The sequence below is a fragment of the Nocardia arizonensis genome, from assembly GCF_001310275.1.
In the GTDB taxonomy this organism is placed as follows: Bacteria; Actinomycetota; Actinomycetes; order Mycobacteriales; family Mycobacteriaceae; genus Nocardia; species Nocardia arizonensis.
Map to the genome: position 1 here is coordinate 113,920 of NZ_LGYZ01000083.1, position 57,671 is coordinate 171,590.

Consider the following 57,671-nt stretch of genomic DNA (forward strand, 5'->3'; position numbering starts at 1 on the left):
CAGCGAGGCCAGTCCGGCGATCAGCTCGGCCGCGACACCGGTCACCGTCGAGGTGCCGTAGTGGATGGCCGCGAACACCGCCGCCACCATCGCCACGGCGGCACCGACACCCGCCGCGACCCACTTCAACGCGTCACGGCGCTGCGACTTCACCAGGAAAGCGACCAGGATCATGACCACGATCCCGGTCTCCAGCCCTTCCCGCACTCCGATGAGCCCGCTGCCGAACAATTGTGCGGCCACCGACGGCGCATCGGAGGCCGACGCACGCTCTATCACACGCACTCCGATCCCACTAAACCAAGCCTTACCAAACCCGGCGGCAAACCAGTGTCGCATACTTCCCCGGCCCGGCACAGCCCAGGTACCCGCCCGTACTTCGGCGGCGGTCCGCGCCGTCACGAGGACCTGCCGAATGGAATCAGTCGCCGATTCCGGCGGTCAGTGGGCGGCGAAGAATCGCCAGATGACTTCCGAGGCGTCGAATTGCCTGCTGACCTTGCCGATCAGGGCCTCCGGCAGATACTGGTCGCCACCCGGCCAGGTGTGTCCGCCATTGGTGACCGTGTAGAGGACGACCTCGGCATTGCCCGGGCAGGCCGCCGTACGGACCGTGACCGAGGTGCCGTCGTCGGCGACCGGCGGCAGCGCGGTGGTCACCGGCGCGGCGCAGTTGTTCGCGGCCCGCCACACCGCTTGGTCGGCTTGCACCGACAGCATGGGCGTGGTGCCGGGGCGGCCGTTGTGCCCCGAACTGGTGCGCACGAAGCCGCCGTCGTAGGGCGTGATCGGGTCGCCGGTGCCATGGATCTGGAGTACCGGCATCGGACGGCCCGGCGCGCACAGCGGTTGCGCCGCGACCGGCAGCAGTCCGGCGACCGGCGCGATCGCGGCGATCCTGGCGCCGAGATGACAGCCGAGATACTGGGTGAACATGGCGCCGTTGGACATTCCGGTCACGTAGATCCGGGCCGGATCGACATTGTCGGTGGCGATCAACCGGTCGATGAGCGCCGAGACGAATCCGATGTCGTCGACGCCCGCCGCGCCCGCGGCTGTGTCGCCGCCGCGCCCGTCGTTCCAGGAGCGGTCGATGCCCTCCGGATACACCGCGACGAAACCGCCCGTGTCGGAGAGTCGGTCGAATCCGCTGCGGTCGGCCAGATTCCGGGCGGTGCCACCGCCGCCGTGGAAGACCAGTACCGCGGGCACCGCGGCGCCCGTGCGGTTCTCGGGATGGTGGATCAAGTAGCGGCGTTGCGTCCCGCCGTGATCGAGGGTGCGTGATTCGTCGTCGGCGGCATCCGCCCCGGAGGGCCCGCAGGCGACCGTAAGCAGGATGGCCGCGGCAGCCGCGATCGCCAACATTCTCGGCACAGCCGAATCGTAGATCCCGTATGGCCGTGCCGAAACCCTAGAGGACGAGAATCGAGTGCATGGTTTCGCAATCACGGCGACGGATCGAGGTGGCGGCGGCGGGTCTGCTGGCCCGACACGGATATCACGGATTCGGTCTCAAGAAGTTGAGCGAGGCGGCGGGTCTGCCATACGGCTCGATCTACCACCACTTCCCCGGCGGGAAGGAGGAGATCGCCATCGCCGCCATCACCGGCACCGGCGTGCTGTCGGGTCGGTTGATCGCGCAGGCTCCCCGGGACGTATTCGCGACGACCTCGACCATGTTCGAGTTCATGGCCGCCAAGCTGACCGGATCGGATTTCACCGAAGGTTGTCCGGTTGGCACTCCCGCACTCGACGGCGGCAGCGATGTCGAGGCGGTTCGCGGGGCCTGCGTGGCGGCATTCGAAATGATGGAACGAGCCTTCGCGGGATTGTTGACCGAACTCGGTGTGCCGTCGTCGCGAGCGCTGGAACTCGCGACGACGGTGGTCGCGGCCTACGAGGGGGCCACGATCCTGGCGCGGGTGCGGCAGTCCGACGCCCCGCTGCGCACCGTGGCCGACGGGATGGAACGACTGCTGCGACTCACCCTGTCCGAGATCGAAGCCCCTTGACTAGAAAGAACGTTCTAGCGAGACTGAGGGCATGAAGCGATTGATGCTGACCGGACCGGGCGCACTCGCCTGGGAGGAAGCCGACGAACCCGTCATCACCACCCCCGGCCAAGCGCTGGTCCGCCCGGTTGCCCTGGCCACCTGCGATATCGATCCCGCGGTGCTGCGCGGAACGTTCCCGCTGCCTGGCCCCTACCCGTTCGGACACGAGGGTGTGGCCGAGGTCGTCGCGATCGGCGAGGACGTACGCACGGTCTCGGTCGGCGACCGGGTCATCGTGCCGTTCCAGATCTCCTGCGGCGTCTGCGCATCCTGTGCGCGCGGGCGCACCGCCAACTGCGCGAGCCATCCGCCGCTGTCGAGCTTCGGACTCGGTTCCATCGGAGGTCTCGACTGGGGCGGGCTATGGGCCGATCTGACCCTGATCCCGCACGCCGACGCCATGCTCGTCCCGGTGCCCGCGGGGATCGACCCGGCCGTCGTCGCCAGCGCCAGCGACAATATTCCGGACGCCTACCGTTCCGTCGCACCGCAACTCGCGGCCGATCCGGGTGCGGAGGTGCTGGTGCTCGGTGGGCAGGCGGCCAAGTCCATCGGCCTCTACGCCGCCGGACTCGCCGCCGCGCTCGGCTCGGAACGCGTTGTCTACCTGGATGATTCACCCGAGCGGCTCGAGATCGCGCAGAAGCTGGGCGTCGAGGCGGTCGAGGGTTCGCCCGATACCAGGGTCGGGCGCTTTCCCATCACGGTGGAGGCCGCGGGCGGGGCGAAGGCACTGCGCGCGGCGGTCGCCGCCACCGCGGGTGACGGCTGGTGCACCAGCGTCAGCGTGCAACTACGCGACGTGGAACTGCCGCTGTTCCAGATGTATTCACGCTGCTGCACCTTCCACACCGGCCGTGCCCACGCGCGCCCGGCCATTCCGCACGTCCTCGACCTCGTCGCCGCGGGCGCCTTCGATCCCTCCGTCGTCACCACGGTCACCGCGACCTGGGACGAGGCCGTCGACGCACTTCTCGACACCCCGCTCAAACTGGTCGCGATGCGCTGACCCGTGCGCGGGCGCGTGATCCCCGGGCGGCACCGACCGCACGGTGGAAGCCGGCGAACCGATTCGCACGGACCCGACATGATCGGAGGGCGGCAACGGTGCGGGCGGACGGAGAATCCGTCAGGGGTGCTCGGCGAGATCGATGCGAATCGAATCGCTGACGCCCACGACGAAGACGCGGTCGCGTTTGGCTTTCCATTGGTGCGGAACAAGGAAATACCGATCGGGTGTGCGGGCGAACAGGAGAAGCCCGCTGTACACGTAGCGATATTTCTCGCCCGGGACAGTGATCTCGTCGACTCGGGAACCGCCGCCTTCGATTCCGAGCCGGTCCACGCTCAGCAGCAGAACCACCGGTCGGGCACTGAACGAGTCGGCCTCCATGGTTTCGGCATCTCGCGCGCCGCGGTGCTCGGCATAGGAGCCGACACCCCACAGGGTGCCGAGAAATCCGAGTACCAGCAGAACCATGATCGGAAACCACATGGCCCTCGTGGCGGAGGCCGATCGCGCGCGAATACCGAGCAGGGAAGGGTACGCGGTGCGAAGCGCGATCGCGTAACCAATGAGCGCGACGCCGATCACCAGCATGACCGGCAGGTACAAGCTCATCACCGAGGGAAGGCCGTCGCGCAGGACGATCCCGGCCGCGACCGCACCCTCGAGCAGCGCCCCGGTGACCAGAACCGTCGCGGCCCAGACACGCAGGACTCGACGTGGTCGGCGCAGGCGTACGGCGACGGCGAGAGGCACTCCGCGCAAACCGAACAGCGCGAGTACCCCGAGCAGAGCCATCACCGCGGGCCAGTAGGCGCCGCCGACGCTACGCAGCACGTAGTCGGGGGTGGTATAGCCGAGCATGCCCGCGTCGACTCCGAAGTGCGCGTACCAGGTTCGGGTGTAGATCAGCCCGAAGTAGTACAGCACCGCGGTGACTACCACCGCCTGCGAGGCGATGGCTCCCACGCCCGACAACGCGAGCCGAAATCCCGCCGAACCCGGTCGGTTCGAAGAAGTCCCCGTCATCTGCTCGAGGATCTGACGGGCGGGGTCGTGGTGGTGGTGGTCGTCGTCGTGGGCGGCGTCGAGTTGATTCCCGCTCCCGTGCGGGTGCGGCCCGACGAGATCGGCGCCGTCGACGGAATCACCCGCACTCCGGTGTCCGCGTCGGCCGTTGTCGTGAAGCGCGCCGGATCGGGCTGCGAGTCACCGCCGCCGCAGCCTGTCAGCGAGCCCGCGAGAATCGCGAACGCCATCGCCGCGAACGACAGCACCACACGACGCGCCATCGGATCCCCCAATCAGGTGACATCGAACCTTCGCCGAATTGTTCCACAAATCACCTCGGCCGGAATGCGTCTCGTGCGCCAACCACGAGATCGCGACACCCGGTCGCGAGGAAAGGCCCACGAAACATGCACCGGGCGTGAGTTTTCGTTCGCGCGGCCGACCGTAAGTGGGACAGATCGGGACACCCGCGACGGTTGCCCGGCCGCGGCCGAGACGAGTTGACTCCTGGAGTGACGGACGAGGGGGCGACGTGTGGGAATGGAGTCGGATGGTTGCCGAACGGGCGGCCGCCGCGGCATGGACGAGTTGGCGCACGCAATGGACGACACCGACGGTCGTGGACCCACGGCGGGGCGGCGAACGAGAGTCGGGGCAAGCGGACGCCGCCGACAGCGATTCGGCCGAGGACGGGTGGGAGTAAGCCAGGTGGGAATCCGCATCGCATCGCCACCCACAACCGGCCCGGGTCAACCGCAGTCAACGTACGATTGACCAGATCCGGCGCCGATGTGGCGCCGTAGTCCTGCCGAGTCGATTGCAAAGCGATTCTCGCCGACATGAGGCGACACTATCTAGAACTGATCGTGCGACCATCGACATAGGGTTAGCCTCGGCGGCACTGGACGCTATTCACCCCATCCCAGCACGGGAGGTCGTCGATCAGTTGCGTCACCCCGCACCGGCCGTGGAACTTCCGAACTGCGCCGCGAAATCGTCAGCATTCCCGCTCGGCCCGCGCGTTCGCAACGCCGACGTCCTGCGCCCACTCCTTCACCGGCGCTTGGCCCGATGCGTGCTCACGTTGTGGCACAACACGATCGGCAAACCTCATTCCACGGATTCAAGTGTGGGCAATCCCTGCGATTGACCAGCACAGCCGAGGGTTCCCTCCATCGGAGGGCACATCGAACGCATGCTGATCGCCCGCCGACCTCCGGCGGTCCGGCTGCCGACAAGGCGCGCAGCCGGTCATGCAGTACGTGCGCCCACTGGTATTGCCGGGGCGAATGGCATCCGGGTTCGGGAATTGCGGCCCTGTCCCGAGATGCCCGGATCGGGTTTTCTGGGGTGTTGAATCCGCTCGTCGGCAGGGGCTGGTTCGGGAAGGAGCGGGTGTGGTCGGCACGAATTCGATGATCGGGCGGTGGTCGAAACGGGTCGCCGGATGGGTGGAGCCCGCGCTCGTCGCGGTGACTGTATTCGCGTTGCTGCTTGGACTGATCATGTGGCCGTTCGGGCTGCACGGGGCGGCAGAGGTCTGCTGGATCGCGGCGACGGCGGCGGCGGTCGTGCCCGCCGTGTGGTGGATGGTCGCCGCGTTGCTGCGGGGTAGGGCCGGGGTGGATTTGATCGCGGTGTTGTCGCTGGTGGGCACGTTACTGGTGCACGAGTACCTCGCCGGTGCGCTGATCGCGGTGATGTTGGCGACCGGTCGCGCACTGGACGCGGCGGCCGAGCGACGCGCGTCGCGCGATCTGCGTGCCTTGCTCGAGCACGCGCCGCGCTCGGCTCGCCGCCGTATCGGCGCCGAGGTGAGCGTGATCGCATTGGACGAGGTCGCCGTCGATGATGTGCTGGTGGTGGCACCCGGTGAGGTGGTGCCGGTCGACGGGCGGGTTCTCGACGCGGTGGCCGTCTTGGACGAGTCGGTCCTCACCGGAGAGCCGTTGCAGGTCGAGCGCGGTATCGGGGAACTTGTGCGCAGCGGTGTCGTCAACGCGGGAACCTCCTTCGAAATTCGCGCGACCGCGACCGCGGCCGAGAGCACCTACGCCGGAATCGTGCGGCTGGCTCAGGAAGCCGGCGCGGAGAACGCGCCCGTGGTGCGGTTGGCCGACAGGTACGCGGCCTGGTTTCTGCCCTTGACGCTGCTGGTGGCGGGAGGGGCGTGGTTGTTGAGCGGTTCGCTGGTGCGCGCGGTCGCGGTGCTGGTGGTGGCCACCCCGTGTCCGCTTTTGCTGGCTGCCCCGGTGGCGATCGTGTCGGGGCTGTCGCGGGCCTCCCGTCTGGGGGTCGTCATCCGCAGCGGCGGCGCGCTGGAGAACCTCGGTCACGCGACGACTCTCGTCATGGACAAGACCGGCACTCTCACCGCGGGCAGACCCGCCGTGGTCGAGGTGATCGCCGCGCCCGGCCAGGACGCCGCCGAGGCGTTGCGGCTGGCCGCGTCGGTGGATCAGTTGTCGCCGCACGTGCTGGCCGAGGCGATCGTCACCGAGGCGCTGGCCCGCGACTCGGCGCTCACACTGCCCACCGCTGTGGTCGAACAGCCTGGTCGCGGGATTTCCGGCTCCGTCGACGGCCGCCACGTCCAGGTGGGCAAACTCCCGGACACGGCGACCGGATCCGAGTGGGCGCGCGCGGTGGACAGCCGAGCGCGGCTGGACTCCGCGGCGATCGCGTGGATCGTCGTCGACGAGGAACTCGTCGGGGCGGTCCTGCTGCGCGATCCGCTGCGGCGCCACGCGCCGCGCACGATACGAAGGCTGCGCGAGGCGGGGTTGAACCGACTGGTGATGCTGACCGGTGATCGACTCGAACCGGCCCGCGAGGTCGCCGCCGTGCTCGGTCTCGACGAGGTGTATGCCGGGCAGAGTCCCGCCGACAAGGTCGCCGCCGTCCGTCGCGAGCGCGAGCGCGCGGTGACGGTCATGGTCGGCGACGGCGTCAACGACGCTCCCGCCTTGGCCGCCGCGACCGTCGGTGTGGCGATGGGCGCACGCGGGTCCACCGCTTCTTCGGAGGCCGCCGACATCGTGCTCACCACCGACCGGCTCGACCGGCTCGCCGACGCCATGGACACCGCCCGCTGGTCACGCCGTATAGCCGTGCAAAGCGCTGTCGTCGGGATGGGATTGTCGTTGCTGGCGATGGTCGTGGCCGCTGCCGGACTGCTCCCGCCCGCCGCCGGGGCGCTGCTGCAAGAGGGCATCGACATGGCGGTGATCCTCAACGCCCTGCGCGCGCTGCGCGGCAATCCGGCCGCTCGCACCGAAGTGGCCGCGGCGACAGAACAATTGCTGCACCGCTTCGCGGACGAGCACGAGACCCTGCGTGAGATGCTCACGCTGTTGCGCACCGCCGCCGACCGGCTCGCCACCGCCAACGATCCCGCGGCATTGGCGGCGGTCGAGGACGCCCACCACTTCTTGGTTACCGATCTGCTACCCCACGAACTTGCCGAGGAAACCCTGCTCTATCCCGCACTGGTCGGCCCACTCGGCAGCACCGAGGCCACCGCCACGATGAGCCGCGCCCACGCCGAGATCCAACGGCTCACCACCCGCATCGGCGCCCACCTCGACCGCGCCCACACCGCGGGCGCTATAGCAGACGAGCAGATCGATGACCTACTCGCCTGCCTCTACGGTTTGCATACCCTGCTGCGATTGCACTTCCTTCAGGAAGAGGAGAACTACTTCACCCTCACCGACGTCGACGACCAACCCGAGAACGGCTCGACCTACCGACGCGCGCACCGACACGAACCTCTGCCACGATGACGCCGGTGCCCGAAGCCCCCACGGTCACACGGCCTCGAGGACGAAGAACAAGAAGCTGGGACCGGTGGTGAGGGCGCGATACTGCTCGGGGAACAGCTCACTCGCGACCGGCACCGGCTGCGGCTCGCTGATGACGGAGATCCGAAAGCCCGCCGCGGTGAATGCGTCGGTCATCGCGTGCAACGGCCGGACCCAGAACCTCATCGGGACAGGCCGGCCGCCCAACGTCCAGTCGAAGGTCCAGTCGTAGGTATCGAAATAGTTCGGACTGCGCCCGGCCAGCTGCTGAAAACCGTAGGCCACGAAGGGATGATCGACCGAGACGAGCAATCGTCCGCCGGAGGTCAGCACCCGCCGCAGCTCGCTGAGCGTCGGTCCCCAGTCTTTCAGATAGTGCAGCACCAAGGATGCGACGACGTCGTCGAACACTCCATCGGCGAAGGGCAAGGGCTCTGCCAGGTCGGCGACCCGCAGATCCACGTCGGCACCGAGTCGCCGTCGAGCCAGCTCCAGCATCCTGGCACTCGAGTCGATGCCGGTAACAATCGCTCCACGATCGCGCAATGCCGCGGAGGTCGGGCCCGAGCCGCATCCGGCGTCGAGAATCCGCCTGCCTGCCACGTCACCGGCGAGTCCGAGCATCGCGGGCTGTTCGTAGTACGCGTTGTAGAGGCTGGTCTCGTTCTCGGCCGCGTACGCCTCGGCGAAGCTGTCGTAGTCGTTTGCCTGGACGGAATCGGCGGAAGCCGCAAGGTTTTCCGGGACCTGAGTCATGCAGCCCATACTGGCACCCCCGCGCTCAACTCGGGTCGGCTCGAACTTCACTCGCGCATCGGGTGTGCGGCGCCGAACGCTGGACGAGTGACACCGCGCGGCAGCGGTAAGCCGGCGGCCACCGAGACCGGAGGCGTGAACACCCGAATAACAGTGTGTCACTTGTATTCCAAGCGTTGTCGCGGCCGCTCGCCCATTGCTACTCTTGGCGCCCGTACGAGGGGAGAGTGGCCTGGTGTTCGTGGGGCGCACCGATGTTCTCGAGCTCATCGACCGTTTGGTCGAGGTGCCGGTCGACGATACCGACGTTCCGGTGAAACCCGTTCTGGTGCTGGAGGGTTGCGGCGGCTCGGGCCGGACGTCGATCCTGGAGCGGGCGCTGGCCACGTGGTGGCCGCCGCCGACCACGGTGTGGGAACGCTTGCGCGGCACCTGGCGGCGCAGCACCCCGACCGTGCTGATCCATCCCCTGGAACGTCCCGTTGACGACGACGATCCGGCGCGACCGCTGCTCGCCTCGATCCTGCTCGGGCTCAGCCAGGGCATTCCCGGCTACACGATCGCCTTTCCCCGGGTCCTGGTCGCGCAGATCGCCATCAGCGCCGACTTCGACGGCGCCGCCGACGGTACGCAACGCGTGCAGTTGCGAACTCTGCTGAACCGCCACAGGAACCGCACCGTGCTGTTCGAGTTCATCCGCACCCTGGCCGCCCTTGGCGGCACGCAGGCGGCCAACTTCCAGGTACCCGACGACATCGCCTCGGCGGTCCTGGACCGCGCCGCCGACATCGTCATCCACCGCCTCTCCCAAGGGCGCCTGGTCAACCGCCTCACTTGGGGACCGGCGGTGCCGTGGTTCGGCCACCAGGACCAGCAGTTGCACGCCGACCCCGAGCGGGTACTGATCGAACTGAGCCTCAAGTCGCGCAGCCCCGACCGCGCCGTGCGGCAGGGCGTCGACGACGTACTGATCGGCGCACTGCTCGCGGACCTGCGCCACAGCGCCGCGAAGGTCGCGGGGCGCACCTCGAATGTCCTTGTTCTGCTCGATGACGGCGACGCGCCCGCGACGGTGTCGTTCACCGGCTCCCTGCTGCGGGTGCGCCGCGCGCTGGCCGCCACCGGCCGGGGGCCGACCGATCCGCTGACCGTGATCACCACCAGTTCCGGCACGCTGATCACCGAACTCGCGGGCCAGATCGGCGCGCCCGAGGAGTGGACCGAGCCGGTCAACCCCGCGCGCGTGACCGAGGTCACCGCGCCGTGGCTGACGGTACGGCTTGCCGACCTGCCCGAATCCGATGTCGGCATCATGGCCAAGGCCGTCGACCCGATCGAATACATCGGCCTCGGCGCCGAGATCCACCGCCTCACCCACGGCCATCCGGCGACGACGTCCTACCTGCTGGGTGAGTTGCGCGACGACAGCACGGTGCGGACGCGGTTCGACGAACTACTGCGCCGCCCCGGCCCCGAGCGCGGGAAGTCCGTCGAAGAACATCTGCTGCGCGTCTTCGTCCGGGCGCTGACCCCGCACCGCGAAGCACCTGACCTACTGACCAGCGCCATTATCACCGCCTCGGCTGCCCGCGACCGAGGCGCGGCGCGCGCCGTCGTCACCCGGCTGCACACCGATATCGCGGCCGAGTCCCCGCTGCTCACCTCGCGCACCCTGTGGACCGGCCGGGAGGACGCCGCGCGGCTCCCGTCATTGGTGCGGCTGCTCGGCCTACGTCTGCTGGCCGTGCGAAACGACCCGCTGCTCGGCTGGGAAAGGGTGTTCGGCGAGCTGCTCGCCGCCGTCTCCGCGGACGACCGCACCGGCAGGCTCTACTACGAGAGGCTGTTGAACGGCCGCGGCGCTGTCGTCACCGCACTCGCCGACGAGTTGCCGAGGCTCGAGGACGTGCGCTGGCTCGCGATGTTCGACGCTATCGTCGCCACCCCCGACCCGCGCGATCGCGACCGCGACCTCATCGATGACGGCCGCGACAGGCCCACACCCGCCGACGACATCGCGATGCTCATCGCCGTCGTGCCGACGGTCGACGCCGATCTGCGCGCGGTGTCCGAGGACGTGGAAGCGACCCTGTGCATGCGGGCCGCGCGCAGTTACGAGCGCCTGGCGAACACGGCCGTCGGCGGCGACCCGTTCCTGCTGCGCGCCGCGCGGTATCGCGCTCGCGCCCAGCGATACCACTGACGTTCCGGCAGAAGGAGTTTCATCGTGGCATCCCGGTTCTGGCTGGGGATCGTCCCCAAACACACTCGTCCGGCGCCGCATTCGTGGACCGACTGGGTACGGATCGCGCTCGTGGTGCTGCTCGTGGCAGGCGCGAGCGCGGGCTATCTCACCCGTGATTGGCGGCACCGGCTGTTCACCTGCAACGAGGGCGGGCCGAGCACCGAGGCATGGCAGGTGGGCGACCGGTGCGTCGGATTGTCCGACGGACCCTACGCTTTCGGCCTCGACGCGTTCACGCATGTGATGGGGGTGATCGATGAGCAGAACAAGTCGGCCGAGAAGCACTGCGCGGGCGGGAAGCCGGTGACCGTCGGTGTGCTGCTCACCATGTCGGACGAGCTGGCAGGCAGTCGCGCCGTGCACGAACTGGAAGGTATGGCCGCGGGCCAGCGCCGCGCCAACGACACCGGCTGCCTGCATCCGATCCGTCTGCTGGTGGGTGAGGTCGGCGACTACGACGACGACGGGGACCCGATCGCGGTGGCGCGGGAACTGGCCGAGCGCGACGAGGTGGTCGCCGTCGCCGGGATCGGACTGAGCCACGAGAGCACCGCCGAGATCGCGAATCTGCTGGCGGCGGCGAAGATTCCGATGGTCTCCGATGTGGTCACGGCGGAGGGTTTCGACCAGAACGGCTCGCGCGCCGACCGCCCGGATTTCGAGCGATGCGACCGCTCCTACGCGGGCGGCATCGGCAAGGACTACTACTACCGCGTCGGATTCCGGGTCGCGGTCCAGATCGAGCGGATCGGCGCAGTGGTGCCCCGCCCGGATTTCATCATGGTGCCGGTCGGCGGCTCCGACCCCTACACCTGCACCGCGCTGCCGCTATTGCAGCGCCGGTATGACGGCGGTCTCATCGAAGTCAAATTCGACACCGAGGAGCCGAGTACCGTACTCCAAACCGCCCGCCGGGTCTGCGCCCTTAACCAGGACGTGCGGATCGCCTACATCGCCCGCGGCCGCGACCTCGGCAGACTGCTGTCCAGCCTGGACGAGGCGTACGCCAGCGGCCAGTGCGCGGCGAAGTCGATCACGGTGGTCAGCACCTCCGACGGCAACCGCCTGCGCACCGCCGAAGTCGACGCGGCACTCGAGGAACTCCGGCTCGACGGCCTCGGTTCGCGCAGCTTCGCCGAGGGCCGGATCCGGGTCCTGTTCACTCTGGTCGCGGGCGCGCGCGGCACGGACGACGGCACCGACAACTGGGCGCGGTTCGAGCAGGCGTTCATCGACGCGGGTTTCGACAAGGACCATGTCGGCGACGGCTGGGCCGTCAACGCCTACGACGCGCTGACCACGATCCACGCCGCCCTCCAGCAACTGCCCGCCAACGCTCCCGTGCAACGCAGCCAGGTCAACACCACCATCAGCGGCTTCTCCGGACCCGACCAGTTCGTGCAGGGTGCGGGTGGCCCGATCATTTTCGACAACGCCGGCAACCTCACCGGACGCGACCCCGATGTAGTCCGCCTCTGCCCCCCGAAACCGTCCGGCACCACCGTCCCCACGGTGCCCGTCACCTCGCAGGAGATTCCCGACTGCCCCCGGTGAGCTGGGTCCTCCCGGCAACCGGTCGAGGAACCGGCGAACCGCATGGTGCGGCGATTCGGCCCGCGAGTAGTCACCGGGGGCACATGCCAGTCTGCCGTTGAAGGCCGGGAACAGCGGACCCCGTTGTACGTCACTTCGCGGTGAGGGCCACACCGCACGTCGACACCGTCGAGGTGTAGGGACTGCGGTGCGAGTGCCTCAGCGGTCCCGGCGACTGCGCCACCGACCCCCGCCGGTGCCGATCCGCGCTCTCACTCACGTCCGGGTGGAGACCGTCACGACAACAGTAGTCCGCGTAGTCGATGGGTCGCCGCGGTTACGCCGAGCACGATCAATACGATGAAGTACACCACCGCGCCTAGCAAGCTCCAGCTTATCGAGCCGGTAGTCAAGGAACGCATCATTTCCGTTGCCTGACAAAGGGGTGTGTATTCGACCAGAAGCCGGACCGGTTGCGGGTAGACGGACAGCGGATAGAAGGTCGCCGAAAACAAGAACATTCCGAGCAACACGACACGGATGATGTCGAAGTCCTGTGGAGAACGTACGAACGTGGTGGCAGCCATACCCGCTGCGGCGAATCCGAGAGCGGTCAGAACTCCCGCAGGGATAACCAGCAGTGCCCACGGCGACGTGGTGGCACCGATCGCGTACATCACCGCAAGGAATCCGACAGCATAGCTACCCCCACGGACTGCCGCCCACGAAACTTCGCTCGCGACGATCTCGCCCGGTTCCAGCGGCGTGGCCAAGAACGCCTGGTAGAGCCTGGAATGCTTGAGCTTGAAGAAGATATTGAACGTCGCGTACTGTACAGCGCCGTTCATCGCGGAGGCGGCCAGCAGTGCAGGGGCTATATACGAAGAATAATCGACCGAATGGCCATCCGAACCTGCCACGCTGGTGGCCTGCCCGCCCAAACCCCACCGGAATGCGATCAGAAAGAACACCGGCTCGAAGAATCCCGACAACAGCGCCGTCCACTGATTCCGGCTAGCGAGAAGTACCCGCTCCAGAAGGACGAGAACTCGCGTGCCGCGTCCCTGAAACAACGCCTTCGTGGCAACCGACACATATGTCATGAAATATCGAACACCCGCTTCTTCGAGAAGGAACCACTAGGACTCGGCAAGGCGACGCGCGAACCGTCGGCGCGCTACGAGCACGCCGGCGACGGCCATCGCGACCAGGTAGGCGGTGTGCCCGAGCGCGGGCCATACCGGCAATACGCCGAGTGCCGCGCCGCGAGCCAGCTCGGTGCCGTGCCACAGCGGCGTGACCCATGCGATCCACCGCACCGACGACGGAAGGAGGGCGAGTGGGAAGAAGGTGCCCGAGAACAGCATCATCGGAGTGACCACGAAGCGGAACACGGCATTGAACTCCTGCCCCTCGCTGGTGAGGCTCGCCGCGTACGCGACAAGTGGTGCAGCGAACGCGATTCCGCAGAGAACGCTGAGCAGCAGCGAAACGAGCACCCATGTGTCACGAATCATCCCGAGCAGACAGGCAACAGTCAGAAACACCGCTCCCGACAGTAGGATTCGCGCGGCGATCCACACCAGCTGACCGGCCAGAACTTGGTCCGGCGTAATGGGAGTCGTCACGATCCTTTGATATGTTCTCTCCCACTTGAACGCCGCGAGCACGGGGAAGGTCGACTCGACTGCGGCAGTCTGGACTGCCGCGGCCGCGAGAAGGGCCGGCGCCAGATACACGGAATATGGCAGCCACCAAGTGGATTCACCCGGCCGAACATGCGATCCGTAGCCCAGTCCGAAGGCCAGCAGGAGTAATACCGGTTGGAGTAGCCCTGCGGCCGCGCTGCTTCGCCAACTACGTCGATATGATGCCCAGTACCCTTCGACCACGAGCCACACTCCGAATACGGGGTGTACAGCCGGTCTTGGCGATGAGGCCGTCGCGGAAGTCTCCGGGTTCAGCGGAACGGGTGCCATCAGTCCGTCAAACTCCGTCCGGTGAGGTGTAGGAAGACATCTTCGAGAGTGCTTCTGCGAACCAGACTTGCTGCTGTTCGCACACCACGATCGCGTACCGCAGCCAACGTCGTCTCGCCGTTGTCCGCGTAGAGCAACAGGCGATCGGGGAGTTGTTCGATTCTTGCGGTCAGGTCCTTCACCGAGCCGAACGCTGCCTCCCTGTCGGCCGGGGACAAGCGCAGCTCCAGTACCTCACGGGTGGAGTAGCGGGCGATCAGGTCGGCGGGCGCGCCCTCGGCCACAATCTTGCCGTTGTCCATGACGGCGAGGTTGTCGCACAGTTGCTCGGCCTCGTCCAGGTAGTGTGTCGTGACGATCAACGTCACACCCGACTGCTTCAGCCGGAACAGCTGGTCCCACAACAAGTGTCGAGCTTGCGGGTCGAGACCGGCTGTCGGTTCGTCCAGTAGCAGAAGTTCTGGATCGTTGACCAGCGCGCGCGCGATAACCAACCGACGCTTCATGCCACCGGACAGAGATTCCACCGCGTCGTCGCCGCGGTGGGCGAGTTGCACGAACTCCAGCAGCTCCGCGACCTTCGCGCGCACATGGGCTCTGCCCAGGCCGAACAACCTTCCGTACACCTCGAGGTTCTGGCGTACGGTGAGCGCGACGTCCAGGTTGTCGACCTGCGGTACCACACCGATCTTGGCCCTGATACGCGCTCCATCGACATCCGGATCCATGCCCAACACCGTGAGATCGCCCGCGGAGCGGGGCGAGACGCAACCCACCATCCGCATAGTCGAGGACTTGCCTGCGCCATTCGGCCCGAGAAGCCCGAACGCTTCGCCCTGCCGAACCGTTATATCGATACCGCGAACAGCTTCGCGCTTGCCGAACGTTTTGCACAGTCCGCGAGCGAATAGCACAACAGGCTCGATACACGAACACGAATCAGGATTGCCCTGCACAGATTCCCCTTCACCGTCGGATCGCCGCAGCTCAATTCCGACCGCACAGCGGCCGCCCCCATCGCTATCCATCTCGACGACGATAGCTCACGACCCGGCTTTGATGTCATAGAAGATTTTTATCGGACGATAGAGCGTCCTGAGCCGCCGATTGCCCCCTTGACAACCGAATGTCCAGATGGTTTTGTGAAGCGACCGATCTCTACACCTCAATTGAAAAGCCCGGACCGATCGGGCCTTTATGGGGGAAATCGAAACCTCGATTCGCCTGCCATCTCTTGAATGCGAATGGCGGCGGTCGAATCTGAATCCGTCGTGCTTTACCCTCGAGAGAGTCTCTGAAATCGCCATGGATATCCGATGAAACGGCTACGCAGCGAGGAGACAGCGCTACGCTGCAAGGGCTGATGCCGCGCGCATATGTCATATTGCGCACACACGGTGAACACACCGAACCTTCGTTGTATTGAAACGCGCCCGGAATTTTCCGACCTACGCACGGTTGTCATATCCGCGGGTTGCGTGTGTCGAATTTACATGGGGAGTTTCCGCCTCGTCTATTTCTCTTCGTAGACAGTTCGCGGATCCGGTTTGATTTGGGGGAAATTTGTTGCGCTTCGAGCAGTCCGACCCGATGGCGAGGGATCGAACGCAGTCAGGCAATGGAAAACTGTTGTCGGTACTGGGCAGCAAGAATGGAATACGGTGCTTGTTCTGTTTTCCTGCCGCCATTCACCCAGGACAACTTCTGTTGACAACCGAACACTTCTATTTGCTTGCACCGCGCGGTCAGATTCGCACGGGTTTTCTGACGATCATGACGCACGTCTGTCAAGATGAGCCGGTCCGTCTGCGCTGCATGAACGATATAGAGCCTGCCTGGCTGGACGAACTTCGACTACTCAAGTCGATAGTCGACGAATTTTATGTCGATGTGTACCGCGCGGATCCTGTGTTCTACGAACACGGGCGCGGCGGTGGCCATGAATCTAGATTCCCGGATGAGGACTACTGGTTCCATCCGCATATCTGCGCACTGCCCGGACCGGTCGACATCCATGCCGTGCTCAGCGAGAACTACCAGTGTGCAGAGGTTCTCGGGCACTCGGACGTGTGCCGGAAGATCGGCCGCAGGCCCTACATCTACGTGCACGCGCCGCGGGACACATCACTGAATTCGGAGTACGTCTATTACGACCCGGACTCCTCGTCTCGGTCGATCGGGAAGTTACGGCTGAAGAAACTCCTTGCGGAGTCATTCGGATCGACGACGGGCTGGGATTGGCGCACACATCCCGGAGAAGAAAGTCTCCGCCACCTGATCGCCGATTTCAACGAGTGGTATGGCTCGAAATACCAACGCGTATAAGACATTACCGACCAACAGCCGCGAGTCACTAGGAGTTTCATGTACACGAATGGTATTGCCGACGTCCTCCCATCAGAGACGCTTGCGAGCGAGATCGAAATACTCGGGCCGGTGATCGGCTCACACGGCTTCGCATCGCTCTCGACCGAGCAGCGCTACATGGTGGGACGTGCGTTGTCGGTATTGCCGCTGGATGTCCTCGATCATCCCGCACTGTTACCCGAGCAGGTGCGCAAGGCGCTCACCGCCCTGGACAAAACGGGACGGCGAACTTTTTCCCGAGTCCTCGCGAATCTACTGGCAGGAACGGTGGCCGACGGCACCATCTACTCGATAGACCGGTCCCCGCTGCCCGGCGGTCCGGCTGCGTTGTTCGTACCCAATGTGGGCGGGCAATATCCTGTGCGGGGCGGCACCGTCGGCAACCGGTCGCGCAAGCTTCTCGGTGTCCAGCCACCGATCGGCTCGTTCTACGTGGCGTCCTGGCTTGCGCTGCTGGGCGTCGAGGTCCGGGCATTCAATCTCGAACTCGGCGCGCCGGAGTTCGAAGCCTGCGACGCGGCGCTCGCCGAATTGAATCGCCGTGTGCAATTCCTGTTCTCGACATCGAACTTTTTCACCCAAACCGAAATCGAGTCGATGTACTTCCTGGCCGACAAATGTAGGGCGTACGCGACAGATGGCGGCCACGGCCCCCGCCTCGTCGGCGCGGGATACAGCGCGTATTTCTGCCGGCGCGAGTACCTGGAGTTCACGCCAGTCGATGTCGTTGTCGGCCCGCATGGGGAGACCAGCGAAGCTGATATGATCTTCTCCTCGCCCTACACCGGGCCGTCCGATCGGCGCAGCAGCTACGAACTGTTCAAGGAAATACCCAATCTCCATGTCGTCGATCCGACGGCGGATTCCTTCACGGTTTTCGACACCCCGGTCGTCAAGTTGGGCGAATACGAGCGACGGACGTTCTCCGGTGGGCTCGATGTCTCCTTGATGGAGATGAACAGCAAATACTGGACGGCAGCCAATATCATCGATGTGTGTGCGCCGGATGACCTGAACATCCCTCTCGAACTTGTCGACGATGCTCGCACCGAACAGTCCGCAGCCCGTCCGAGAACGGCACTGAGTCTGTCCAACTATGTGCACCGTCCCAACTCGATCAAGATGATGACCGTGTTCGGAAGCTGCCCGCGCGCATGCCAATTCTGCCAACTGACGCAGTGGGGTGAACAGCTCTACTTCTATCGAGGTGACGAGGCGGTCCAGGCGATGAACCGCGCCGCCGAGGTATACCCCGACTTGCAGATGTACATCTTCGAGGACGACGACTTCCTCTTGCGGAGGAAGCACGTCGAGAACCTTATAGAAGCGCTGCGGGAGAACCGGCCGACACAGGGCCGCATCTTCTACGTGTCGACCGTACCGATGGAGGTCGACGCCGACATCATGTTCGATCTGCGCGCGACGGGCTTTCGAGCGATGCTGCTCGGGTTGGAGTCGCCGGTCGAGCGAGTGGCTCGGCAGATCGGAAAGTTCGCCAACCGCTACAACTTCGACCATGTGCTCGAGGCCCCGAAGATCGGACACGACACCGGTCTGCATATTCGGGTTACCGCGATTCCGTTCTATCCGCTGCTGCGAGAGAACGAACTGGGTGACATGATGAACGGCCTGCTCGACTTCCTGACCTATGGCACAGGTATCTCGGTCGCTGTACACCCGTTGGTGAAGGCGGCGCCCGGAATCGAACTCACCAAGTCCGGTCAGCACGAGGTCACTACCGTCCGCTATCCGCTGCCTGACGGCAGCGGTCGGGCACTCGACCTGCTTCGCTACGTCATGCCCGACGACTCGACCGTGCGCCAGGTCGCCCTCGAAGCGATCGCGACCACCGACCGGGAATTGGCGTCCCGCATGTCCCGCTTGGCACATCCCGATCGAGATCATCCATCACAGCTGGGGGTGATCGCACTGTTCAAAGCGACTCTCGACGCCTGGCGTTCGGCGGGGGGCCGCACGGTCGACGACGCGGTTCTCGATGAGCTCGATGACCGTATCGAACGAGCCTTTGCACAGGTCGCTCGCAAACACAGCGTGCTGTGCGACGTCCAGGATGTGTTGTTGGCGGGCAGCGGGGACATCACCCCGATGCGCGAGCATCTCACCGACACGTCGCTGCCGTACGTTCAGCTGGGGCTACGCATGGCAGCCGATTTCGGCGGCCCGCACGAGGTCGTCGCCGCGGCTCGGTGCGCGGTTCAACTGGAACGCGACGGATTCGCCGATTGGAGTGTCCAGGACAGCCTGCGCTACGCCCTGAAGCGACCCAACCTGGGCGAGGCCGGATCGGAGCTCGCGGCGGAGGTCGCGAAACTCGGTGAACTGCCGCGCCCGCAGATACGGCAGAGCGCGCCTCGGCTGGTCGAGGTGGTCCGATTGTGAACGACCCGACCGCAGTCGACGCCCGTTCGACGTGGGATCGACAGCACGCGCGAATGACCTCGGACTATGCGGGCATCCGCGAACAAGCCGAGGAACACGTCAGCCGAGCCGCTCTCGCGACCGGGTTCGCATCCGATCCGAGCGAAGCTCGGGAGTTCGCGGCCGAATGGTACGAACACTGGATCGACAAAGCCGTCGATGAGCAATGCTATCTGGCTTGGCCGGAACCATTGCGCCGCAGGCACTTCGACGTGTATGGCTTGGACGACCTGTTCGCCGCGCACGCTGCGGGGGAACGCACGCTGATGGTGGGAGTCCATCTGCAAGCGCACACGCTCGGACTCGTGCATCTCGACATGCTCGGCATAGGACTGCACATCCTCGTCCATGAGCAGATGCTGCCGGTCATGGGGCAATACGGTCTACGCAACTCCACTTGGATCACCCCCGGCAACGGCTTCGGCAAGCGGACTCGCTCCGCCGAGGCCATCAGCAAGATCTTCGTCACCTTCGCCGATATCGGGGCGGACGGTGAGCCGATCGTTCCGATGGACCGGCGATCGGCGGCCGACCCGCCTGCCATGCGGCTCGTCGCCGATTTCGACGCGGTATTCGCCTGGTCGATCCAGCGAAGCGGCGAGGACGGTCGACCTCGATGGGCGTTGACCCTGACCCGTATCACCCCGACGCAGGACGGCCGATCACTGAAGCAGTGGGCAGAGGACGAAATTACCAGCCGTCCTCGCCATTGGATGCTTTGGCGCCGTCTCGATTCCGACATCGGAAAACTCAATCTCGAACTGGAGTGGCCAAAATCATGACCGGCACCGAAACCGAACGTGCGATCCGCCCGCCCGCAAGCGGCCTGCGTAACTCGTTGCATGCGGAGATCGATCTCGCCGTGCAGCGCATCACCCTTGTCCGAGAACTGTTCGGCGTCGAACCGGCGGTCGGATCGCTTCTGGTCACCGAGGGGAAGTGGACGGTCCGGGACACGATCTGCCATCTCGCAGGCTACTATCCCGCAACCCAGGTTCCGGTGCAGATCGAACGCCTGCACCGGCTCGTCGAAGAAGGCGCGCGGGGACGTGACGAATTCGATATCGATACCGCCAACGAAGCCATCCTGCGCGGCTTCGATGGAGTCGACATCGAGGAAGTGTTCGACGTCGTGCTGGCGGGACGGGCCGCACTGAGGACCGCCATCGACCAACTCGACGAGTCCTTTCTCGAACGACCGGTCTCGGGCACGATCTGGGGAACGAACGCCACCGTGCACACGGTAGTCGCCGAGTCGACCTCCAGGCACGACGCGGGACATCTCGACGAGATCGTCGAAGCGGTAATGGATTTCGATCCAGTCCTCGTCTACCAATATCTCCAGCCGTGATCACGCCGGGATCGCCCCGATGCGCTGCGACGCAAGAGGAGCCGTTCGCAGTCGGATTGCCCGCCCAAGCCGACGCCGAATCGCTACTCGAATGCCTGCCCGGGCTTTTTCCGGGAGTCACGTCGGCAGAATGGATGGACCTTGACGCGAGCACCTCGGTGAGACGCATTCGCCTGCATCGAATAGAGCAGGCGGGAGTTCGGACCATTGTGCTCAAATCGCCTGCGGTACATCCGGGTCTGCGCGAATTCAAGGAGAGGTTCAGGCTGCCATCGGTCGAAGCGGGCTGCTACCGCTTCGTGCGACCGGCAATGGGATTTCGCCTGCCTCGCCTTTATGCCTACGCGCGGGCGATCCCGTCATATCAATCCTTCTATTTCGTCCTGGAAGACGTCGACAGCGCGAACGGAGACACCCAGCGGGCATTCGCATTGCCGGAACTGGTGCGTGCCCTGGCGCGCTGCCATGCCACAACCTGGGCGAATATCCCCGAGTCTTGGACCTGGTTACCCCGGGAATCCGATCCCGACCGACTCGGGTTCCTCGTGAATTCGCTGCTCCGCATCGCGGACAGTTGCGATCTTGTGAGCGGATTACCTTATCTGACAGGTGATCTCGTATCAACTGTCACGTGGGCGCTGCCCGCCGTCGTGGCACGGCTCGTCCGCGAGCCGTGTTGCCTCGTTCACGGCGACCTGCATCCGGGCAACCTGGTCATGTCGGGCAACGGCGACGCCCCGATCCCGACACTGATCGACTGGGAGGCGGCAACCCGGGCCCGCGGAGCCCTCGACCTGGCGTTCCTGCTGGTCAACAACACGGTTGACGATGTCGAATTCGTAACGCTTGTGCGCGAGTACGTAGCCGAACTCGCCGGACTCGGCATCTGGTGCGATCCCGAAGAGATCGAAACCGATGTCCGGTTCGGGCAGGTCTACTACTTCGCCCGACGGCTGGCGATGCGAGCCGACTATGCGGGCGTACCGGACGACGAGCCGTTTCGGCATGCAACGAAGTTCGTGGCCGGATTTTCGACCAGCGCTCTGCTGCAGTGCGTCGATGAGGAGAAGAGCTGTTGAAACCTCCTGCCCTCACCTCGGCGAGTTCCACTGCCCTCGGTGACGCCTTCATCCGCGCCTTTCATACCGAGCACGAACGAGAGCCCGTGTTCAGCGATGTCGTCGCTCGCCATCTACTCACCGACGCGGAATGGGAGGGGTTCGTCGCCGGCGTGCTGCGATCGGTGTCGAACTATGACGAATCACTCGCGGGTCCGGAGGCGGACCGCATCCGATTCTGGCTGTACTCGCTGTCCGCCGCGGCTCCGCATGTGCTGTTCCGCAGCCGATACACCGAGGATCGACTGCGCGATTACGTCGCGGCCGGCTTCCGACAATATGTCTGTCTCGGTGCGGGATTCGACACCTTTGCCGCACGCCGACTCGACTGGGCGTGGGAAACCCGAACCGTGGAATTCGATCTGCCCGCGACCCAGGCACTGAAGATCGAGCGTATGCGCGGCTTCGGAGCGGCTTCGGTGGACTATGTTCCGATCGACCTGGCTTCCGACGACTTGGGCGACGGACTGCGCGCGGGTGGATTGCGACCGGACGCTCCGGTGTTCCTGAACTGGTGCGGAGTCAGCTATTACCTGTCGCGAGAACATATCGCAGCCGTCCTGGCTGCTGTCCGGGACTACTTCCACAGCACGGTGGTGATCGTCATGGATTACTGGAACGAGCGATACATGACCCGGTCCGCGCAGGACCGGGCGACGCGCAGCATGTTCGACAGTGTCGAACGAAACAACGAGCGGTTCGTCACCGGACTCCGTACGACCGAGCTGAGCGAATTGGCCACTCACCTGGGCTACCGGGTCGCGGAGGATCTCGGCTGCGCGGAGATCGCCGAGCGAATCACCGCGCCGGTGGTCGCCGAACTGGTTGTCCGGCCGATCGGCCGCGTCGCTCGGCTGGAAATCGGATGACCGATACATTCGTGCGGCGATGGAAGCCCGGGCAGCCTCTGCTGGTCCAAGAGATCTGGCAGGAGCGCGTTTGGTCGGCGCGCCCGGCCGTGATGGTGGAAAGCACCGATCACTCGGCGGTGCTGTGGCTGCCCAACGGCTCGGCCTGGCGTGCGCCGGACGCGCCCCGGAATGTGCCCGCCCAACTGTCGAGGGCACAGCGAACGGTGGCGTGTCTCCGCGGCCTCGACTGGGGCTATCTCGACCGGACCTGGCGGCTGAACACCCTGTGGTTCCTCGACACACACGTTCCCTACGCCGTCTGGGTCTGCTGGGATGCGCACGGTGAGCACATCGGCTGGTATGTGAACTTCCAGAGTCCCTTCGTATGGCGCAGCCACACAGTGCAATACATGGACTGGATGCTCGATCTGCGTATATCGCCCGCGGCCGAAGTGGAGGTCAAAGACCTCGATGAGCTACGATTCGCCGTCACCGAGGGCGTGTTGCCCGCCGACCTCGAATCGCGTTTGACGCGCCACATTCCCGCGATCACCGCGATGGCCACCGCACAGGAAGGCCCATTCGCCGAGCGGTGGGCGAGTTGGCGTCCGGAGCCGCATTGGCCTGCGGTGCTGTCGCTACCTCCCCACTGGGACAGGTTCGACACCGAGTCGACGCATCCGACCGGGCCTCGGTATGCTCCCCCCGGTGTGGGATGCCAGGATGACCGTGGCCATACGGCACTCGATCGCACCGATGGAGAGGAACGGCTCCGGTAGCGAATAAGCGGGCACCCCATCGGATGGGCAAGAGTCGACGCCCGCGAAATCACACCACCCTTGAATGACGAGGAGAATAATGTGAAGACCCTCAACGTGGGTCTGGTCGGTTGCGGCAACATCGGGACCGAATTCGTCCAAATTTTCGACGATCGGCGGGCGAGGCTCGCCGATAAAACCGGAATCGAATTGGCACTGCCACGTATCGCCGTCGCCGATCTCGGCAAGACGAGACCGGCTCATATCGCATCGCGTCGACTCACCGACAATGCCACGGCGATCGTGGAAGACCCGGACATCGACATCGTCGTCGAATTGATCGGCGGAGTCACCGCCGCTCACGACCTCGTACTGCGCGCGCTGCGGGCAGGTAAATCGGTCGTAACCGGAAACAAGGAGCTGGTCGCCTCGGCGGGCGCCGAACTCTACGCCCAGGCCGCTGCGTCCGGCGTCGACTTCCTCTTCGAGGCCGCGACCGTGGCTGCGGTTCCGATTATCCGCCCGCTCAGGGAATCCTTGCTCGATGAACCGATTACCCAATTGGCCGGAATACTCAATGGCACTACGAACTACATTCTGACACGCATGTCGCGGGACAACATCGACTACGCCCGCGCACTGGAACTGGCCCAGTCATACGGCTATGCGGAGCCAAACCCCGCGGCCGACGTCGAGGGCGCGGATTCGGCTGCCAAGCTGGCGATTCTCGCCTCGCTCGCCTTCAACCGGGGCGTCACGCTCGATGATGTGGAATACGAGGGCATCAGCGGCATCGAACGCATCGATATCGAGATCGCTCATCACCTGAACTACGAGATCAAACTGATCAGCTTCGCCGAGACCGTGCACGACGGCCATGAATCGGAGCCATTGATCCGGATCAAGGTGTTTCCAGCGCTGGTTCCCCTGAACCATCCGCTTGCGGCCGTTTCCGACACCTATAACGCGGTGTACATCAAAGCGCAGGACGCGGGCGAGTTGATGTTCTATGGCCAGGGAGCCGGTCGCCGACCAACTGCCTCAGCTCTCATGGGAGACCTCGTCGACGCCGCCCTGAATCGATCACGCGGGGTCAGCAGAATGGTGCCGATAAAGGGACAGGCAACCGTCGACGACAATCGAGGAATATCTTCACCATTTTACCTCAGAATGGAAGTCGATGACCACCGCGGTGTGCTGTCCAAGGTATCCGGAATCCTCGCCAACAGGGGAATCTCCATTCGAGTTCTCGAACAACATGACACCCTCCACGGCGCGGCCCAGCTCGTCTTCCTTACGCACACGACAACCGATAAAGAATTTTCTGCGGCAGTCGATGAATTGAAGTGCATTCCAGAAGTCATTCGCATCGGTCGATCTATGCGCATATTTTTCGAGCACTAGACGGTATCGACGAAAGACGATTCCGTAGAAGGGTACAGCCATGAGCGAGGTCGTTGAATCAGTGGCTCTTCCAACAGCTTCCGCTGCTGCCGATCCGGACACTGCCACCGCCGAATGGCTGGCCGTCCTGGCGGAGGTCGTCCCGGTCATCCAGAAGTGCCGGGAGACAATCGAAACGCAACGAGGGCTCACCCCGGCACTCGTCGATACACTCCGCGACGCCGGACTGTATCGACTGTGGGTGCCGCGCGAACTCGGCGGATACGAGGTTCACCCGCTGACCATGCTCGCCATCGTGGCAGAAGTCGCCCGCCACGATGGCTCGGTCGCCTGGGCGTTGATGGCGGGGGCCAACTCGGCGCTGCTGGCGGCTCGGATGCCTCGCGAGGGTGGGCAGGAGGTGTTCGGCGATCCCCGCGGCATCATCGCGGGTTCCCTGCACGACGGTGGTACAGCTCGGGCGGTCACGGGAGGCTATCTGCTTTCCGGGCAGTGGCGACTGGCCAGCGGATGTCGGGAGGCAACCTGGATCATCGCCTCGGCCAGGGTCTCCGACGCCGGTGATGATCGGACCGTCCTGGGCGACCGACCGCACACCTTCTTGGTTCCGCGGACCGAATGCACGGTTCTCGAGACGTGGAACGCCGTCGGGATGCGGGGTAGCGGCACGCACGAATTCGCGATCGCGGAAACGTTCGTGCCGAGTCATCGGGTGATCGAACCGCCGATGAGGACCGTGATCGACGGACCGCTGTACCGCCCCGCGATGGCGCACTTCATCAATCCGCCCCTGGCGGCACTGGCTCTCGGCATCGCCGGTGACGCCATCGCCGTCTTCACCGAGATCGCACTGCGCAAGCGCTCACGAAACAGTGATCAGGTAATCGCCGCGCGGCACAGCATTCAGGAAAAGGTCGGCGAGGCACACGGACTCGTTGACAGCGGATGGGCCTATCTGCGCGAAGCGACGCGGGAACTGTGGGCCGCAGCACAGCATCGCGAGCCGATCGACAGGTCGCTGACCGCGAAGATAATGCTGTCCACCGCGTCGGCCACTGCCAATGCGGTACGCACGGTCAACACCCTGTACACGGCGGCCGGATCGACATCCATCATGGAAGCGAACCGGCTCGCCCGGTGCTTCCGGGACGTCAATGTGGTCAACCACCACGACGCGGCAGCACCGGCGGTGTTGGAGCGCGCGGGGCGATACTTTCTGTACGGCAATTGATCTCGCTGGGCGTCTGTTTGCGCCGTGCGCCGATCAGGCCGTATCCACGACCAGGAAGGACTCGGCATATTCCCCGGTGATATCGGGCCCCGCCGCGGCGATCGTGCTCGCCCAACGCCGCAGTGAGGGCTCGACACTGTCGGGGTGTTCGTGCTGGCTCCGATGCGCGAGAACGGCCGCGATCTTGCGGTCCATGTTGGCCGAGATGTCGACGTAGGTGTCGGCGTCTCGGCCCGTCATCAACCACACCTCTTCGACGATATGGGGGGCGAGATTCTGTTCGAGCAGTTCGGGAAAGGCCCCGGGGTTGCGCGCATCGGGATACACCGCACACATCACGGCCTCACCCACCGCGACATGGTCCGGATGACTGGCCTTCACCCGTCGAATGTTACGAACCGGACTGTGCGTCACGATACGACGCGGCCTCAGCTCGCGAACCGTTCCGGCAAGCGCGCGACGCAGGTCCGTCGTGGGAGCGACGAGGCCGTCAGGAAAGCCCAGGAAGCGAATATCGTCGACACCGACGATATTCGCCGCAGCACGCTGCTCCGCCATCCTGATCTCTGCCAGTTGCACGGCGGAAATTTTCGGATCGACGGATCCGGTCTCCCCCGCGGTGACCAAACAGTAACTGATCACCTCTCCGGCATCCGACCAATTGGCAATGGTACCGGCACCGCCGAAATCGATATCGTCAGGATGCGCAACGACTACGAGGACATCGATCACGGTCAATCCATTTCTAGAGACTGTACAGAGGTTAGATCGACAACATCTTCGGCGATCCTAACTACTCGGACGCCGTTGCCGCAAGCATCGAAATCAGCGGAATCATTCACAAATATCATCCGATGGAGAAACCAATGGATATTCGGAGCGTACGAGCCGAGTCCGAGTGGCGACTGTCCGACGTCGACGCGATCCTGGTGGATTTGGACGGCACCGTTCTGGACTGGACGTCGAGTGTGGAAAGCGCGCTGCGGCAGTGGCTGCCCGATATCGGCATCGCGCCATCGCAGGAGGCCATAACGCTGTGGTTCGAATTGGAGAAGAAGTATTCCTACAAGACGAACGGCCTACCCGAAAGCAGAAGATTGCGCTTGACCGCCCTCGCGACCGAGTACGGTGTGACACTGCCCGCGGCCGCACTGGACCGCGTATTCGCCGACTACCTGGAGACCTGCCATCGGAACTACCGACTGTTCCCTGACGCACTGCCGTTCCTCGAGACCCTCCGAGACAACGACATCCCCGTAGGCGTGGTGACCAACGGTCCCAGAGCGGTACAGGAACGCAAGGTCACCGACTGCGGGTTGCGGCCGTTCGTGCGATTCGTACTCGCCGGAGACTCTCCCGGGCACTGCAAGCCGCATGCCGACTTCTTCGCGGTAGCCGTGGGGATGTTCGGTGGGCAGCTGTCCAATCCTGTGGTGATCGGCGACGACTTCGAAACCGATGTGGCAGGTGCCGTGGCAGCTGGTTTGACCGCGATTCATCTCACCAGGACTCCGCGCGCGGACGTCGACCACCTGTACACGGCGCAGAGCTTGGCCGAACTCGAAACGTGCGCGGTCGGAATCTGACGGCATCTGACGGCATCGACTCCTCCTCACACACCCCCGACACGAGCAGAGATAAAATCTCGAGGTATTCGATATGAGTGAATCAGAAAGAACGACCACCGCTCCCGACGTGGGAACCATGCGAGCTCCGTCGAACCCACGTTTCGACCGACGAATCGACCTGTCTATACCGTCCGATATCCGGCAGGCCATCGCGCCGTTCGGAGAATCGACCGGCGAGGATGTCGCCCTGGTATCCGCATTTGCCGCATTGATCTGCCGCGTGGGCAACGTCTCCGATATAACCCTGTGGGTTCACACAACCGGACCGCGCCCAGTCGATCAAGGTGAAGGCACCAGCGGTATCGCACGGATTCAACTGTCCGATGATCCGACATTCCGCATGCTGGTAGCCGCAGTGGCCACGCAATTTCCCAGCCCCATACGATCACACGACACCGACTCGGTCGTCGTGCAGGTGCTGAGTGATGAGGACACCGATATCGAGTTCGACCGATCAGCACACCTACGGAAGCCCGTAGCCCTGAACTTCGTGCCGCGGGGCGCAGTGAGACTGACAATAGGCCGGTCGGATATCGTCGACCTCTGCATCGAATACAACACGCGGATGCTCGATGAGCACGACGCGAACCGACTTGTCGGATACTTCACGAACCTGCTCAGCGGTCTTGTGGAAGCTCCCGACAGTCGGATTTCCGAACTCACGGTACTGAGTGCCGCGGAGGTCGCAAAGCTGAAGGTTGAGTGGAATTCGACAGAATGGGACTGCCCTGACCTACGCCTAGAAGAATTGTTCGAGCGCCAGGCCGGTGAGCGGCCGAATTCCGCGGCGGTCGTCCAGGACGGCTCTGTGATCACGTACGGCGACCTCGATCGCCGGGCGAACATCCTCGCGAGGCGGCTTATCGCACTCGGCGTACGTACGGGCGTCCGTGTCGCCGTGGTGGCCGAACGCCACGTGGAGAGCCTGGTGGCGATACTCGCCGTCCTGAAAGCGGGAGGGGCGTATGTACCGATAGATCCGGACTACCCGACTTCGCGAGTCCAGTTCATGCTCGACGACGCCGGTTGCCGGGTGATCATTCAGTCGAGCCGTGCGCCTCTGGATTCGAGCGTAGCCACGGGAACGGCCGCGGTGCTGGATGCGGACTCGCTGCCCCTTCCATCCGCCGTCGACGCAGGCCCACCCCCTCGGTCCGGTTCGACACGCGATATCGCGTATGTGATATACACCTCCGGATCGACCGGCACTCCGAAAGGTGTGGTCGTCACCCATCGGTCGGCAGTCAACTTCGTCGCCGACAACGCACGTCGATTCTCCCCCGACGACCGCTGCCAGCAGTTCGGCTCGTTGAGCTTCGACATGTCGGTCGGTGAGCTGTTCGTTACCTGGTGCGCCGGTGCCGCACTGATCTTTCCCCCGCACCCGATGCAGTCGATCCGGGAAGTACTGGAATTGGCCGAGCGCGCGAGCTCGACGACCATAAATATTCCGGCGACATACTGGCACGCGTGGGCGGCCGATCCGTCGATCGTGGTTCCCGACACAGTACGTTCGGTCAGCTTCGGTGGCGAGGTATCGATGGGCATCGACTCCCGACTGTGGGCAGAGCGCGTCGGAATTCCGTGGACAAACAACTATGGGCCGACCGAGACGACGATCGCCTGTACGATCTACGATGGCATCGGTCAGGAGATCGAGTCCGAAACCATTCCCATCGGACGTCCGGTAGCGAACACGAAGCTGTATGTACTCGGAGAACACGGTGAACTTCTGCCCACCGGGACGTGGGGTGAACTGTACATTAGCGGATTCGGAGTCGCCGTAGGATACCTGGACCGGAGCGACCTGACAGAAGAACGCTTCCTTGTCGACCCCTTTGCCAATAAATCTGGGTACGAAAGAATGTATCGCAGCGGCGACAGGGCGCGATGGCTCCCCGACGGCAATCTCGAATTCGGCGGTCGCGTGGACAACCAGGTGAAAATCCTGGGACATAGGATCGAGCCGGGCGAAGTGGAGGCCGCGCTCCTGAAACACCCGCTTATCGAAGAAGCCGTGGTTCTCACCCACCGGCATTCGGCGGGCAGTCGATTGGTGGCATTCGTGGTGGCCCCGGCCGCCGATCAACAGAGCTTCGGACGCGAGGTCCGCAATTGGCTCAGGCCGTACCTTCCATCCCACATGGTTCCTTCGAGTATTGTCGCCGTGGAACGTATGCCACTGACCAACAATGGCAAGATCGACCGCGCCGCACTCGAGCTCGCTGTCCCCTCCACAGGTAGCGACCTGCCCGGCGACATCGACTCGACGATCGGCGATATGTGGCGCCGCGCCTGTCTCGCGACCGACCTCGATTTGGAACTGTCCTTCTTCGACCTCGGTGGAGATTCCGTCACTGCGATGGCATTGTTGCTTGCCATCGAGGAAGAATTGGGTGTCGATGTTCCCCCGGACGTATTGGTCGAAGCCCCGTCCGGCGCCGCATTCGTCGCCAAGGTCCGCGCCCTACTGGAAGACCGAGCCCGTCTTCGATCGCGCGAACTGTGAGCGCGGCCGGGGCGCTGCCGATCCGATCAAACATATCGGAAAACATATTCAGCGTCTTGCGTCGATCACCATCCAATCAAAGTATCATGTGGACACGCGGTCAACGAGGGAATCAAATGACATCTCAGTCGACGCCGATATCTTTTCACAGAGAAGGCAGTTTGAACTGCCCGCAGTTGGAATGGATTTTGTCGCAACCAGTACACCTCGCAGAATATTCTTACGAATACAACGCAACACTTGATATCGGCCGCAAGGTTGTCGGGGTCACCGTCGCCGATGCTCTTGATGCCCTCCAGGGGCTCGTCATCAGACATGAGGCGCTCCGCACCTATCTGACCTACGACGGTTCGGGCCGCGGTCGCCAACAAGTCGCACCCCCGCCACGCTCGCCCAGTGACCTCGAAGACTTCGTGCGAATCACCGGACCGGACCATTCGGTGTCGGCAATCGAGTCGGCGCAGAAGACATGCTTCGACGCCTCTTGCGATCGTCCGTTGAAGGTGGTAATCACCGCTACCGCGAATACAGTTCAGGATTTTCGTGTCATCTGCGACCATTCGGCTGTCGACGGCTGGGGGCTTCGAATACTGTACGAAGATCTGGTGCGGATGGTGCACCTGCGGCAGAGCGGCACCCTCGCAGGGGATCTGCCACTGCACTTCGACTCGGCGACTCAACCACTCGACATCACCGACTGGGAAAATTCGGAGCAGGGCGTACGAAGACTGGAGAAGTCTCTGAAGTTCTGGTGCGACCAATACGAGCTGCTCGGAAGTCTGGTGGACACTCGGGCAGTCGTCCCCCCGGCCGGTTTTCCGGAGGGTTCGGTGTACTGGTCGTGCACCTCGAGCTCCGCAGCCCTGGCGCACGCTAGCAAAGCGGCGGCACACAGGTTGCGCGCCACACCCTCGGCGATACTTCTCACCGCCTATGGACTCACGCTGTGCGACTTTTTCGATCGGCCTGCGATCGGGGTACTGAATCTGGTCTCGAACAGGAGTTCCGATGCCGACAAACGTTCTGCGAGTAAGATGTTCATGAAGGCTCCGGTCATCGTCTCCCGCCCCGAAGACGGCAGCGTGTCGGCGACCGTGGCGGAAACCTTGAACCAAATCCTCCTGGGTCTGAAGTTTGCACACGTCGACCGATGGCGAGTGAACGAGCGACGTGCCGACATCCTGCCGTCCGCATCGTCGGCAGCGGTAGCAGGCGCCGCGTTCAACTACGTGCCGAGGATATCGTCAGGACGACAGGCAGGCGATGTCGCCGACTTCGCCAACGAGCAGATCCGCTTCGAGCCTGCCCGCCGTTTGTCTCCGGCACTCATGCTGACGGTCTTCGATGACCACTACGGTTTCGAAGCCTGTCTGACGTGCCGCGACGACATCATGGGTCCCGACCTCGCCGCGAAGATGCTTGGCTCGATCACCGCGCTCGTGACAGATATGGCACAGGCCGACAGGCTCCAGCACTGAGCCGCCACCAGCGGATCATCTTTCGAAGAGGAAATCCAGTTTTGACGGAGAACCTGGTAGACCTGAAAACATATGGTGACGAATTCGTCGCGAATCCCCATCCTCGATTCGGGCGGTTCAGATCGACCGCCGCGGTACACCGTGTCCGATTGCCGAGCGGTGTGGACGCCTGGCTGGTTGTCCGGTACTCGGCCGCCCGAGCGATACTCGCAGACAACAGGTTCAGCAAGGACTGGTCGAGCGCGAGTCCGGAGTTGCGCAAGGCGAAGATGGGAGACAGTGAACGGACCAGCTCTCGACTCGGCAGGCATATGCTCGCGTCCGATCCGCCGGACCACGGCCGACTTCGAAAGCATGTGTCCGGGTCCTGACTCAACGCCGGGTCGAATCCTTCCGACGCCGGATACGAGAGACCGCCGAAACCCTGATCGATGACATATCGCCGCTCGGCCGCGCGGACTTGATGGATTTCTTCGCCTACCCGTTGACGATCAGTCTGATCTCCGAGCTCCTCGGCGTTCCGCACCTCGAGCGAGAACGTTTCCGCGGCTGGTCGACGACAATCTTCAATACCGACGCGGCGTCCGACGAATATCATCGAGCGGTCGCAAATATCAAGGAATATCTGACCGGTCTCGTCGAAACACAGCGACGGGATCCCGGCGACACCCTTCTGAGTGACCTGATCCGATCGGCCGACGAGGAGCGCGGCCTGTCCTCCGACGAGCTGCACGGTACCGTCTTCCTGCTGTTGGCGGCCGGGTACGAGACGACCGCCAACCTCATAGGGAACGCCGTGTTGGCGCTACTTCGCAATCCCCTCCAGCTGGCGGCGCTTCGTAAGGATTGGTCGTCGGTCGACAAGGTGGTCGAGGAGTCGTTGCGCTACGACGGTCCCCTGAAGACCACGACGTGGAGATTCGCGCGGGAAAACCTCGAATTCGGAGGTGCTTCGATACAGCAAGGCGACCTGGTTCTCGTCGCATTGGCTTCGGCCAACCGGGATGAGCGACGCTTTCACGAATCCGACCGATTCGATATCGACCGAGTCGACGGTAATCACCTGGCTTTCGGCTACGGCATCCACTATTGCGTCGGGGCCCCACTGGCGCGCCTCGAAGCGCAGGTCGGCCTGTGTGCTCTCTGGCAACGCCTTCCCGATCTGGCCCTGGACGTAGACGAGTCCCAGTTGAGATGGCGAACCGGCATGTTGGTCCGAGGCGTCGAAGAACTTCCGGTGCGATTTTCACGCCCCGGCGACTGCTGACTCCCCCGGCGAGGTGACCATGCGCTCGATGGCACCTCGCCGGTCTGAAAGACTAGCTGTTACCAGGATTCGGCGACGGCGTCACGGAGTTCGACTGCGATGTCATCTATTTCGTAGATCCGCAGCCCAGGCTTCCATACACTCGCCTCGCCGACGACACGTATCCGCCCGCGACGGTAGTCGACGCTCTTGATGTGTACCTCGAGGGTCATCTCGCGATCGGTGGCCAGGATCTGCCCGCGGTAGCGCCATCGCATCGGCAGACCGGTTGGCAGGACGAACCGCGGCTCGGTCATCCCATCGGCAAGGCCGGTGTCGACCGCCCATTCCTGCATGGCTTGGACGACCGCCTCGACGCCCAGCGATCCGGGCATGACCGGGTCCAGGTGGAAGTGGTACGCGAAGAACCAGTCCTCTTCGACGATCGAACGCACGGCGCGCAGATAGCCCTTCGCGTATTTGCCGCCCCGGTCCACAACATCGACGCTGTCCAACAGCGCAAGATGGTCTCGGGATATTCCGATACCCCTTCCCGCCACGCGCCGTGCGGCGACATCGATGGTGCGGACGGGGGGCCGGTCGGTGCCGTCGTCCAGCCACGGTGGCAGGTAATCGCCGTTGTCGAGACCGTTCTGGTTGGCCAGGGCGGTCTCGTTGAAGAATCCGAACAGCGATTCGCCGGTATAGAACACCTCGCCGTCGACCGACAGGTCGTAGGCGAAGCTCTGGAGCACAGCACCAACGAGCACAGTGGTGTTCAGCAACCGGCTTGTCTGGCGGATCGTCTTGTCCCGCAGATCGACCTCCCGGACCACGGTCGCTACACCGTCCAGATTGCGCAAGCTGTAGTCCTCTTCGGGCGCGGTCAAGGTGGCACCGAGAAAGTAGCCCAATAGCAGGGCGGACTGCAACGAGGTCTCCATGTAGACGACGTTGGGCATCGACGCATTCCCGGATTCGCGGTAGTACCAGGAATCCGCGGGCGAGTCGTATTCGGTCTGAGCGCGGCCGCCGCTGAGATCTCGGCGGGTGCCCTCCACAGCCATGACCCTGTCGCACAGTTGCAGTCCGTGCGTAGGCATACGGGTGGCGCGGCGACCCGTATACGCGGCGAACTCGGGTCCGAGCGCGATACCCAGGTCTCCGCGCGCACTGTGCGTCATATGAAACTCGCTCAGCAGCGCGGGCTCGCCGAATGCGTTGCGGCGTCCGAACAGGCGTGGCACGACCCCACCGCGTTCGGGCCCGACGGCCTGCCCCGGCCGCTCACTGATTTCGAGCACCAGGTTGCGCACGCGTGCCACGACTTCCCCCTCAACCTGGAGTTCGGCACCGACCCGTAACCATGGGCGTGGAATGAGGTCGATCTCCACGATGTCGAGGATCACGGTCCCGGTTGGCGCCGCGGCCCTTTCCAGATCTACTTCGGGCGGAACCGGACCGGCGTGGAACCTGGTGCCGGCCAAGCAGAGGTGCAAGCCCATCTGCATAGCGAATACCTGCGCGGCCTGCCAGGCGATTTCGACGGCGGCGGCAGCGGCGTCGACCCATGCCGAATCATGGATCCGATAGGCCGCGGACAGCCTGCCGCGGCGCCACGGCCCGCCGTGCCGGGATATGTCGAGGACCTGCGTGAGTTCGCCGTTGCGACACGCGGCCAGCCGTATATCGGGGCTACCGCCCTCCAGTTCGTAGCCAGGGCCGAAGACCACGGGGATCTCACCCCGCGCCAGGAGCGCCAGCGCAGCCTCGTTCAGCGCGGTGACCGGTGAATAGGCGAGCGCCTTGAACGCGTTCATGGCGGTCGCGGTCGCCGGCGCCTCCGGTATCACGGATCCGCTCAGTGGTCGAGCGGACGTCGTGACGCCGGACTCCGGCGAACAGTGGACGGCGACCGAATACGTACGTGGCCGCCCGTCGGTGGGTGCGAGCGCGTTCGTCGGGTCGGGTCGACCGAATGTCGCAAGCGCCCGGCGCTGCCAGGCGGTTTGCACCGACAGCGCGGACAGGTGCGCGCTGACGAGTTCCGCTCGTACTTCGTCGATCAACCGGGACGCCGGGTCACCGTTCTCCGCAGACCCGACATCGGGAGCAACGGCGGCTCGGCTCACCGGCGGTCCTGGGGTCGGCGAGGGCTCGTGCGCGCGTACGGGGTTCGGCGGTGAGGACAACAGCAGCCCGTCGAAAGGCGCACCGTCGAAGTCGAGAGCTTCGGACTGAATCGTCATCGCGTATGCCTTCCCATCGATGGTCGTCATCAGCCCCGCTCCCGCAGTCGGACCGCTTCGCTGAACTTGGCGGTCATCTCGCGCGTCGCAACCACGGTCAGGTCACGGTATCGTTGCAGCACTCGGCCGTGCACGTCGCACGCGCTGACGGTCACCATCACCTGTGGTGCGTTGGGATGCGGACGCAGATCATCGACGACAGCGATGAACGGGCTGTCGTCCGGCAGCGGGGCGTAGTACTCGATCCGGCCGACGGCCAGCGGCAGGCAGCCCGCACCCAGGAACCACACGCCCAGCAGCGAGCCTGCTTGGACGACGACGTCGGACAGCACGGGGTTGTGCAGCGCGCCCGCGTAGTTGCCCCCTCCGATCGGCGTTGCGGGCAGACGGCATTCCACCACCAGCTGCCGCTCTCGGCGCTGGATCAGCCGCCGTACCCCTTGCAGGAGCGGACCGTGGAACAGATAGGCGTCCTGGTAGACCTCGAGGCCGTCCTCGGGTCCCTGGCCCGTGGGATACTCCGGCCATCCCGGCATCACCGGCGCGGGCGCGGCTTCGGAGGCGAGCACGAACGTGCCCGCGAAATAGGACGGTGACGTCGTCGCGCCGGACTCGGAACCTCTGATCCGCGCCTCGATTGTCAGCCTGCCACCCGCCTGCGCACCTGCGCTGACGTCGAGTCGATAGTCGCGCTCGCAGCCGCCGTCGAACACGATTCCCTTGAGGACTTCGAATCCCGAGCATTCGATGACCCGCAGGCCGGGATTGGCGTGCTCGAGCACATTGATCGCCCAGCCGAGTCCGGCGGTGGCCGGAAGCACCGGGAACCGGCCGACCCGGTGGTCGTTGACGACCGGATCGTCGGCCAGCGCTCCGAGGTCCCGATGGGCGGTGAACGGCGCCGTCGCGATCGGGTCAGCGGGGGCGAGCGGGGTCGGCGGACCTATCAGCACCGATACATCGGCAGCTCGCGTCGGGGTGAATTGCGCGGCGAACATCCGCGCGCCGACATCCGGGCTCAGCAGCGGAATACCCCTGCTTACAAACACTTCTCGCAGCTCGGGCGTGACCATGCCGCCGTCCCAGGCGCCCCAATTGATCGTGGTGATCCGATCGGCGTGCCCGTGCCTCTTCCAGCTCATCGCCACCCGGTTCAGTGCTTCGTTGGCGACCGCGTAGTCCGCCTGCCCCGGATTGCCCAACACACCCGCAACGGAGCCGAACAGAATCACGTGCCTGAGTGTGGCATTGGCGAGGGCCGTGACGACATTGTGGAGACCATCCAATTTGGTCGACAGCACGGTGCTGATATCAGCGGCGGTCTTCGTCGCCAACAGCCGGTCGGCTAGCGCCCCCGCCCCGTGCACGATACCGGTTGCGCGAGTGTCGTATTCCGCCAGAATGCGTTTCGTCGCGTCGGCATCGGTGATGTCGACAGCGAGATAACGCACCGCCGCCCCCGTCCGCGTGACGGCGTCGAGGGTCGATCGGATCTCACGCTGCGCCAGCAGATCCCGAACGATCGGATCGACCTTCCCAGGCGTCGGGTCGTCCCCGGCGGCACGCAGCGCTTCGATCGCCGCCCGCTTGAGGTCATCGTCCGCGATCCCCGAGGCCCACCACGGCTCGTCGGTGAGGACAGTCCGGCCGAGTAAGACGAACGTACAAGACCGACGGGCGGCGAGTTCCCGCACACACCACGCCGTTACCCCCCGCCCGCCGCCGGTCACAACCAGTACATCGTCTTCGGTGAGGGTGGATTCCGCCTCATCCTCGGTTGTGGCGTCGACCGGGCTCGGCACAAGCGTCCAACGGGCACGGTCGGCATCGATGGCGACTTCGCGAATATCGGCCGCCGCATCGGCCAGTTCGGCCACAACCATCGCGACACCAACCTCGTCGTCGAGTCGAGGTGAGAGGTCGACTGTCCTACAGAAGAGGGTAGGTGCCTCTCGGGCAAGGGTTTTCACCAGCCCGCTGACGCCGCCGACAACCGATTCCGCCGCGGTCCGGTCGCCTCTGTGGCCCAGCGCGCCATCGATGCGAGTGACCGTGACGAAGGCCGCTCGGGTCCCTGCGGCGGCGGTCTTCTCCAGTCGGTTGTGCACCAGCTTCGCGGTGAAGACGGCATCCGCGAGCCGAGACGCGCTGACGTGCCACCGCCTGTCCGCGGGCAGCGCCATCACGCAGAGGTCCAGCCTGGTGAGTTGTTCCACCGGGACCGCGAGTGCGTCATGGACCGCGCTTCCATCCCATGTGGACACGCCGCTATCGTTCCCGGCCCGCACGCTCGCCATGTGCACCGTCCACCCGTCTGCCTCCAAGTGGGCCGCGAGCGCGCCCGCCGTGTTGTCGCCGCAATCGACGATCAGCGCCACCGGCCCGTCGGCAAAGGGCTGCGCGAGGCTGTCGATAGCGGGGAGCCGGACCCGCTCGATACGCAGCAAGGTCGGGGCGATATCGGCAGGCCGAGGCACCTCTACTGCCGAATCCTCAACCTCCACAACATCATTCACGACACCACCGGCCACGCCCACATCCGCACCGACAACGAAACCTACGATGTCACCCAACGTCCGCAACTCCGCGGCCCGCTCCGTACCCACCGCGGGCACACCATCGATCCGCTCAGCCAACGCACCCAGAATCTGCACCCGCTTGATCGAATCCACCCCCAGATCCGCCTCCAGATCCATCGACATGTCCAACATCTCCACCGGATAACCCGTCTTCTCCGCAACCACCCCGACCAACACCGACTCCACCACCGACACCTCCACCCCCACAACACCATTCACGACACCACCGGCCACGCCGACCTGCGCGGGTACCGACAGCCCGACTGCTCCGGGTCCCGATTCGCGCGCCACATCGGTGTGACCGTTCGCGGACCCGATTCCTGATCGATGGCCGGTCGGTAACGGGGCTTCGGGCAGGGTGACCGCGCCCGCACCCTCGTCGTCGGTCGACACCGTTCCGTCGCTGTTATGTTCGTACGTGGGAAGAACGGCGGGCGACACATCGCGTTCGAGAGCCGTCAGCGAGTCGAGGATCTCGTTCACCCGGGTATGAGCGCGGCCGATCGCCAGGCTCTGTTCTGTGATGGCATGCACGGTGTCGTGTAGTCGCCCGTCCGCTGTGCCGGACCGCTGGGCCTCGCGGAGCGCGTTGACCAGCTCCCTGGTGATTTCCAGCTGCCCTTCGGTATAGCGGTCGTGCAGGATCAGGTGCTGGCGGGCAATCTCCTCCGGACGGACTTCGTGCCGACCGTTGCGGTGGGCGTCGACGGCGGGGAGGAGCCAGGACGGCTCCGTGTGCTGATCGGGCACCGGTGTTTCGGACGGCGGCAGCGCTTCGTACGACCGAGGCGCGGAAGCCTCGGTGGGAGTCCGCGTCTCGGCCATGGCCACTCCTCGGGCCTCGGCCTGCGCGACGGCCTCCAATACGGTGGGCTCCGCGATCGCCGCGCGGTAGCGGTCTCGACGGGTATCCGCCACGTAGTCGTGGCCGGTCAACTGGACAACCATGCCCTCGGCCGCACGCGCAGTGAGCGGTGCCGCGTCGTGCCGATGCAGGTCGGTGATCGGAGCGCCGAGTACGGCAAGGTTCAGCGCGGCCTTCTTCAGCGCGACGTCACTGTCACCGGCGGGTCCCCGGTCGGTGGCTATGGCGACCACCCCCTCGCCCAACGTCCGACGTACGAACTGGGTCAGCACACTCTTGGGCCCGAACTCGACGAACACGGTGCACCCGTCGGCGCGCATGGCTTCCAGTCCGCGCACGAACTCGACGGTCCTGAGTAGCTGCTCGGTCAGCACGCGCCGGTTGGTGGCGACTCGGGCCCCGTACTTGCCGCCCTCGGAATTCGCGTAGACCGGAGACCGAGGCGCACGCACGGTGACGTTCTTCACCGCCTTGCGGAAGGGCTCAACGGCGTGAGCGACGTACCGGGTGTGGAAGGCGCCGGATACCGACAGTTCCCGCACGGTCAGCCCGCGCTTCCGACATGCCGCGACGAGTTCGGCCACGGCCGCGGTCCCGCCGCCGACCACGACCTGATCCGGCGCGTTGTGGTTGCAGATGTCGACATCCGAGTGCTCGCGGAGGATTTCGGTGATCTGCTCGCGCGAGGTTTCAACCGCCGCCATCGTGCCGGTGTCGATGCCGTCGTCCGGATCGCAGGCGGCCATCGCGTCGCCGCGGGCCTTGGCCAACGTGAACAGATCGGCGTCCTCGAGGGCACCGGCAGCCCACAGAGCGGTCAACTCACCGAAGCTGTGACCCATGAACCCCGCACACCGCAGACCGCGCTCGGTCAGGAACCGGTACTGGCCCACCGACAGGGCGGCGATGGCGGGCTGCGCGTAGTCGGTGCGCCGCAATGTCGCTTCCTGCGCTATTCGCTGCTCCGGATCGAATACCGGAGGCGGGAACACCACGCTTGCCAGCGGCCGCGTCGAATCGGTAAATACGGCGTTGGCCTCGTCGAAGGCGGTGGCGACCGTGGGGTTGTTCAGCAGGGCTGTCAGGCCCATGTTCACGTATTGGCTGCCCTGTCCTGCGAACAGCGCACCGATCTTCAGATCCGGCATCGCACGGAGTCGGAAGAGGATCCCCTTAGGATGGGAGAACTCCTCGATCGACCTGGTCCCGCTCAGCTCGTCGGCTGCCAGTGCGCGCAGCGTCTCGGCCTCGTGCTCCCCGCGTGCGACAAATCCTATCCGAGCGTGCTCGGCCGGAATGCCCGCATCCCCGTTGGGGGGTGTACCGGAGCGGAGCAGGTGTACCAGCTCGGCCACGTCTGCGGCATGCCACAGATGGACGCGGGCGCCGCGATGCAGCGTGCTCGGCCCGTTCCGATCGGAATTCGTCTCCTCCAGCACCACGTGGAAGTTCGTGCCGCCGAAGCCCATCGCCGACGCAGACGCCCGCCGCCGCGGTCGTCGAGGGTCGCGTATCCACGGGCGGGTTCTGGTATTGACGTAGAATGGCGACTTCTCATCGAGTGCTCTATTGGGCGTGGTGACATTGATGGTCGGGGGCAGCACCTTGTGGTGCAGCGCGAGCGCCAGCTTGATCAGACTCGCGGCGCCCGCCGCCCCCTTCGTATGGCCGATCTGCGATTTCACGCTACCGATCGCGGCATAGCCGGTTTCGCCGGTCTCCTCGCGAAGTACCGCGGTCAGTGCGGTGAGCTCTGTGTGGTCACCGACTGTCGTACCGGTCGCATGGGCCTCGAACAGTTCGACCGACGCGGGCGAGCAATCGGCATCCTCGTAGGCACGACGCAGCGCTGCCTGCTGTCCCTCTGCGCGGGGAGCGTAGATACTCTTGAACCGGCCATCGCTGGATGAGCCCATCCCCCGGATCACCGCGTAGACGCGATCACCGTCACGCCGCGCGTCCTCCAGCCGTTTGAGCGCGAGCATTCCGATACCTTCACCGACGAGCGTGCCGTCGGCGGCGTCATCGAGGGGTTTGATAACGCCGGACCGCGACAGCGCGCCGACTTTACTGAAGCACATGTAGCCGAAGATCGAGTTCTCGGTATCGCAGCCGCCGGTGATCATCATGTCGGCACGTCCCGAGACCAGCTCGCTGATCGCCACGTGCACCGCGGACAGCGAACTCGCGCACGCCGCGTCGACAGTGCAATTCATTCCACCGAGATCGAGGCGGTTGGCCACTCGGCCTGCGATCACATTTCCCAGCAGCCCCGGAAACGAATTCTCCTCCCAGGGTGCGAATGCCGCCGTGTACTTCTCGGCGATACGTTCGGCGTCCGACTGTGTGAGACCGCAGCTGCGCACGACCTCCTTCAGCACCGGAGTCGACAGACGGGCAGCGAGTGGATGCGACAGTGTCGTCGGCCCGGCCACGCCGAGTACGACGCCTGTGCGCTGTGGGCGGTACCAGTCAGATCCGATCGCCCCGGCGTCGGCGAGCACGTCGCGCGCGACGAGCAAGCTCAACAGCTGGACGACCGTGGTGACTTCGAGCTGGTTCGGTGGCACCCTGAATTCGGTGGCGCTGAACGGCACCTCGGGGAGGAAACCGCCCCGTCGGCAGTAGGTCTTGTCCGGCGCCGTCGGGTCCTCGTCGTAGTAGTCGTCGAGGTTCCAACGCGACGGCGGCACCTCGGAGGTGCAGTCGACCGCGTCGGTGATGTTCTGCCAGAACTCCCGGACATTGCGCGCCATGGGAAACAACCCGGACAGACCCACGATGGCGATCGGGTTGTCCGCGAGGCGTCGCGCGGTGGCGCGCACGCCATCGTCGCTATTCGGATGGTTCACGGTATCCCCCTGTTTCGAGTACTTTCCTGCTGCCGCGCGGCGGAACGTGCACCGCACGGGCTTCATCGATGAGCTCTGCCATCGCGATGCCGATGATCTGGTGACCAGCGGGACTCGGATGCATTCCGTCCGGGCACCACATCACCGGATCTGCGGTGATCGGCGCGTTCGCCAGGTCAAGGCATACGAGGCCGAACTCCTGAACGAGTGTGTCGATATAACTGTTCGCTTCGGCGAATCGCGCGCGCAGCACAGAAACGGAGGCGGCGTCGAGACCGGGAAGTCGATCAGGAATAGCGGGCCAATTAGTGGTGAAGACCAGCCGACCCGGCTGTGCGAGGCCGGAGTAGATCCGCTGGAGGTTGCGCTCGAAACGGTCACGGTGGTAGTCGGCGATCAGGTCGTTCCCGCCCACGATCACACCTGTGAGCGGAGCTGGGCACTCGAGCGCGACCGGCAACTGCCGGTCGACGACATCCTGTGTTGTGGCGCCATACGCACCGAGATTCAGGATTCCACCCGAAATACCCAGCTCTTTCGTCATCGTCGTGATGAACCCCGCGAAGGAGCCGTCAGGCCGGACAGAGCCGCCCCGCCCCTCCGCGAAGCTGTCCCCGATTACGGTCAGCTCGAGGTCTTCCATCGTCGGTCGTCTCCCCCACGTCACGCCCGTTGCTGCCCACCCAACATCTCGGCCATCCGCTCCGGCGCGAAGAACTCCTCGCCGGTCATACCGCCGCCGATCATCGCGAAGAAGTCCTTGGCGTATTCGGGTTTCGCGCCGAGCGCCTGAAATACTGCCAGCAGCTGCGGCGTCAGCTCCAGCGTGGAAATAGAACACGTGAACTCGAAACTCGACCGCGATCTCGAATCCCGCTCGCGCTGGTATGCCGCCAATGCATCGGCCATCGAAACGTCTCCATTCAGGCCGTCGTGAATGCGGTCAGCGAGCAGTTCCGCATATTGGAATGCGTCCGAAATCCCGAGACCGGTGAGCGGGTCCCTGTGATATCCCGCGTCGCCGACCAGCGCCCAACCGTCCCCGTAGGAGCGCCGATAGAAGTTGTCCGGATACCGCATTGCATAGAAGGCGTCCTCACGCCTGCCCTGTGTTGCCAATTCTTCCGCGAAATCTGGCACGATAGCCCGTGCAATCCGGTGAAAATTTCCTTCCACATCAGCACGGAAATCCGCCATCGCGTCGAGCTTGCGCATCACCGCCACTAATGTCAGATCGTCGTTGGTAGGCCATATGCCGATCTGCTCGCGGTCACCGATCCTACTGTGGAAATCGGTCCGCAAACCGCTGAAATAGGTGTAGTAGACGAAACACTCCGCTGGCACCCGCTGATAGAACTCCGCGCCGACCGCCTCGGCCACGAAGGAATTGCTGCCATCCGCTCCGATCACGATCGTGGCCCGCTCCTCGCACAGATCACCGCCCGCGGACGAGCCGCGAACGCCGACTACGCGATCGTCCTCGAAGACGAGCTCACGCACGGTGAAACCCTCGCGAACCTCGGCGCCCGCCGCACGCGCGCCCTCGACCAATAACGCGTCGAGTACAGTCCGGCGCGGCGCACAGGTGATGTCGATGCCGTCGATGGGATCGGCGAAACCCCCGATCACGATGTCGCCGTATGACACAGTCATATGCTTTATCAAAGGCACGTTCGTGGCTACCAGATCATCGAGGAGACCCCAGTCGGATAATCGGGACAGACCCCGCTGCTGAATGTAATGCGTCGATACGGTATCGCTCGGAAAAATGGAACGGTCCACGATGAGGACTCGATATCCCCTTTTCGCCAGCAACATACCGAGGGGAGATCCCGCACAGCGTGCCCCCACCACGATCGCATCATAGTTCACGTCGCCTCCTAGAGAAAACTCAACCCAGGACCGGCCGTCCCCCGGTGTCTTGCATGCGGTCCTCGACCACAACGACAGTCAACCGCACGATAGCCGAATTACCGATATGATGACTGTTTTCGATCGACAGATTCGCACAATCGATGGCGATCCCCCACTCCCTTCCACGCCCCGAGGAAGACAATAGTTAATTCGTTGTTCATCGAACGGTAGGTCGGCTGTGTCGTAATTCAATACATGGGGACCACAGGAAAAGAACCGATTGCGGGAATGGCGGCCGCACAGGCGCATTTGCTGAACCTCGCAGGTGCTCGAACACCGGATTACGAGCAGATACGTCGGACCGTCGACAGAATCGTGCCGTTCGTCAATCTCGCCGGCATTCGCCTCACCGAACTCGGCGACGGTTCTGCGGTGGCCGAGTTACCCGCGCGCGAGAACATGTTGAACCACCTGGGAACGGTGCACGCGGGTGCACTGTTCCTGGCAGCTGAAGTCGCATGTGCAGGCGCGTTCTCCGGGGTGATCGCACCGAGGATCTCGCATGTTCGTACATTCGTGTTGCGCGATACGCGCATGTCGTTCCTGAGGGCCGGGCGCGGGCGTATCCGGGCCTTCGGGACAGTGAGCTCACCCGTACTGCGCGCTGTCGTACGTGCCCGGAGCGCGGAGCAGTTCGATATCTCGGGCAAGGCATTGCTGCGCGACGACACCGGCTCGCTCGTCGCGAAGGTCGACCTCGACTACCTGTGCCACCTCGCGGCAGGCTGACTGCTCGGGATCCGACCGGAAGTCACCGCGGATACAGAGTCGCGATCGTATCCCGGAAATCCTCCTCGATCACGGCGCGCCGCAACCTCAGTGACGCGGTCACCTGTCCTTTCGCGGCCGAGAAGTCCTCGGGCAGGACCGCGAACCGGCGGATCGACTCCGCTCTCGACACCAGCTTGTTCGCGGCCTCGACCGCCGTGGCGATCTCGGCGATCAGCCCGCTGTCGCCCGTGGGGACACCCAGCGAGCAGTCGAGGTCTCGGTCAGCGGCCCACCGTGAGAGCGCGGCGACATCGACGGTGATCAGCGCCGTTACGTAGGGACGACCTTCCCCGACCAGCATGCAGTCGTTCACCAACGGGTGCAGCCGGATTCGGTCCTCCAACGGCGCGGGCGCCACGTTCTTGCCGCCACTGGTGACGATGATCTCCCGGCGCCGCCCGGTGATGTACAGGAATCCGTCGTCATCGAGTCGACCGAGGTCGCCGGTCGCCAGCCACGATGCATCGCGGCCCGCTCCATCCGGCCAGTATCCGGCGAAGACCTGGTCACCCCGCACCAGGATCTCCCCCTCGGGGCTGATCGCGATCGTCGTACCCGGCGCGGGTCTGCCCACCGCATCGGGCCGGTTCGCGTCGGGCGCGCTCATGCTGACCGTCGAGGATGCCTCGGTCAGACCGTAGGCGCCGAGGATCTCCACGCCCAATCCAGCGAAGAAGTCGGCCGTGGACGGCTCCAGAGACGCCCCACCCGAGATTATGTACTCGAGGCTGCCACCCACGATGTCACGCAGTTTTCGGTGCTCCTCGTCGAATCCGGCCGTCGCGTCCGATCCAACCTCCGTACCGTACCGCTCGGCATGCCCCTTCGCGATCAGGGCCTTCTCGACCATGTCATACGACGTTTCGCCAACCACCTGGCGTGCGAGCTTCCGTATCTTCTCCAGCAGGTGGGGCACCCCGACCAGAAATGTGGGCCGGAAGGACGGCAGTTCGCGGATCAGATCCCCGGGCGTGCCGACAAGCCCGGTACGGACACCGGCCCATACACACGCGAACTGGGTGACGCGCCCGTACACATGGGCGAGTGGCAGGAACAACAGTGTTTCGCCGCGCTCCCGACAGAACACCTCGTCCAACAACCTCACCACGTTCGCTGCGGCGGTGAAGATATTACGATGAGTCAACATACAGCCCTTTGGCACCCCGGTCGTGCCGCTGGTGTAGACGATCGTCGCGAGGTCGTCCGCTCGGACGGCAGCCCGGCGTCGCTCCCACACATCGTCCGATATCACCCGGCCGTGCTCGATCAGCTCGTCGAAGGACGAACCCAGCAGCCACCGTGTCGCGATCGCCTCCCCCACGAGCTCGAGTTGCGTGTCGGTCTCGGCGAAACATGCGCTCGGGCGGGAGTGCTCCAGGATGTGGCGGATCTGCTCGGGTGAGGATGTGGGATAGACCGGTACCGTCACCGCCCCCACACTCAGCAAGGCAAAGTCCACCGCCGACCACTCGTAGCTCGTGTTACCCAAGACCAGTACGCGATCCCCCGCGCGGATTCCGGCCGCCACCAGCCCTTTGGCGAGACGGCGGACCACATCCGCGAACTCCGTCGCGGCGATGTCTCGCCACCCACCCGCAGTCCGGCAGCTGAACACAGAGTCTGCGGGTGAACGCGCCGCGTTCTCGAACACCATGTCGGCGAGTCCGACGTCGGCGGTGGGCTTCACCAGAAGTGGAATAGCATGTTCCCGCACGGCTCTCCTCGGCTCGCAGGAATTCGATTGTTGTCAAACCCGGAATCAGACGTCGGATCCGATGTTTCGACCGGGCGTCGTGCCCGTGGTGATCCACGCCGCGACGGCGGGACCGATGACATCGCTGTCCTTCACCCACGACGCGTGGCCGAGATTCTGCACTCCCGACGAGGCGTCCAGGTGCCACCGGGTAACATTCGCCGACGGGATCCGGCCGCACAGAAACCGGACCGTCTTTTCCGGGCCGAGTGGGTCGCCGTCGATCGAGATCACCAGTACGGGCAACATGAGGTCACCGAGCAGCCGGTCGTAGTCCCGAGAGCTACCCCGTGGCCGGTATCGGCCGGTGCGGGCGTGCCGGACCCAGTCGGCCATGACACCGGCGGTCATCGGTCCGATCCCGCCACCTCCCGGCCAACGCCCACGTAGACGACAAACCACGCCGACCCATTGTGTCGAGAACAGAATGCGCAGCTTCCGACCGGGAGGGAACGACCGCCAGTACACCGACCCGGTACCAATGGTGACGACACTCGCGACCCGCCCACGCTCGCCCGCCGCGTACAGCAGCGCCAGCTGCCCACCGAGACTGTGCCCGAATAGATGCAGCGGCGCGCCCGGGAAGCGGTCGCCGAGCGTGTCCACCACGGCGGGCAGGTCGACTTCGACAAGCTCACGGTAGCCGAAGTCCGGCATCGATTCCGGCTCCGGTCCGCTCTCGCCCTGGGCACGCAAATCCACGAGGGCAACGGCGAAACCCGCGGCGTGCAGCGCTGCGACCAGCGGAAGATAGAACCTGGCCTCGATGGCCATCCCGGGCAGAATCAATACTATCGGCGCCGCCGGGTCCGGATGTGGCAGGACCCGCAACGCGAGATCCGCGCCGTCGGGCACACTGACCACGGCCGGCTCCATCTCAACGGAAACTCGCCCCGACATCAGAATCCACCCCCACGGCGGCGATCGGCCACCAATTCAGTTGCCATACAGCTATTCCCGCACAGCGGGGTGTCGAACCCCCAGGACCATCGCCAGAATCTATCGGCTGAACGCAGTTCCGCCTCGCCGCACCGTCGAACAGACCCGGGGTCGCTCCGCCATCGAGCCGATACGACGCGTACCGGTTGCCGCGACCCACCCGAGTACCATGCACCCGACAGGCGCGGAACTTGCGGCACCGCAGGATAATCCGCCTGCAACGCGCGGACGGACGAGGTGATCGGTGAACTTCACGGTGGGTTTCGACCTGGACATGACGCTGATCGATACGCGCCCCGGCGTCGCCCGACTGATCACCATGGCCGCCGCCGAATTCGGAATACATCTCGATGAGGACGAGGTAGCCATGCGACTCGGCCCTCGGACTGCGGAACTGCTCGCCGAGTCTGGCGCACCCGCAGAGGTGATTCCGACGCTGGTGGCCCGTTATCGCGCACTGTATCCCTCGATCATCGCGGAGGTCGCGCCGATGGCGGGGGCCGCGGCGGCACTCGAGGCGGTGCGCCGGCGAGGCGGGCAGGTCGTCGTGGTGACAGGAAAACATCAGCCGCACGCCCAACTTCATATCGACACACTCGGTTGGAAGATCGATCGACTGGTAGGCGGGCTGTGGTCGACTAACAAGGCGGAAGCCCTACGCACGCACGGGGTCTCGATCTTCGTCGGAGACCATGCGGGCGATATGGTCGGCGCCCGCGCGGCCGAGGTCATCGCTGTCGGAGTCGTCACAGGTCCGTGCGATGCCGGTCAACTGTGGGATGCAGGCGCGGATGTCGTTCTCGCCGATCTCCTCGAATTCCCACGCTGGTTGGCCATCGCGGGGCCGCGCCGAGTCGACCATGCCCAACACCAATATCGACACTCCCGCTAGGCTATATCGAACAATCACGCAGCGCGCAGGCATCACAGCGAACGGGACTGATCGGCCGCGCATCGAGCCGATCCCCTCCACGCCGATGAGCGGAATACCTGTCGTGACCTCACGGACCCGCAGCGCGGCGTCGAAGGCGGGAGCGGCGTCATAGCATACGAACCCGTAGACCCAGTTCCCGCGACGGGCCAGGTTCCTCCGCGCGCGCCAGCGCCGGTCGGACATCATCGAGTGTCCGCGCGCTGAAAACGGTTCCCCGATCGTGGAAGACGGTACTTCGCCGGCTCCGCCGGTCGTCGAACCGCGCGACACCGAATTCCGATCGTTCGCGCGCCTTTGACGGCGACGGTGTAGGCGATGCCGCGGTCGGTGAGCCCGGTGCGGAATTCGGTGGCGTCGCCGTATCCGGCATCGGCGCCCAGCACCGGAGGCGGCCTGCGTCCCCATGCCAGCAGCTCGTCGATCATTTCCAGCGCCTGCTCCCATTTGCGGCGGTGCCGTTCACCACCGGGGATGGCGGCTTTGGCGCGCCGGGCCGCGATCGCCGCGGCTTCGCCGGGTTCTGCGGCGGCGTGATCGTCCCAGCTCTCAGGCACGAACAGCCGCCAATTCAGCGGGCACGAGGCGGTGTCGGTGACCGTGTGCACGCTGACCGCGACTTGGAGGTTGCCGACCTTGCCGAGAGTGCCCGAATACTGGCGCGCCACGCACGGCGAGGAAACGACGGCCCGCACTGTTGTGCGAGCCGTCGATGACTGGGCGGAGAAATCAGGCGACAACCGAGCGCTGCGGCACGCCCACGTACTCGCTCAGCGGGCGGATCAACGCGTTCGACTCACCCTGTTCGACGATGTGGGCTGCCCAGCCGGTGATACGGCTCATCACGAATATCGGGGTGAACACTTCGATGTCGAAACCGAGCAGGTAATAGGCCGGGCCGGTCGGGAAGTCGAGATTCGGCTTGACCCCGGTGGCCTCGTTCATGGTGCGTTCGAGGGTCTCGTAGATCTGCACCCACTTGCCGCCGTCGGTCACCGCGGCGATGTCCAGGAACGCCTTCTTCATGGTGGGTACCCTGGAGTCACCGTTCTTGTAGACACGGTGGCCGAAGCCCATCACTTTTTCCTTCTTGGCCAGCTTGTCGCGCATCCACTGCTCGGCCAGGGCGGGATCGTCGATCTCGAGCATGTCGTGCATGACCGCTTCGTTGGCTCCGCCGTGCAGCGGGCCTTTCAGCGCGCCGATGGCGGCGGTGACCGCGCTGTAGATGTCCGACAGCGTCGAGGTGACCACGCGGGCGGCGAAGGTGGAGGCGTTGAAACTGTGCTCGGCGTAGAGGATCAGCGAGACCTCGAACGCTGTGACCAGTTCGCGCGCGGGAATGGTGCCGAAGCACATGTTCAGGAAGTTCTCGGCGTAACCCAGATGCGAATGCGGCGGAATCGGATCGAGGCCGTGCCGGCGCCGGTGATCGGCCGCGACGATCGTCGGCAGCACCGCGAGCATGCGCAGGGCCTTGGCGCGGTTGGCCTTCGCCGAATTGTCGTCCTCGGCGGGATCCTCGGCGCCGAGGTAGCTGATCGCGGTGCGCACCACGTCCATCGGGTGGCAGTTGTCGGGCATCTTGGCCACCAGCGACAGCAGCGACCGGTCGGCGCGGCGCGAGGCGCGTTCACGCTGCTGGAACTCCGCGAGTTCGGTGTGCGAGGGCAGTTCGCCGTACCACAGCAGGTAGGCGACCTGCTCGAAGGAGCAGTGCGCGGCCAGATCCTGCACCGCGTATCCCCGGTAGGTCAGCGAGTTGGTCTCGGGCACCACTTTCGAGACGGCGGTGGTGTCGACGACAACTCCCGCCAGCCCCTTGTAGATGGTCGGTATCGCGGTCTCCATCATCACCGGTTTCCTTCCAGAGTGAAATTGAAGATCTCGGAGTCGAATTCGTTGTAGCGCTCGTACTGGAGCAGTTCGTAGAGCCGGGAGCGGTGCTGCATCGTGTCAAGCAGCCCGGATTGCGTTCCCCGCTCGAAGATCTCGCGCAACCCGGCCTCGGCGGCGAACATCGCCAACCGCAAGGTCGTCACGGGGTAGATGACCGCGTTGAAACCGACCTTCTCCAGCGTCGAGGCCGGAATCAGCTCGGATTTACCGAATTCGGTCATATTCGCCAGCAGCGGCGTGTCGACGGCGGCTCGGAACTTCTCGAAATCGGCGACGGTGTGCAGCGCCTCGGTGAAGATCAGGTCCGCTCCCGCTTCGGCGTAGGCTTTCGCCCGCGAGATCGCGGCGTCGATGCCCTCGATCCCGGCGGCGTCGGTGCGCGCGCAGATCACGAAATCCGGGTCCCGGCGGGCCGATACGGCCGCGCGCAGGCGCCGCACCATCTCGCCGGTCGGCACCACGGCTTTGCCGTCGAGGTGACCGCAGCGCTTCGGGTTGACCTGATCCTCGAGATGCAACGCGGCCAGGCCAGCGTCCTCCAGGATCGTCACGGTCCGGGCGGCGCTCATGGGTTCGCCGAATCCGGTGTCGGCGTCGATGAGCACCGGCAGATCCGTGACCCGGGCGATCTGCCTGCCGCGCTCGGCGACCTCGGTCAACGTCGTCAGGCCGATGTCGGGAAGCGCGAGATCTGCGGAGACAACGGCTCCGGAGACGTAGACGCCTTCGAAGCCGATCTCCTGGATCAGCCTCGCGACCAGCGGGTTGAACGCCCCCGGGATGCGCTGGATCTTCCCCGAGGTCAGACCGGCGCGAAATGCTTTGCGCTTGTCCGAGGCCGAGGTGTTCGCGGCCAGCGGCCCGGCCATCAGAACAGGCCCTTCGGCGCGCGGGGCGCGCGGGCGAGCACATCCGGCGAGACGGTGAACGTGAGCTCCGACAGGTCATCGGCGGACAGCTCACCCGCACGCTGGACCACCGCCAGGAAGCGATCCTGTTCGGCGGGCTCGATCACACCCTCGGCCAAAGTGCGGAACTTGGCGATGTACTGCTCGCGCGCGAACGGCCGCGCACCGAGCGGATGAGCATCGGCGACGGCGAGTTCGTCGACGATCACCTCACCGCTCTTCAGGGTGACCTCGGCGCGCGCGCCGAACGCCTTCTCGTTCGGGTCGTTCGAGTGGTAGCGGCGGGTCCATTCCGGGTCCTCGGCGGTGGAGATCTTGTTCCACAGCGCGATCGTGTCCGGGCGCCGGGCGCGTTCGGGGGCGTAGGAGCGCTCGTGGTGCCAGGTGCCGTCCTGGAGGGCGACGGCGAAGATGTACATGACCGAGTGATCCAGGGTCTCGCGCGAGGCGGCCGGATCGAACTTCTGCGGATCACCCGAGCCGGTGCCGATCACCACGTGGGTGTGATGGCTGGTGTGCAGCACGATCGAGGCGATCTGCGACAGGTCGCCGACGCGGTCACGCAGGCGGCGGGCCAGATCGATGGGGGCCTGCGACTGGTATTCGGCCGAGTGTTGCTTGGTGTAGGTGTCGAGGATGCCGCGCTTGGGCTCACCGGGACCGGGCAGCGGCACCGAGTACTCCTTCCCGGGTCCGCCCAGCAGCCAGGCGATCACACCGTCCTCGCCCTCCCAGATCGGCGACGGCGCGCCCTCCCCACGCAGCGCCCGGTCGACCGCCTCCACCGCCATCTTCCCGGCGAAGGCGGGCGCGTACGCCTTCCAGCTCGAGATCTCGCCCTTGCGCGACTGCCTGGTCGCGGTCGTGGTGTGCAATGCCTGGCCGATCGCCTGGTAGATGGTCTCGACGTCCAGGCCGAGCAGGGTGCCGATCCCGGCGGCGGCCGACGGGCCGAGGTGGGCGACGTGGTCGATCTTGTGCTCGTGCAGGCAGATCGAGCGCACCAGATCCACCTGGATCTCGTAACCGGTCGCCAGACCCCGGATCAGATCGCGTCCGTCGCGGCCGGTGTGCTGGGCGACCGCCAGGATCGACGGGATGTTGTCACCGGGATGGGAGTACTCGGCGGCCAGGAAGGTGTCGTGGAAGTCGAGTTCGCGCACCGCGACACCGTTGGCCCACGCCGCCCACTCCGGGGAAAAGCGGCCCTCGGCGCCGAACACCGTCGCCCCGGGTGTGTACGGATGAGTCAGTGCCTGGGCGCGAGCAGTGGACACCGGCCCTCGCGTCAGCGACGCGGCCGCGACCGCCGCGTTGTCGATGATCCGGTTGACGATCATCTCCTCGACCTCGGGAACGACCGCGACCGGATCCGCGGCCACCTCGGCGATCCGCCACGCGAGGTGTTCCTCGCGCGGAAAGTTCTCGGCCGAACGGTGCGTGCGGACTAGATGGTTCTTCACGGTCCAGACCCTCCAAGATGTCGTTTTTCGCTCGTTTCGCACGCTACGCACCACCAACAGCCGAAGAGAATACGTTGCAGAAAGCGAATTTTGCGGAAGCAGACCTGCAAATTTGCGTAATCTGCGAAAGCGCGCGGCATGACGATCGAATGGGCGCCGACGAAGTATTTACCCTGAATTCCGGGAGAGGAATACTCGAGCACGATGTGACAACCGAGGCGAGATTGTTCTCCGTCGCGACCGATCAATCATCGGTGACGTGAGCCAGCGGAGCGTAGGGAGTGTTCGCCGGGCGATTCTCATCGGCGGCCAGCGGGCGCCCGATCTGGGGAAACGCTCGCTGACCGCACGCGGCCCGTTCACAGACGCGGCAGCCCGCGCCGATCGGAACGGCCACCGCAGGGTCGTCGAGGGGAAGGCCGTGCGAATACACGAGCTTCTCGGCGAAGGTCAGGTCACAACCGAGACCCACCGCGAAATCACGCGCGGGGGCCAAGTAGCCGGGATTGCTCTCGCCGGTGGTGCGAGCCAACCAGAGGTAGGTACGCCCATCGGGCATCTGCGCGATCTGGGTCAGGATCCGTCCCGGCGTGGCGAAGGCATCGTGCACCACCCACAACGGGCAACTACCGCCGACCCGCGAGAAATGGAAAGCCGTCGCGGACTGGCGCTTGGAGATATTGCCCGCCCGATCGGTGCGGACGAAGAAGAACGGCACACCACGCTGACCTTTTCGCTGCAACGTCGACAGCCGGTGACAGACCGTCTCGAACCCGACCTCGAACTGCGCCGAGAGCAGATCGATGTCGTAGCGCAGTTCCTCCGCCGCTTCCAGGAACAGCCCATACGGCAGGATCAGCGCACCGGCGAAATAGTTCGCCAGACCGATCCGCAACAACCTGCGAGATTCCGCGGGCAACGTCGTAGTCTCGGCCAGCAATTGCTCGATCAACTCCGCGCAGCTGAGAAAGGCCAGCTGAGTAGCGAGCTGGAAAGCACGCTGCCCGACCGTCAGCCGACGCGCGAGAGTGAGCGTGCGCGCCGCCCGATCGTATATCCGTTTGGGTCCCGGTTTCCTCGGGTCCTCCGAACGGATACGCACGACCACGTCATACCGATCATTCAGCATTCGAGCCAGTTGCAGATCCAAACCGCCGAGGGTGAAACCACTCGTGACAAACAATTCCTCGGCAGCGATATCCAAGGCGGCGATGTAATTGCGACGGTCGTAGAAATAGTCGCGAACATCCTCATACGGCATCGCCGTGCGTGAATTCCGCGCGGGCAGGTCAATACCCGCCGACAGCAGGTCGAGCTGCCCATTGGCCGCGCGAAGCCGACGATGCTGGCTGATCAACAACCTGGCCGCGGTCGGTGCCCGCGACAACAAATCATCGAGTTCACCACCGGAGACAGCACCTGCCTCCGGATCCTGCGCGAACACCTCGTGAAGGTCGGCCAACAGCCGAGCATCGGTCTCCGCGGCGAAGAAACCCACCTCCAGATCGAAAGTGGCGGTCAACCGCATCAACACCGGAACCGTCAGCGGGCGTTGATCGTTCTCGAGCTGATTGACATAGCTCACCGACAAACCCAGCGCCTTGGCCAGACCCGACTGCGACAACTTCCGTTGCTCACGCAACACCCGCAGCCGGCCACCGGCATACATCTTCTCCACCGCAGCACCCTTGCTATCGGGAAATCGACCGGGCGCGGGCACAACGGCGTCCGAGCCCGCAAGCCCGTCGAGCCTCGAAAGTTCGAGCGGTCCCACCGACCGGACGGATCGGGGGCGAGTAACGCCCCACAGTGGAGGCACCCACCGGTGTCGACATGTCATGCGCTCCATTGATAGCGGGTAGGGCCACCACCCCGCTTCCGAACGCGCGCACGACAACACACCCGGGCGACGCCTGGGCGCATTCAGATGTCGGCGTAGCGCCCAATCCACGAGGCGACAACCACCGGACACGATGTATCCGGTACAGCGGGCAGGTCTTCGGACTCGCGGGCACCGGCCCGTTTCGGCCGACCCCGGCGAAATACGCCCGGGCTGCTACTACCAAGCCGTCGCTTCCCAGGCCACCGGCCCAGTGCTCATGTGACGACAGTCGCTCCCACTCACCGCTGCGGGACAGTCCCGGATTCCCACCGGGTTCCCTCTCACCCCTCGCCTCAGAACAAGGTCCCGGACGACAGGTTTCGACATCCCCGCACGCCGAAGCGACCGGAGATGAACCAGCTGCACCGACCAGGATAAACGGATCCCGCAAACCCCGAGCACCAGACCTGCGGTACTACCCCTCGGAGTGTTCGACCCGGGCGGCGTCAGGCTGTGCCGTGCCGCCGTCCTCTCCCTGACAGCGCGGCCGATCGGCCATCCCCCGCCCCCATGTAGCGATACATGCCCTCCGGCCACTTTCCGTCCGAGCGATGACCGGTGCGTCGATGAGGTTCGGTGCGTCGGTGGGTCACTCGGCAGTTGCTGGTCGAGGTAGCTGGTTCATCATGACGCGCACGGACCTCGGTGTCGCGGTGTCGAGTCACTGCCCCTGAACGTCGCAGGGGCGGTGGTGAGAGCGAACCCGGTGGGAATCCGGGACTGTCCCGCAGCGGTGAACGGGAACGAAGCCGTCAACAGCACTGGACTCCGGTCCGGGAAGCGACGGCCGGTAGGACGCGATGTCTGTCGGCGCGAGTCGTGCGCAACGCACTCTGCCTGTCCGCTCACCATGGTGGCGAGACTCTTCCGGCCAGGCGGGGCCCCTTCGTCGCTGATCAGCGATTTCATCCGGGAGGTTCCGCGCCCGCTTCAGCGCCGCGAGGGCGAGGTCGATGGCGAGGAACGCGACCAGTGTGATGCCGAGCAGGGGCAGGAACCAGCCGATCGCAACGGCGAAGACCGCGAGCACGACGACCCCCGCGAGCGGGGCTCGGCCGATGCCGCCGCGCAGTGGTGGCCGCCCGAGGGCCCGCCCGAGCCAGAAGGCGAGCGCGTCCGCGGCGGACATCCAGGCAGGTTCGAAATACACTGCGGGCGCGGCGATCTCGGCCGCGGCTTGAAGGCCGACTTCGCTTAGCCGCTCGATGAAGAGTCCGGTCTGAAAGTTCGGTCCAGTCTCGTGAGAAGCCCCGGCGCGAGGTCGACCGGCGACCATTCGGCGAGACCGGAACCGCGTACCGCCGACTGCTCGGAGCTCGACTCTCGCAGCATCGCTGGACTTCCCCTCGCTATCGCCACCCGCCGACCTCGGTCGTGGAACTCACTCCAGCGGTGTCGAGACAACCGCGAAGGGCGCAACTCCCGCCACCCCACTATGCAAATGGGAATCATTATCAGTAATATTCTCTTCGGCGCTCAGCCACCCGGAATACAGATGAGGAAACCGAAGATGTTCATCACGAAGACCGCCGCCGCGGGCCTGGGGGCGGCGATGCTGTTCACCGCCATGACATTCGGCCAGGGCAGCGCACACGCGACTTACACCGACGCGGTGGGGTTCCGCGCCGAGACCACCGAAACCGCCACCGTCATCACCACCGACGCGGGCTCGCTGACGGTCGAGGACGGCGTCTTCAAGATCAAGGCGGCCGACGGAGCCACGCTCGCGGGCAGCGAACTGTCGTTCCGGGTCGATGACTTCGTGTTCCCGATCGAGGCGAAGGTCGATGACCGCACTGCGGTCCTGACCCCGCGATTCGACCTCGCCCACGCGAAATATCAGCCGGTCGCGCTTCCGTTCGAGGACAAGGCGCCGTGGAAGAACGAGTACGACCGCGAGCAGGCCGCCTGGAGCCGCATGACGAGCACCATCTCGATGGGCGCGACGATCGGCACCCTCGTCGGCGGACTCGGCGGGGCCGCGGTGGGCTGCCTACTCGGCGGCATCGCCGGAGCGACAGTCGCGTCGGCGACCATCGTCGGACTGTTCGGGCCCTTCGTCCCGGCCGCGGCCGTCGGTTGCGTCGGCGGAATCGTCGCGGTCGGCGCGCTCGGCACCGTCGCGGGACAGCTGCTGGTGACCGCGCCGGTCGCGATCCTGGCCGCCGCGCAGTACTTCACCACACTGAACTCTCCCGCCCCGACGCCGGCCAAGTAGTCCGAAGAGTTCGATGCTCGAAACCTCTTCTCCCGGGAAGGTTTCGAGCATGCTCAGTAACGATTATCATTTCCATACACTCTAGGTGACGAGGAGACCGCGTGGGACATCTACTCATGGTGGAGAGCTGGGTCGGATCGATGAGCACACTGCTTCCCCGAGGCATTCACGACCGAGGGCATACCTTCACCTTCCTCACCCGCGACCTCGGCCACTACCTGCGAGCCGTCCCCGATCCTGCCCATCCCCTGCTCTCGGCGGCCAACATCGTGTCCGCGGACAGCAACGACGAGTCGGCTGTCGCGTCCTACGCGCGCGACCTGCACCGAGTGTTGCGCTTCGACGGCGTCCTGTCCTCCTGCGACTACTACCTTCCGACGGTGGCGAGCATCGCCGCCGAACTCGGACTGCCCGGACCGCGCCGCGACGCCGTCGCCGCGGCGTGCGACAAGGCCAAGACGCGCGAACTCTGCTCAGCGGCGGGCGTTCCCGGCCCCCACTACGCTGTCGCCGCCCGCTGGGCCGATATCGCCGCCGCCGCCGAGGAGATCGGATACCCGGTGGTCGTGAAGCCGATCGACCTGTGCGGCGGCATGTTCGTGCGTCGGGTCGAGGACGTCGATCAACTGCGGGCGGCTGTCGACGCGATCGCAGGCTTCCCGGTCAACGCGCGCGGACAGGCGCGGGCGCCGCAAGTCCTGGTCGAACAGTGCCTGGTGGGCGAGGAATTCAGCGTCGAAACCGTCACGGTCGGCGGCCGGACCACGATCGTCGGAATCACCGACAAACGGGTGGTCGGCGACGGATGCTACATCGAGGCCGGTCACATGTTCCCCGCCGCGCTCGCGCCCGCACTGGCCGAAAGCATCGGCGGCCTCGCGGTTTCCGCGATCCAGGCCCTGGGCCTGGACGGCACGGTGGCCCACACCGAGGTGAAACTGACCGCCGAGGGACCACGCCTGATCGAGGTCAACCCCCGCCCGGCGGGAAACCGGATCACCGAATTGGTGCGGCGTGTGACGGGTATCGACCTCGCCGCCGCGCACGCGGATCTCGCCGCGGGCGTCGAACCCGATCTCGCGCAGCGGGATACGGGTATCGGCAGCGCGGCGATCGCCTTCCTCGTCCCCGACCGCACGGGTGAACTCGAGGAGATCGTCGGTGCGCAGCGGTGGTCCGAGACCGAGCACATCGTCGAACACACGCTGGCCGCACCGGGTAAGACGGTGCGCGCCGCGAACAGCAACAACGAGTACCTGGGCCACGTGATGGTCGTGGACGAGAAACCGGGAACCGCGGGGGCCATCGCGGCCGACCTCATCGAGGAACTGCGCGTGTCCTTCCGTGACGACAGCGAACGCGCATGACCGAAACGCACACCACGCGGGCCCCCTCCGGCTTTCGAACCGTGGCGGCGCTGATCGACAGCGTCCGTGCGGGGTCAATCGGTCCCGCCCCCGACACGATCTCGGTCTCGACGGCGTTCCTCACCGCTTACGGCACCCGCCACACCGGCCGCACCAACGGGTATCGCAACGAGATCCTCAGCCTGCGAATCGGATCGGCGGTGGGATCGTGCGGCGCCGAACCCGGACACCACCACGAGCTCTCCGAGGCCCTCGACCAGTGCGTGGGCACGACGGTCTCCGACCTGCTCGACCATCCGATCCCCGCCGTT

At 65.0% G+C, this 57,671-nt stretch carries 44 protein-coding genes, 1 pseudogene and 2 riboswitches (2 of these 47 only partly in view); of the genes and pseudogenes, 26 read left to right on the top strand and 19 right to left on the bottom strand.

Features of this window, described 5'->3' with window-relative positions; translation table 11 throughout:
• A protein-coding gene (gene efeU, locus APZ21_RS18615) for an iron uptake transporter permease EfeU (protein WP_054814656.1) crosses the window boundary here: on the bottom strand, positions 1 to 276 show its 5' portion. The gene continues 618 nt to the left of window position 1, outside the view; only the first 276 of its 894 coding nucleotides appear in the window; its start codon is at positions 274 to 276; the stop codon falls past the left edge of the window.
• Between the two features lie 165 nt (positions 277 to 441).
• The gene (locus APZ21_RS18620; RefSeq protein ID WP_054814596.1) at positions 442 to 1,368 is read right to left on the bottom strand and encodes an extracellular catalytic domain type 1 short-chain-length polyhydroxyalkanoate depolymerase; all 927 of its coding nucleotides are present in this window, start codon (positions 1,366 to 1,368) and stop codon (positions 442 to 444) included.
• A 68-nt stretch (positions 1,369 to 1,436) separates the two neighbouring features.
• On the opposite strand from APZ21_RS18620, the gene APZ21_RS18625 reads away from it, so the two are divergent.
• Together APZ21_RS18625 and APZ21_RS18630 are read left to right on the top strand one after the other, a co-directional pair.
• Positions 1,437 to 2,015, top strand: coding sequence for a TetR/AcrR family transcriptional regulator (locus APZ21_RS18625; protein ID WP_054814597.1), 579 nt, complete (start codon positions 1,437 to 1,439; stop codon positions 2,013 to 2,015).
• A 31-nt stretch (positions 2,016 to 2,046) separates the two neighbouring features.
• Positions 2,047 to 3,066 carry a zinc-dependent alcohol dehydrogenase gene (locus APZ21_RS18630; protein ID WP_054814598.1) on the top strand — a complete coding sequence of 340 codons (1,020 nt, stop codon included), beginning with the start codon at positions 2,047 to 2,049 and terminating at the stop codon, positions 3,064 to 3,066.
• A 120-nt stretch (positions 3,067 to 3,186) separates the two neighbouring features.
• On the opposite strand, the gene APZ21_RS18635 is transcribed toward APZ21_RS18630, so the two are convergent.
• Positions 3,187 to 4,092: a hypothetical protein gene (locus APZ21_RS18635; protein ID WP_156371172.1), complete on the bottom strand. Its 906-nt coding sequence runs from the start codon at positions 4,090 to 4,092 to the stop codon at positions 3,187 to 3,189.
• A 27-nt stretch (positions 4,093 to 4,119) separates the two neighbouring features.
• On the opposite strand from APZ21_RS18635, the gene APZ21_RS35160 reads away from it, so the two are divergent.
• From APZ21_RS35160 to APZ21_RS18645, 3 genes are all read left to right on the top strand, one after another.
• Positions 4,120 to 4,578, top strand: a complete 459-nt coding sequence (locus tag APZ21_RS35160; protein ID WP_156371173.1) for a hypothetical protein — start codon at positions 4,120 to 4,122, stop codon at positions 4,576 to 4,578.
• A gap of 46 nt (positions 4,579 to 4,624) precedes the next feature.
• Positions 4,625 to 4,777, top strand: a complete 153-nt coding sequence (locus APZ21_RS34160) for a hypothetical protein (protein WP_156371174.1) — start codon at positions 4,625 to 4,627, stop codon at positions 4,775 to 4,777.
• Positions 4,778 to 5,489: 712 nt separating this feature from the next.
• A complete protein-coding gene (locus APZ21_RS18645) occupies positions 5,490 to 7,859 on the top strand; it encodes a heavy metal translocating P-type ATPase (RefSeq protein ID WP_054814657.1) in 2,370 nt (789 codons plus the stop codon).
• A gap of 24 nt (positions 7,860 to 7,883) precedes the next feature.
• Here APZ21_RS18645 and APZ21_RS18650 read toward each other — a convergent pair whose 3' ends face one another.
• On the bottom strand, positions 7,884 to 8,633 hold the full coding sequence (locus APZ21_RS18650; RefSeq protein WP_204249115.1) for a class I SAM-dependent methyltransferase: 750 nt from the start codon (positions 8,631 to 8,633) through the stop codon (positions 7,884 to 7,886).
• Between the two features lie 235 nt (positions 8,634 to 8,868).
• Between APZ21_RS18650 and APZ21_RS18655 the strand changes: the two genes are divergently transcribed.
• Both APZ21_RS18655 and APZ21_RS18660 read left to right on the top strand, forming a co-directional pair.
• Positions 8,869 to 10,836, top strand: coding sequence for a hypothetical protein (locus APZ21_RS18655; protein ID WP_054814602.1), 1,968 nt, complete (start codon positions 8,869 to 8,871; stop codon positions 10,834 to 10,836).
• Positions 10,837 to 10,860: 24 nt separating this feature from the next.
• The gene (locus APZ21_RS18660) at positions 10,861 to 12,432 is read left to right on the top strand and encodes an ABC transporter substrate-binding protein (RefSeq protein WP_054814603.1); all 1,572 of its coding nucleotides are present in this window, start codon (positions 10,861 to 10,863) and stop codon (positions 12,430 to 12,432) included.
• A 275-nt stretch (positions 12,433 to 12,707) separates the two neighbouring features.
• Here APZ21_RS18660 and APZ21_RS18665 read toward each other — a convergent pair whose 3' ends face one another.
• Genes APZ21_RS18665 through APZ21_RS18675 form a run of 3 tightly spaced genes read right to left on the bottom strand, consistent with a single transcriptional unit; the run spans position 12,708 to position 15,418 of the window.
• Complete coding sequence (locus tag APZ21_RS18665; protein ID WP_054814604.1) at positions 12,708 to 13,505, bottom strand: ABC transporter permease; 798 nt, start codon at positions 13,503 to 13,505, stop codon at positions 12,708 to 12,710.
• Between the two features lie 45 nt (positions 13,506 to 13,550).
• On the bottom strand, positions 13,551 to 14,390 hold the full coding sequence (locus APZ21_RS18670) for an ABC transporter permease (protein ID WP_082393234.1): 840 nt from the start codon (positions 14,388 to 14,390) through the stop codon (positions 13,551 to 13,553).
• The gene (locus APZ21_RS18675; RefSeq protein WP_082393235.1) at positions 14,390 to 15,418 is read right to left on the bottom strand and encodes an ABC transporter ATP-binding protein; all 1,029 of its coding nucleotides are present in this window, start codon (positions 15,416 to 15,418) and stop codon (positions 14,390 to 14,392) included. Before APZ21_RS18675 ends, APZ21_RS18670 begins: the two co-directional genes overlap by 1 nt.
• Before the next feature lie 679 nt (positions 15,419 to 16,097).
• On the opposite strand from APZ21_RS18675, the gene APZ21_RS18680 reads away from it, so the two are divergent.
• The 9 genes from APZ21_RS18680 (at position 16,098) to APZ21_RS18720 (ending at position 25,909) form a co-directional block, all read left to right on the top strand.
• Positions 16,098 to 16,715 carry a hypothetical protein gene (locus APZ21_RS18680; protein ID WP_156371175.1) on the top strand — a complete coding sequence of 206 codons (618 nt, stop codon included), beginning with the start codon at positions 16,098 to 16,100 and terminating at the stop codon, positions 16,713 to 16,715.
• A gap of 39 nt (positions 16,716 to 16,754) precedes the next feature.
• Positions 16,755 to 19,157, top strand: a complete 2,403-nt coding sequence (locus APZ21_RS18685; RefSeq protein ID WP_082393236.1) for a radical SAM protein — start codon at positions 16,755 to 16,757, stop codon at positions 19,155 to 19,157.
• A gap of 53 nt (positions 19,158 to 19,210) precedes the next feature.
• Positions 19,211 to 19,978 (top strand): hypothetical protein, encoded by a 768-nt coding sequence (locus APZ21_RS18690; protein WP_063125211.1) that lies wholly within the window; start codon positions 19,211 to 19,213, stop codon positions 19,976 to 19,978.
• A complete protein-coding gene (locus APZ21_RS18695) occupies positions 19,975 to 20,547 on the top strand; it encodes a hypothetical protein (protein ID WP_054814608.1) in 573 nt (190 codons plus the stop codon). Before APZ21_RS18690 ends, APZ21_RS18695 begins: the two co-directional genes overlap by 4 nt.
• The gene (locus tag APZ21_RS18700) at positions 20,544 to 21,626 is read left to right on the top strand and encodes an aminoglycoside phosphotransferase family protein (RefSeq protein ID WP_156371176.1); all 1,083 of its coding nucleotides are present in this window, start codon (positions 20,544 to 20,546) and stop codon (positions 21,624 to 21,626) included. Before APZ21_RS18695 ends, APZ21_RS18700 begins: the two co-directional genes overlap by 4 nt.
• Entirely contained in the window at positions 21,623 to 22,534 is a 912-nt protein-coding gene (locus APZ21_RS18705; RefSeq protein WP_162240351.1) for a class I SAM-dependent methyltransferase, read from the top strand. The genes APZ21_RS18700 and APZ21_RS18705 overlap by 4 nt, the downstream gene beginning before the upstream one ends.
• Positions 22,531 to 23,295, top strand: a complete 765-nt coding sequence (locus tag APZ21_RS18710; RefSeq protein WP_054814611.1) for a ribonuclease FAU-1 family protein — start codon at positions 22,531 to 22,533, stop codon at positions 23,293 to 23,295. The genes APZ21_RS18705 and APZ21_RS18710 overlap by 4 nt, the downstream gene beginning before the upstream one ends.
• A gap of 81 nt (positions 23,296 to 23,376) precedes the next feature.
• The gene (locus APZ21_RS18715; protein WP_162240352.1) at positions 23,377 to 24,678 is read left to right on the top strand and encodes a homoserine dehydrogenase; all 1,302 of its coding nucleotides are present in this window, start codon (positions 23,377 to 23,379) and stop codon (positions 24,676 to 24,678) included.
• 40 nt (positions 24,679 to 24,718) lie between these two features.
• Positions 24,719 to 25,909, top strand: a complete 1,191-nt coding sequence (locus tag APZ21_RS18720; RefSeq protein ID WP_054814613.1) for an acyl-CoA dehydrogenase family protein — start codon at positions 24,719 to 24,721, stop codon at positions 25,907 to 25,909.
• A 33-nt stretch (positions 25,910 to 25,942) separates the two neighbouring features.
• On the opposite strand, the gene APZ21_RS18725 is transcribed toward APZ21_RS18720, so the two are convergent.
• Positions 25,943 to 26,641, bottom strand: a complete 699-nt coding sequence (locus APZ21_RS18725) for a PIG-L deacetylase family protein (RefSeq protein WP_204249117.1) — start codon at positions 26,639 to 26,641, stop codon at positions 25,943 to 25,945.
• 134 nt (positions 26,642 to 26,775) lie between these two features.
• On the opposite strand from APZ21_RS18725, the gene APZ21_RS18730 reads away from it, so the two are divergent.
• The 4 genes from APZ21_RS18730 (at position 26,776) to APZ21_RS18745 (ending at position 32,791) form a co-directional block, all read left to right on the top strand.
• Positions 26,776 to 27,495 (top strand): HAD family hydrolase, encoded by a 720-nt coding sequence (locus APZ21_RS18730; protein WP_054814615.1) that lies wholly within the window; start codon positions 26,776 to 26,778, stop codon positions 27,493 to 27,495.
• Between the two features lie 73 nt (positions 27,496 to 27,568).
• Positions 27,569 to 30,046 carry a non-ribosomal peptide synthetase gene (locus APZ21_RS18735; RefSeq protein ID WP_054814616.1) on the top strand — a complete coding sequence of 826 codons (2,478 nt, stop codon included), beginning with the start codon at positions 27,569 to 27,571 and terminating at the stop codon, positions 30,044 to 30,046.
• A 116-nt stretch (positions 30,047 to 30,162) separates the two neighbouring features.
• Positions 30,163 to 31,524 (top strand): condensation domain-containing protein, encoded by a 1,362-nt coding sequence (locus APZ21_RS18740; protein WP_162240353.1) that lies wholly within the window; start codon positions 30,163 to 30,165, stop codon positions 31,522 to 31,524.
• A gap of 463 nt (positions 31,525 to 31,987) precedes the next feature.
• Positions 31,988 to 32,791 (top strand): cytochrome P450, encoded by an 804-nt coding sequence (locus APZ21_RS18745; RefSeq protein ID WP_204249118.1) that lies wholly within the window; start codon positions 31,988 to 31,990, stop codon positions 32,789 to 32,791.
• Positions 32,792 to 32,850: 59 nt separating this feature from the next.
• On the opposite strand, the gene APZ21_RS18750 is transcribed toward APZ21_RS18745, so the two are convergent.
• The 4 genes from APZ21_RS18750 to APZ21_RS18765 are packed head-to-tail and all read right to left on the bottom strand — an operon-like array spanning position 32,851 to position 43,187.
• Complete coding sequence (locus tag APZ21_RS18750; protein WP_054814618.1) at positions 32,851 to 35,049, bottom strand: beta-hydroxydecanoyl-ACP dehydratase; 2,199 nt, start codon at positions 35,047 to 35,049, stop codon at positions 32,851 to 32,853.
• Complete coding sequence (locus tag APZ21_RS18755) at positions 35,049 to 41,315, bottom strand: type I polyketide synthase (protein ID WP_054814619.1); 6,267 nt, start codon at positions 41,313 to 41,315, stop codon at positions 35,049 to 35,051. Before APZ21_RS18755 ends, APZ21_RS18750 begins: the two co-directional genes overlap by 1 nt.
• Positions 41,299 to 41,958, bottom strand: coding sequence for a GDSL-type esterase/lipase family protein (locus APZ21_RS18760; protein WP_054814620.1), 660 nt, complete (start codon positions 41,956 to 41,958; stop codon positions 41,299 to 41,301). Before APZ21_RS18760 ends, APZ21_RS18755 begins: the two co-directional genes overlap by 17 nt.
• Before the next feature lie 20 nt (positions 41,959 to 41,978).
• Complete coding sequence (locus APZ21_RS18765) at positions 41,979 to 43,187, bottom strand: NAD(P)/FAD-dependent oxidoreductase (RefSeq protein ID WP_082393242.1); 1,209 nt, start codon at positions 43,185 to 43,187, stop codon at positions 41,979 to 41,981.
• 237 nt (positions 43,188 to 43,424) lie between these two features.
• On the opposite strand from APZ21_RS18765, the gene APZ21_RS18770 reads away from it, so the two are divergent.
• Entirely contained in the window at positions 43,425 to 43,958 is a 534-nt protein-coding gene (locus tag APZ21_RS18770; RefSeq protein WP_239476706.1) for a PaaI family thioesterase, read from the top strand.
• Between the two features lie 22 nt (positions 43,959 to 43,980).
• Here APZ21_RS18770 and APZ21_RS18775 read toward each other — a convergent pair whose 3' ends face one another.
• Together APZ21_RS18775 and APZ21_RS18780 are read right to left on the bottom strand one after the other, a co-directional pair.
• On the bottom strand, positions 43,981 to 45,687 hold the full coding sequence (locus APZ21_RS18775) for an AMP-dependent synthetase/ligase (protein WP_275426214.1): 1,707 nt from the start codon (positions 45,685 to 45,687) through the stop codon (positions 43,981 to 43,983).
• Positions 45,688 to 45,759: 72 nt separating this feature from the next.
• Positions 45,760 to 46,617: an alpha/beta hydrolase family protein gene (locus APZ21_RS18780; protein WP_204249119.1), complete on the bottom strand. Its 858-nt coding sequence runs from the start codon at positions 46,615 to 46,617 to the stop codon at positions 45,760 to 45,762.
• Between the two features lie 319 nt (positions 46,618 to 46,936).
• Between APZ21_RS18780 and APZ21_RS18785 the strand changes: the two genes are divergently transcribed.
• Positions 46,937 to 47,584, top strand: coding sequence for an HAD family hydrolase (locus tag APZ21_RS18785; RefSeq protein WP_156371178.1), 648 nt, complete (start codon positions 46,937 to 46,939; stop codon positions 47,582 to 47,584).
• Between the two features lie 272 nt (positions 47,585 to 47,856).
• Here the strand turns inward: APZ21_RS18785 and APZ21_RS18790 are convergent.
• The 5 genes and pseudogenes from APZ21_RS18790 to APZ21_RS18810 form a co-directional block, all read right to left on the bottom strand.
• Positions 47,857 to 48,303 (bottom strand): annotated as a pseudogene (locus tag APZ21_RS18790) (transposase); the annotation flags it as partial.
• A 49-nt stretch (positions 48,304 to 48,352) separates the two neighbouring features.
• Positions 48,353 to 49,474, bottom strand: a complete 1,122-nt coding sequence (locus APZ21_RS18795) for a bifunctional 2-methylcitrate synthase/citrate synthase (RefSeq protein ID WP_054814662.1) — start codon at positions 49,472 to 49,474, stop codon at positions 48,353 to 48,355.
• Positions 49,475 to 49,476: 2 nt separating this feature from the next.
• Positions 49,477 to 50,391 carry a methylisocitrate lyase gene (gene prpB, locus APZ21_RS18800; protein ID WP_054814625.1) on the bottom strand — a complete coding sequence of 305 codons (915 nt, stop codon included), beginning with the start codon at positions 50,389 to 50,391 and terminating at the stop codon, positions 49,477 to 49,479.
• Positions 50,391 to 51,893 (bottom strand): 2-methylcitrate dehydratase PrpD, encoded by a 1,503-nt coding sequence (gene prpD, locus APZ21_RS18805; protein ID WP_054814626.1) that lies wholly within the window; start codon positions 51,891 to 51,893, stop codon positions 50,391 to 50,393. Before prpD ends, prpB begins: the two co-directional genes overlap by 1 nt.
• Before the next feature lie 244 nt (positions 51,894 to 52,137).
• Positions 52,138 to 53,571, bottom strand: a complete 1,434-nt coding sequence (locus tag APZ21_RS18810) for a short-chain fatty acyl-CoA regulator family protein (protein WP_174553647.1) — start codon at positions 53,569 to 53,571, stop codon at positions 52,138 to 52,140.
• 295 nt (positions 53,572 to 53,866) lie between these two features.
• Positions 53,867 to 54,100: riboswitch (cobalamin riboswitch) on the bottom strand.
• 377 nt (positions 54,101 to 54,477) lie between these two features.
• Positions 54,478 to 54,587: riboswitch (cobalamin riboswitch) on the top strand.
• Between the two features lie 38 nt (positions 54,588 to 54,625).
• Between APZ21_RS18810 and APZ21_RS34915 the strand changes: the two genes are divergently transcribed.
• From APZ21_RS34915 to APZ21_RS18830, 4 genes are all read left to right on the top strand, one after another.
• Positions 54,626 to 54,973 carry a hypothetical protein gene (locus APZ21_RS34915; protein ID WP_054814627.1) on the top strand — a complete coding sequence of 116 codons (348 nt, stop codon included), beginning with the start codon at positions 54,626 to 54,628 and terminating at the stop codon, positions 54,971 to 54,973.
• Between the two features lie 312 nt (positions 54,974 to 55,285).
• A complete protein-coding gene (locus tag APZ21_RS18820; RefSeq protein ID WP_054814664.1) occupies positions 55,286 to 55,993 on the top strand; it encodes a DUF8020 domain-containing protein in 708 nt (235 codons plus the stop codon).
• Between the two features lie 101 nt (positions 55,994 to 56,094).
• On the top strand, positions 56,095 to 57,360 hold the full coding sequence (locus tag APZ21_RS18825; protein ID WP_082393245.1) for an ATP-grasp domain-containing protein: 1,266 nt from the start codon (positions 56,095 to 56,097) through the stop codon (positions 57,358 to 57,360).
• On the top strand, positions 57,357 to 57,671 hold the start of the coding sequence (locus APZ21_RS18830) for a Rossmann-like domain-containing protein (RefSeq protein WP_054814629.1). The gene runs 546 nt beyond the window's last position; only the first 315 of its 861 coding nucleotides appear in the window; its start codon is at positions 57,357 to 57,359; its stop codon lies off the right edge, out of view. Before APZ21_RS18825 ends, APZ21_RS18830 begins: the two co-directional genes overlap by 4 nt.

What these genes read in the sequence shown, in the direction of transcription:
- APZ21_RS18745 (WP_204249118.1), top strand. Translation starts at nt 31,988, where the DNA reads ATGGATTTCTTCGCCTACCCGTTGACGATCAGTCTGATCTCCGAGCTC.
- APZ21_RS18770 (WP_239476706.1), top strand. Translation starts at nt 43,425, where the DNA reads ATGGGGACCACAGGAAAAGAACCGATTGCGGGAATGGCGGCCGCACAG.
- APZ21_RS18675 (WP_082393235.1), bottom strand. Translation starts at nt 15,418, where the DNA reads ATGGATAGCGATGGGGGCGGCCGCTGTGCGGTCGGAATTGAGCTGCGG.
- prpB (WP_054814625.1), bottom strand. Translation starts at nt 50,391, where the DNA reads ATGGCCGGGCCGCTGGCCGCGAACACCTCGGCCTCGGACAAGCGCAAA.
- APZ21_RS18645 (WP_054814657.1), top strand. Translation starts at nt 5,490, where the DNA reads ATGATCGGGCGGTGGTCGAAACGGGTCGCCGGATGGGTGGAGCCCGCG.
- APZ21_RS18630 (WP_054814598.1), top strand. Translation starts at nt 2,047, where the DNA reads ATGAAGCGATTGATGCTGACCGGACCGGGCGCACTCGCCTGGGAGGAA.
- APZ21_RS18690 (WP_063125211.1), top strand. Translation starts at nt 19,211, where the DNA reads ATGACCTCGGACTATGCGGGCATCCGCGAACAAGCCGAGGAACACGTC.
- APZ21_RS34915 (WP_054814627.1), top strand. Translation starts at nt 54,626, where the DNA reads ATGGTGGCGAGACTCTTCCGGCCAGGCGGGGCCCCTTCGTCGCTGATC.
- APZ21_RS18710 (WP_054814611.1), top strand. Translation starts at nt 22,531, where the DNA reads ATGACCGATACATTCGTGCGGCGATGGAAGCCCGGGCAGCCTCTGCTG.
- APZ21_RS18695 (WP_054814608.1), top strand. Translation starts at nt 19,975, where the DNA reads ATGACCGGCACCGAAACCGAACGTGCGATCCGCCCGCCCGCAAGCGGC.
- APZ21_RS18620 (WP_054814596.1), bottom strand. Translation starts at nt 1,368, where the DNA reads ATGTTGGCGATCGCGGCTGCCGCGGCCATCCTGCTTACGGTCGCCTGC.
- APZ21_RS18740 (WP_162240353.1), top strand. Translation starts at nt 30,163, where the DNA reads ATGACATCTCAGTCGACGCCGATATCTTTTCACAGAGAAGGCAGTTTG.
- APZ21_RS18685 (WP_082393236.1), top strand. Translation starts at nt 16,755, where the DNA reads ATGTACACGAATGGTATTGCCGACGTCCTCCCATCAGAGACGCTTGCG.
- APZ21_RS18820 (WP_054814664.1), top strand. Translation starts at nt 55,286, where the DNA reads ATGTTCATCACGAAGACCGCCGCCGCGGGCCTGGGGGCGGCGATGCTG.
- APZ21_RS18795 (WP_054814662.1), bottom strand. Translation starts at nt 49,474, where the DNA reads ATGGAGACCGCGATACCGACCATCTACAAGGGGCTGGCGGGAGTTGTC.
- APZ21_RS18635 (WP_156371172.1), bottom strand. Translation starts at nt 4,092, where the DNA reads ATGACGGGGACTTCTTCGAACCGACCGGGTTCGGCGGGATTTCGGCTC.
- APZ21_RS34160 (WP_156371174.1), top strand. Translation starts at nt 4,625, where the DNA reads ATGGTTGCCGAACGGGCGGCCGCCGCGGCATGGACGAGTTGGCGCACG.
- APZ21_RS18670 (WP_082393234.1), bottom strand. Translation starts at nt 14,390, where the DNA reads ATGGCACCCGTTCCGCTGAACCCGGAGACTTCCGCGACGGCCTCATCG.
- APZ21_RS18625 (WP_054814597.1), top strand. Translation starts at nt 1,437, where the DNA reads ATGGTTTCGCAATCACGGCGACGGATCGAGGTGGCGGCGGCGGGTCTG.
- APZ21_RS18650 (WP_204249115.1), bottom strand. Translation starts at nt 8,633, where the DNA reads ATGACTCAGGTCCCGGAAAACCTTGCGGCTTCCGCCGATTCCGTCCAG.
- APZ21_RS18730 (WP_054814615.1), top strand. Translation starts at nt 26,776, where the DNA reads ATGGATATTCGGAGCGTACGAGCCGAGTCCGAGTGGCGACTGTCCGAC.
- APZ21_RS18750 (WP_054814618.1), bottom strand. Translation starts at nt 35,049, where the DNA reads ATGACGACCATCGATGGGAAGGCATACGCGATGACGATTCAGTCCGAA.
- APZ21_RS18735 (WP_054814616.1), top strand. Translation starts at nt 27,569, where the DNA reads ATGAGTGAATCAGAAAGAACGACCACCGCTCCCGACGTGGGAACCATG.
- APZ21_RS18760 (WP_054814620.1), bottom strand. Translation starts at nt 41,958, where the DNA reads ATGGAAGACCTCGAGCTGACCGTAATCGGGGACAGCTTCGCGGAGGGG.
- APZ21_RS18720 (WP_054814613.1), top strand. Translation starts at nt 24,719, where the DNA reads ATGAGCGAGGTCGTTGAATCAGTGGCTCTTCCAACAGCTTCCGCTGCT.